The sequence below is a fragment of the Pseudomonas cistanchae genome (genome assembly GCF_054483635.1).
In genome coordinates, this window is record NZ_JBTLWN010000005.1 from 345,591 (window position 1) to 399,840 (window position 54,250).

The 54,250-nt window shown below is 60.1% G+C and carries 60 protein-coding genes, 3 tRNA genes and 1 pseudogene (2 of these 64 only partly in view); 28 read left to right on the forward strand and 36 right to left on the reverse strand.

The window, feature by feature from the left end:
• A protein-coding gene (gene dapA, locus ACX0MV_RS16010; protein ID WP_458983502.1) for a 4-hydroxy-tetrahydrodipicolinate synthase crosses the window boundary here: on the reverse strand, nt 1-573 show its 5' portion. It extends 306 nt beyond the left edge of the window; the window shows 573 of its 879 coding nt (coding positions 1-573); the start codon lies at nt 571-573; its stop codon lies beyond the left edge, outside the window.
• A 226-nt stretch (nt 574-799) separates the two neighbouring features.
• Here dapA and ACX0MV_RS16015 point away from each other — a divergent pair, with 226 nt between their 5' ends.
• Nucleotides 800-1,357 carry a glycine cleavage system transcriptional repressor gene (locus ACX0MV_RS16015; RefSeq protein WP_458983503.1) on the forward strand — a complete coding sequence of 186 codons (558 nt, stop codon included), beginning with the start codon at nt 800-802 and terminating at the stop codon, nt 1,355-1,357.
• An 11-nt stretch (nt 1,358-1,368) separates the two neighbouring features.
• Nucleotides 1,369-1,842: a peroxiredoxin gene (locus ACX0MV_RS16020; RefSeq protein WP_458983504.1), complete on the forward strand. Its 474-nt coding sequence runs from the start codon at nt 1,369-1,371 to the stop codon at nt 1,840-1,842.
• A gap of 50 nt (nt 1,843-1,892) precedes the next feature.
• Here ACX0MV_RS16020 and ACX0MV_RS16025 read toward each other — a convergent pair whose 3' ends face one another.
• The gene (locus ACX0MV_RS16025) at nt 1,893-2,144 is read right to left on the reverse strand and encodes a sulfurtransferase TusA family protein (protein WP_458983505.1); all 252 of its coding nucleotides are present in this window, start codon (nt 2,142-2,144) and stop codon (nt 1,893-1,895) included.
• Between the two features lie 109 nt (nt 2,145-2,253).
• Here ACX0MV_RS16025 and ACX0MV_RS16030 point away from each other — a divergent pair, with 109 nt between their 5' ends.
• Entirely contained in the window at nt 2,254-3,687 is a 1,434-nt protein-coding gene (locus ACX0MV_RS16030) for a M48 family metalloprotease (protein WP_458983506.1), read from the forward strand.
• Nucleotides 3,688-3,740: 53 nt separating this feature from the next.
• Here the strand turns inward: ACX0MV_RS16030 and nadA are convergent, their stop codons facing one another.
• The 16 genes from nadA to aspS form a co-directional block, all read right to left on the reverse strand.
• Nucleotides 3,741-4,799, reverse strand: coding sequence for a quinolinate synthase NadA (gene nadA, locus ACX0MV_RS16035; protein ID WP_458983507.1), 1,059 nt, complete (start codon nt 4,797-4,799; stop codon nt 3,741-3,743).
• A 172-nt stretch (nt 4,800-4,971) separates the two neighbouring features.
• A tRNA-Lys gene (locus ACX0MV_RS16040) sits at nt 4,972-5,047 on the reverse strand.
• A gap of 59 nt (nt 5,048-5,106) precedes the next feature.
• Nucleotides 5,107-5,778 carry a 7-cyano-7-deazaguanine synthase QueC gene (gene queC / locus ACX0MV_RS16045; protein WP_458983508.1) on the reverse strand — a complete coding sequence of 224 codons (672 nt, stop codon included), beginning with the start codon at nt 5,776-5,778 and terminating at the stop codon, nt 5,107-5,109.
• A 1-nt stretch (nt 5,779) separates the two neighbouring features.
• A complete protein-coding gene (gene queE / locus ACX0MV_RS16050) occupies nt 5,780-6,427 on the reverse strand; it encodes a 7-carboxy-7-deazaguanine synthase QueE (protein ID WP_458983573.1) in 648 nt (215 codons plus the stop codon).
• A gap of 192 nt (nt 6,428-6,619) precedes the next feature.
• Nucleotides 6,620-7,438 carry a tol-pal system protein YbgF gene (gene ybgF, locus ACX0MV_RS16055; RefSeq protein WP_458983509.1) on the reverse strand — a complete coding sequence of 273 codons (819 nt, stop codon included), beginning with the start codon at nt 7,436-7,438 and terminating at the stop codon, nt 6,620-6,622.
• Between the two features lies 1 nt (nt 7,439).
• Nucleotides 7,440-7,937 carry a peptidoglycan-associated lipoprotein Pal gene (gene pal / locus ACX0MV_RS16060; protein WP_458983510.1) on the reverse strand — a complete coding sequence of 166 codons (498 nt, stop codon included), beginning with the start codon at nt 7,935-7,937 and terminating at the stop codon, nt 7,440-7,442.
• A 66-nt stretch (nt 7,938-8,003) separates the two neighbouring features.
• The gene (gene tolB, locus ACX0MV_RS16065) at nt 8,004-9,305 is read right to left on the reverse strand and encodes a Tol-Pal system beta propeller repeat protein TolB (RefSeq protein WP_458983511.1); all 1,302 of its coding nucleotides are present in this window, start codon (nt 9,303-9,305) and stop codon (nt 8,004-8,006) included.
• A complete protein-coding gene (tolA, locus tag ACX0MV_RS16070) occupies nt 9,302-10,252 on the reverse strand; it encodes a cell envelope integrity protein TolA (RefSeq protein ID WP_458983574.1) in 951 nt (316 codons plus the stop codon). The genes tolB and tolA overlap by 4 nt, the downstream gene beginning before the upstream one ends.
• A complete protein-coding gene (tolR, locus tag ACX0MV_RS16075; RefSeq protein ID WP_458983512.1) occupies nt 10,249-10,701 on the reverse strand; it encodes a protein TolR in 453 nt (150 codons plus the stop codon). The genes tolA and tolR overlap by 4 nt, the downstream gene beginning before the upstream one ends.
• Before the next feature lie 34 nt (nt 10,702-10,735).
• A complete protein-coding gene (gene tolQ / locus ACX0MV_RS16080; protein WP_458983513.1) occupies nt 10,736-11,431 on the reverse strand; it encodes a protein TolQ in 696 nt (231 codons plus the stop codon).
• Nucleotides 11,432-11,446: 15 nt separating this feature from the next.
• Nucleotides 11,447-11,887, reverse strand: coding sequence for a tol-pal system-associated acyl-CoA thioesterase (gene ybgC / locus ACX0MV_RS16085; protein ID WP_458983514.1), 441 nt, complete (start codon nt 11,885-11,887; stop codon nt 11,447-11,449).
• A 52-nt stretch (nt 11,888-11,939) separates the two neighbouring features.
• Nucleotides 11,940-12,992 (reverse strand): Holliday junction branch migration DNA helicase RuvB, encoded by a 1,053-nt coding sequence (ruvB, locus tag ACX0MV_RS16090; protein ID WP_458983515.1) that lies wholly within the window; start codon nt 12,990-12,992, stop codon nt 11,940-11,942.
• Entirely contained in the window at nt 12,992-13,597 is a 606-nt protein-coding gene (ruvA, locus tag ACX0MV_RS16095; protein WP_458983516.1) for a Holliday junction branch migration protein RuvA, read from the reverse strand. The genes ruvB and ruvA overlap by 1 nt, the downstream gene beginning before the upstream one ends.
• A 20-nt stretch (nt 13,598-13,617) precedes the next feature.
• Complete coding sequence (gene ruvC, locus ACX0MV_RS16100; RefSeq protein WP_458983517.1) at nt 13,618-14,142, reverse strand: crossover junction endodeoxyribonuclease RuvC; 525 nt, start codon at nt 14,140-14,142, stop codon at nt 13,618-13,620.
• Nucleotides 14,143-14,319: 177 nt separating this feature from the next.
• Nucleotides 14,320-15,069 (reverse strand): YebC/PmpR family DNA-binding transcriptional regulator, encoded by a 750-nt coding sequence (locus ACX0MV_RS16105; protein WP_458983518.1) that lies wholly within the window; start codon nt 15,067-15,069, stop codon nt 14,320-14,322.
• Between the two features lie 104 nt (nt 15,070-15,173).
• Nucleotides 15,174-16,949 (reverse strand): aspartate--tRNA ligase, encoded by a 1,776-nt coding sequence (gene aspS / locus ACX0MV_RS16110; protein WP_458983519.1) that lies wholly within the window; start codon nt 16,947-16,949, stop codon nt 15,174-15,176.
• 452 nt (nt 16,950-17,401) lie between these two features.
• On the opposite strand from aspS, the gene ACX0MV_RS16115 reads away from it, so the two are divergent.
• From ACX0MV_RS16115 to ACX0MV_RS16130, 4 genes and pseudogenes are all read left to right on the forward strand, one after another.
• The gene (locus tag ACX0MV_RS16115) at nt 17,402-17,872 is read left to right on the forward strand and encodes a Dps family protein (RefSeq protein WP_458983520.1); all 471 of its coding nucleotides are present in this window, start codon (nt 17,402-17,404) and stop codon (nt 17,870-17,872) included.
• 100 nt (nt 17,873-17,972) lie between these two features.
• On the forward strand, nt 17,973-19,040 hold the full coding sequence (locus ACX0MV_RS16120) for a GGDEF domain-containing protein (RefSeq protein WP_458983521.1): 1,068 nt from the start codon (nt 17,973-17,975) through the stop codon (nt 19,038-19,040).
• Between the two features lie 161 nt (nt 19,041-19,201).
• A pseudogene (locus ACX0MV_RS16125) lies at nt 19,202-19,522 on the forward strand (cold shock domain-containing protein membrane protein); the annotation flags it as partial.
• Nucleotides 19,523-19,594: 72 nt separating this feature from the next.
• Nucleotides 19,595-19,819 (forward strand): cold-shock protein, encoded by a 225-nt coding sequence (locus ACX0MV_RS16130; RefSeq protein WP_296217861.1) that lies wholly within the window; start codon nt 19,595-19,597, stop codon nt 19,817-19,819.
• 58 nt (nt 19,820-19,877) lie between these two features.
• Here the strand turns inward: ACX0MV_RS16130 and ACX0MV_RS16135 are convergent, their stop codons facing one another.
• Nucleotides 19,878-20,084: a SlyX family protein gene (locus tag ACX0MV_RS16135; RefSeq protein ID WP_458983522.1), complete on the reverse strand. Its 207-nt coding sequence runs from the start codon at nt 20,082-20,084 to the stop codon at nt 19,878-19,880.
• Nucleotides 20,081-20,512 carry an HIT domain-containing protein gene (locus ACX0MV_RS16140; protein WP_458983523.1) on the reverse strand — a complete coding sequence of 144 codons (432 nt, stop codon included), beginning with the start codon at nt 20,510-20,512 and terminating at the stop codon, nt 20,081-20,083. Before ACX0MV_RS16140 ends, ACX0MV_RS16135 begins: the two co-directional genes overlap by 4 nt.
• A gap of 636 nt (nt 20,513-21,148) precedes the next feature.
• Here ACX0MV_RS16140 and ACX0MV_RS16145 point away from each other — a divergent pair.
• Nucleotides 21,149-22,429 carry an OprD family porin gene (locus tag ACX0MV_RS16145; RefSeq protein ID WP_458983524.1) on the forward strand — a complete coding sequence of 427 codons (1,281 nt, stop codon included), beginning with the start codon at nt 21,149-21,151 and terminating at the stop codon, nt 22,427-22,429.
• A 74-nt stretch (nt 22,430-22,503) separates the two neighbouring features.
• On the opposite strand, the gene ACX0MV_RS16150 is transcribed toward ACX0MV_RS16145, so the two are convergent.
• The gene (locus ACX0MV_RS16150) at nt 22,504-22,911 is read right to left on the reverse strand and encodes a PaaI family thioesterase (protein WP_458983575.1); all 408 of its coding nucleotides are present in this window, start codon (nt 22,909-22,911) and stop codon (nt 22,504-22,506) included.
• A 126-nt stretch (nt 22,912-23,037) separates the two neighbouring features.
• Between ACX0MV_RS16150 and ACX0MV_RS16155 the strand changes: the two genes are divergently transcribed.
• Genes ACX0MV_RS16155 through ACX0MV_RS16165 form a run of 3 tightly spaced genes read left to right on the forward strand, consistent with a single transcriptional unit; the run spans nt 23,038 to nt 26,309 of the window.
• Nucleotides 23,038-24,753, forward strand: coding sequence for a proline--tRNA ligase (locus ACX0MV_RS16155; RefSeq protein WP_458983525.1), 1,716 nt, complete (start codon nt 23,038-23,040; stop codon nt 24,751-24,753).
• Between the two features lie 23 nt (nt 24,754-24,776).
• The gene (locus tag ACX0MV_RS16160; protein ID WP_458983526.1) at nt 24,777-25,730 is read left to right on the forward strand and encodes a hypothetical protein; all 954 of its coding nucleotides are present in this window, start codon (nt 24,777-24,779) and stop codon (nt 25,728-25,730) included.
• Nucleotides 25,731-25,736: 6 nt separating this feature from the next.
• Nucleotides 25,737-26,309, forward strand: coding sequence for a transglycosylase SLT domain-containing protein (locus tag ACX0MV_RS16165; protein ID WP_458983527.1), 573 nt, complete (start codon nt 25,737-25,739; stop codon nt 26,307-26,309).
• A 20-nt stretch (nt 26,310-26,329) separates the two neighbouring features.
• Here ACX0MV_RS16165 and ACX0MV_RS16170 read toward each other — a convergent pair whose 3' ends face one another.
• Together ACX0MV_RS16170 and ACX0MV_RS16175 are read right to left on the reverse strand one after the other, a co-directional pair.
• Nucleotides 26,330-26,605, reverse strand: coding sequence for an acylphosphatase (locus ACX0MV_RS16170; RefSeq protein ID WP_458983528.1), 276 nt, complete (start codon nt 26,603-26,605; stop codon nt 26,330-26,332).
• Between the two features lie 4 nt (nt 26,606-26,609).
• Nucleotides 26,610-27,083, reverse strand: a complete 474-nt coding sequence (locus tag ACX0MV_RS16175; RefSeq protein ID WP_458983529.1) for a TlpA disulfide reductase family protein — start codon at nt 27,081-27,083, stop codon at nt 26,610-26,612.
• A 30-nt stretch (nt 27,084-27,113) separates the two neighbouring features.
• Between ACX0MV_RS16175 and ACX0MV_RS16180 the strand changes: the two genes are divergently transcribed.
• Nucleotides 27,114-28,523: a PilZ domain-containing protein gene (locus ACX0MV_RS16180; protein ID WP_458983530.1), complete on the forward strand. Its 1,410-nt coding sequence runs from the start codon at nt 27,114-27,116 to the stop codon at nt 28,521-28,523.
• Nucleotides 28,524-28,646: 123 nt separating this feature from the next.
• Nucleotides 28,647-29,039, forward strand: coding sequence for a hypothetical protein (locus tag ACX0MV_RS16185; protein WP_458983531.1), 393 nt, complete (start codon nt 28,647-28,649; stop codon nt 29,037-29,039).
• A 49-nt stretch (nt 29,040-29,088) separates the two neighbouring features.
• On the opposite strand, the gene ACX0MV_RS16190 is transcribed toward ACX0MV_RS16185, so the two are convergent.
• Complete coding sequence (locus ACX0MV_RS16190; RefSeq protein ID WP_458983576.1) at nt 29,089-29,280, reverse strand: hypothetical protein; 192 nt, start codon at nt 29,278-29,280, stop codon at nt 29,089-29,091.
• A gap of 165 nt (nt 29,281-29,445) precedes the next feature.
• Entirely contained in the window at nt 29,446-30,666 is a 1,221-nt protein-coding gene (locus ACX0MV_RS16195; protein ID WP_458983532.1) for a virulence factor BrkB family protein, read from the reverse strand.
• Between the two features lie 116 nt (nt 30,667-30,782).
• Here ACX0MV_RS16195 and arsC point away from each other — a divergent pair, with 116 nt between their 5' ends.
• From arsC to ACX0MV_RS16215, 4 genes are read left to right on the forward strand one after another with little or no spacing between them, the layout of a single operon-like run.
• A complete protein-coding gene (arsC, locus tag ACX0MV_RS16200; protein WP_458983533.1) occupies nt 30,783-31,136 on the forward strand; it encodes an arsenate reductase (glutaredoxin) in 354 nt (117 codons plus the stop codon).
• The gene (wrbA, locus tag ACX0MV_RS16205; RefSeq protein ID WP_458983577.1) at nt 31,136-31,738 is read left to right on the forward strand and encodes an NAD(P)H:quinone oxidoreductase; all 603 of its coding nucleotides are present in this window, start codon (nt 31,136-31,138) and stop codon (nt 31,736-31,738) included. Before arsC ends, wrbA begins: the two co-directional genes overlap by 1 nt.
• Complete coding sequence (locus tag ACX0MV_RS16210) at nt 31,731-32,141, forward strand: DUF2069 domain-containing protein (protein WP_458983534.1); 411 nt, start codon at nt 31,731-31,733, stop codon at nt 32,139-32,141. Before wrbA ends, ACX0MV_RS16210 begins: the two co-directional genes overlap by 8 nt.
• A complete protein-coding gene (locus ACX0MV_RS16215) occupies nt 32,141-32,827 on the forward strand; it encodes an alpha/beta fold hydrolase (protein WP_458983535.1) in 687 nt (228 codons plus the stop codon). Before ACX0MV_RS16210 ends, ACX0MV_RS16215 begins: the two co-directional genes overlap by 1 nt.
• Nucleotides 32,828-32,837: 10 nt before the next feature.
• Here ACX0MV_RS16215 and hda read toward each other — a convergent pair whose 3' ends face one another.
• The 3 genes from hda to ACX0MV_RS16230 form a co-directional block, all read right to left on the reverse strand.
• Nucleotides 32,838-33,542 carry a DnaA regulatory inactivator Hda gene (hda, locus tag ACX0MV_RS16220; protein ID WP_458983536.1) on the reverse strand — a complete coding sequence of 235 codons (705 nt, stop codon included), beginning with the start codon at nt 33,540-33,542 and terminating at the stop codon, nt 32,838-32,840.
• Nucleotides 33,539-34,630: an AI-2E family transporter gene (locus ACX0MV_RS16225; RefSeq protein ID WP_458983537.1), complete on the reverse strand. Its 1,092-nt coding sequence runs from the start codon at nt 34,628-34,630 to the stop codon at nt 33,539-33,541. The genes hda and ACX0MV_RS16225 overlap by 4 nt, the downstream gene beginning before the upstream one ends.
• A 130-nt stretch (nt 34,631-34,760) precedes the next feature.
• A complete protein-coding gene (locus ACX0MV_RS16230) occupies nt 34,761-35,810 on the reverse strand; it encodes a DUF2066 domain-containing protein (RefSeq protein WP_458983538.1) in 1,050 nt (349 codons plus the stop codon).
• A gap of 266 nt (nt 35,811-36,076) precedes the next feature.
• On the opposite strand from ACX0MV_RS16230, the gene purM reads away from it, so the two are divergent.
• From purM to ACX0MV_RS16250, 4 genes are all read left to right on the forward strand, one after another.
• Nucleotides 36,077-37,135 (forward strand): phosphoribosylformylglycinamidine cyclo-ligase, encoded by a 1,059-nt coding sequence (purM, locus tag ACX0MV_RS16235; RefSeq protein WP_458983539.1) that lies wholly within the window; start codon nt 36,077-36,079, stop codon nt 37,133-37,135.
• Nucleotides 37,135-37,800: a phosphoribosylglycinamide formyltransferase gene (gene purN, locus ACX0MV_RS16240; RefSeq protein WP_458983540.1), complete on the forward strand. Its 666-nt coding sequence runs from the start codon at nt 37,135-37,137 to the stop codon at nt 37,798-37,800. The genes purM and purN overlap by 1 nt, the downstream gene beginning before the upstream one ends.
• 139 nt (nt 37,801-37,939) lie before the next feature.
• Complete coding sequence (locus tag ACX0MV_RS16245) at nt 37,940-38,656, forward strand: DUF3108 domain-containing protein (RefSeq protein ID WP_458983541.1); 717 nt, start codon at nt 37,940-37,942, stop codon at nt 38,654-38,656.
• 96 nt (nt 38,657-38,752) lie between these two features.
• Nucleotides 38,753-39,028, forward strand: coding sequence for a Rho-binding antiterminator (locus tag ACX0MV_RS16250; protein WP_458983542.1), 276 nt, complete (start codon nt 38,753-38,755; stop codon nt 39,026-39,028).
• Nucleotides 39,029-39,109: 81 nt separating this feature from the next.
• Here the strand turns inward: ACX0MV_RS16250 and ACX0MV_RS16255 are convergent, their stop codons facing one another.
• The 5 genes from ACX0MV_RS16255 to cysM form a co-directional block, all read right to left on the reverse strand.
• Complete coding sequence (locus ACX0MV_RS16255; protein WP_458983543.1) at nt 39,110-39,649, reverse strand: DUF2058 domain-containing protein; 540 nt, start codon at nt 39,647-39,649, stop codon at nt 39,110-39,112.
• A gap of 46 nt (nt 39,650-39,695) precedes the next feature.
• A complete protein-coding gene (gene mazG, locus ACX0MV_RS16260) occupies nt 39,696-40,529 on the reverse strand; it encodes a nucleoside triphosphate pyrophosphohydrolase (RefSeq protein WP_458983544.1) in 834 nt (277 codons plus the stop codon).
• A 198-nt stretch (nt 40,530-40,727) separates the two neighbouring features.
• Nucleotides 40,728-42,971, reverse strand: a complete 2,244-nt coding sequence (gene relA, locus ACX0MV_RS16265; RefSeq protein WP_458983545.1) for a GTP diphosphokinase — start codon at nt 42,969-42,971, stop codon at nt 40,728-40,730.
• Between the two features lie 205 nt (nt 42,972-43,176).
• Nucleotides 43,177-44,526: a 23S rRNA (uracil(1939)-C(5))-methyltransferase RlmD gene (gene rlmD, locus ACX0MV_RS16270; RefSeq protein WP_458983546.1), complete on the reverse strand. Its 1,350-nt coding sequence runs from the start codon at nt 44,524-44,526 to the stop codon at nt 43,177-43,179.
• Nucleotides 44,526-45,422, reverse strand: a complete 897-nt coding sequence (gene cysM / locus ACX0MV_RS16275; protein ID WP_458983547.1) for a cysteine synthase CysM — start codon at nt 45,420-45,422, stop codon at nt 44,526-44,528. The genes rlmD and cysM overlap by 1 nt, the downstream gene beginning before the upstream one ends.
• 235 nt (nt 45,423-45,657) lie before the next feature.
• Between cysM and ACX0MV_RS16280 the strand changes: the two genes are divergently transcribed.
• The 3 genes from ACX0MV_RS16280 to ACX0MV_RS16290 all read left to right on the forward strand — a co-directional run bounded on the left by ACX0MV_RS16280 (nt 45,658) and on the right by ACX0MV_RS16290 (nt 49,352).
• Nucleotides 45,658-48,408: a response regulator gene (locus ACX0MV_RS16280; RefSeq protein ID WP_458983548.1), complete on the forward strand. Its 2,751-nt coding sequence runs from the start codon at nt 45,658-45,660 to the stop codon at nt 48,406-48,408.
• 106 nt (nt 48,409-48,514) lie between these two features.
• On the forward strand, nt 48,515-48,943 hold the full coding sequence (locus tag ACX0MV_RS16285; RefSeq protein WP_458983549.1) for a hypothetical protein: 429 nt from the start codon (nt 48,515-48,517) through the stop codon (nt 48,941-48,943).
• 4 nt (nt 48,944-48,947) lie between these two features.
• On the forward strand, nt 48,948-49,352 hold the full coding sequence (locus tag ACX0MV_RS16290) for an META domain-containing protein (RefSeq protein WP_458983550.1): 405 nt from the start codon (nt 48,948-48,950) through the stop codon (nt 49,350-49,352).
• A 54-nt stretch (nt 49,353-49,406) separates the two neighbouring features.
• Here ACX0MV_RS16290 and dinB read toward each other — a convergent pair whose 3' ends face one another.
• Nucleotides 49,407-50,474, reverse strand: coding sequence for a DNA polymerase IV (dinB, locus tag ACX0MV_RS16295; protein WP_458983551.1), 1,068 nt, complete (start codon nt 50,472-50,474; stop codon nt 49,407-49,409).
• Between the two features lie 14 nt (nt 50,475-50,488).
• Nucleotides 50,489-50,698 (reverse strand): zinc ribbon domain-containing protein, encoded by a 210-nt coding sequence (locus ACX0MV_RS16300; protein WP_458983552.1) that lies wholly within the window; start codon nt 50,696-50,698, stop codon nt 50,489-50,491.
• A 243-nt stretch (nt 50,699-50,941) separates the two neighbouring features.
• On the opposite strand from ACX0MV_RS16300, the gene ACX0MV_RS16305 reads away from it, so the two are divergent.
• From ACX0MV_RS16305 to rimO, 3 genes are all read left to right on the forward strand, one after another.
• Nucleotides 50,942-51,018, forward strand: a tRNA-Met gene (locus ACX0MV_RS16305).
• Between the two features lie 118 nt (nt 51,019-51,136).
• A tRNA-Met gene (locus ACX0MV_RS16310) sits at nt 51,137-51,213 on the forward strand.
• A gap of 209 nt (nt 51,214-51,422) precedes the next feature.
• Entirely contained in the window at nt 51,423-52,745 is a 1,323-nt protein-coding gene (gene rimO, locus ACX0MV_RS16315; RefSeq protein ID WP_458983553.1) for a 30S ribosomal protein S12 methylthiotransferase RimO, read from the forward strand.
• Between the two features lie 40 nt (nt 52,746-52,785).
• Here the strand turns inward: rimO and ACX0MV_RS16320 are convergent, their stop codons facing one another.
• Nucleotides 52,786-53,751, reverse strand: a complete 966-nt coding sequence (locus ACX0MV_RS16320) for an integron integrase (RefSeq protein ID WP_458983554.1) — start codon at nt 53,749-53,751, stop codon at nt 52,786-52,788.
• Nucleotides 53,752-53,904: 153 nt separating this feature from the next.
• On the opposite strand from ACX0MV_RS16320, the gene ACX0MV_RS16325 reads away from it, so the two are divergent.
• Nucleotides 53,905-54,250 carry the 5' portion of a hypothetical protein gene (locus ACX0MV_RS16325; protein WP_458983555.1) on the forward strand. Its footprint extends 83 nt past the window's final position, so the window shows 346 of its 429 coding nt (coding positions 1-346); it begins with the start codon at nt 53,905-53,907; its stop codon lies beyond the right edge, outside the window.

Sequence of the window (54,250 nt, forward strand, 5' to 3'; positions counted from 1 at the left end):
CGCAGTGGCATCGTCACCCGAGTACACGAGGAAATCCTTGCTGACTCGCTCGAGCACCTCCTGACCACGCTGCAAATCGCCAGTGGCTTCCTTGATGCCGATGATGTTGTCGATCTTGGATAGACGTTCGACGGTCTCGGGCAACATGTCGCATACGGTGCGACCAGGCACGTTATAGAGAATCTGCGGAATCGCTACCGCTTCGGCGATGTGGCGAAAATGCTGGTACAAGCCTTCCTGAGTCGGCTTGTTGTAATAGGGTGTGACCAGCAGGCAGGCATCGGCGCCTGCAGTCTTGGCATTTTCGGTCAGCTCGACCGCCTCCCGGGTGGAGTTGGCACCGGTACCGGCGATGACCGGAATACGTCCCGCTACCTGCGCGACCACACGTCGGATGACTTCGATATGCTCCGACACATCCAGCGTCGCCGACTCACCCGTGGTGCCGACCGCGACAATCGCATTGGTGCCTTCTTGCAGGTGGAAATCGACCAGTTTGCTCAGGCTATCCCAATCGAGACCACCTTTCGCATCCATGGGCGTAACCAGTGCCACCATACTGCCCGCAATCATGCAACCGCTCCTGCCGGAAAAAGAGAGCCGTAATGGTACTGGCGCCACCTGCCTTGCACAAGCGAAGTGCAAGGCCGCGAACAATCCATATCGGTGGCCGGGCAGCGGAATATTCGACAGTTCACCCCATCCATTGGCATTCCCCTGAGCAGCGCTTTTCGCTACCCTTCCGGCTTTGCTTGGCAGCGTGTCTCATGGCCAGGCGTCAATCGTTTAGGAAGGCTGCATGTCCACCCCCCCAGTTCGCGAACAATTTCTCCTTATTAGTGCACTCGGCCCCAATGCCATGGAGCTGACCAACGTCCTCTGTCGCACCAGCCACGAAAACCGTTGCGCCGTGGTCAGCACCCGCTTGAGCCGACACGGCGAATTCAGCGCACTGGTTTTGCAGATTTCCGGCAGCTGGGACGCGCTAGCGCGGCTGGAGGGTTCCCTGCCGGCGCTGGCGAAGAAGCACAGCTTCTCGGTCAATGTGATCCGTAGCGCCGCATCGGAAAGCCGGCCCCAGGCCCTGCCCTATGTTGCCTATGTCAGCTCGGCCTACCGTCCGGACATTCTCAACGAGCTGTGCCAGTTCTTTATTGATCATCAGGTCGAGCTGGAAAATCTCACCTGCGACACCTACCTGGCCCCGCAAACCGGCGGCACCATGCTCAACGCGACGCTGACCGTGACGCTGCCTGCAGGCACCCAAATCAGCTGGCTGCGCGATCAATTCCTCGACTTCGCCGACGCTTTGAACCTGGACGCCCTGATTGAACCCTGGCGCCCACAGAACCCTTAAAGGAACCCTGTATGGCGGTTGCCCTCGACACCCCGGTTAGCGACTTTCAAGCCCAGGCCACCAGCGGCCAGCAGATCCAGCTTTCTGCATTGCAGGGCCAACAAGTCGTCATCTATTTCTATCCGAAAGACAGCACGCCCGGCTGCACGACCGAAGGTCAAGGCTTTCGCGACCAGTACGCGGCGTTTCAGGCCGCCAATACCCTGGTGTTCGGCGTCTCCCGAGACAGCCTGAAGTCCCACGAAAACTTCAAATGCAAACAGGCGTTCCCGTTCGAGCTGATCTCAGACAAGGACGAAACCCTGTGTGAGCTGTTCGATGTGATCAAGTTAAAAAAGCTTTATGGCAAGGAATACCTGGGCGTAGACCGCAGCACTTTTCTGATCGACAAGGCCGGCGTTCTGCGTCAGGAATGGCGTGGGGTCAAGGTTCCTGGCCACGTGGAAGCAGTGTTGGCCGCGGCGCAGGCATTGCATTCGGCCTAATGGATTGGCCACGCCCGACTCTGCTCGGCCGGCAACTAAACCTGGCAGGCTCAGGCCTTGCGAAGCCAGTATTGATACACGCCATTGACAGCCGCTTCGCGCAACAGCTGATTGCCAGACAGTTGTGCAAAAGCGCGAAAATCCCGCTGCGAACCGGCATCGGTGGCCGTCACTTTAAGCACCGCACCGCTGGCCAAGCGGTTCAGTTCCAGCTTGGCTTTCAGCAACGGTAACGGGCAATTCAGCCCACTGGTGTCGAGCTCGGCGTCGCAGGCCTCGCTCCATTTCTGTACATCGCTCATGCCATCCTCCTATGAAACACGGCGCAGCATAACCAAGGCGGTGCAGGCCTGGCCAGGCACGCGCATACCCGGCTACAGTACCGGCCTTTGATTGCCAAGAGCTGCATGCATGAATCTTCTGCGCCCTACCCTGCTGACGCTCGTCTGCCTGGCCGCCGCGCCTGCCATGGCAGACGACCTGCCGTCGCTTGGCGACGCGAGTTCGGCCATCGTTTCCCCTCAACAGGAACATCAACTGGGTCGTGCATGGCTGAGCCTGGTCCGCGGTCAGGTCAGCCAGCTGTCGGACCCGCAGCTCAAGGATTTCGTCGAGAGCAGCGTCTACCGCATCAGCGAAACCAGCCAGCTGCAGGATCGTCGTCTGGAGTTCGTGCTACTCGACAGCCCGCAGATCAACGCCTTTGCTGCACCCGGCGGCATTATCGGAGTGAATGGCGGATTGTTCCTGTATGCGCAAACCGAGGCTGAGTACGCCTCGGTCATGGCACACGAACTCGCGCATTTGTCGCAACGCCATTTCGCCCGCGGAATGGAAGCTCAGCAACGCATGCAGATTCCCGTGATGGCGGGCCTGCTCGCCGGGATAGTCGCAGCAGCAGCCGGCGCCGGTGATGTCGGCATTGCCGCCATCGCCTCGACACAGGCCGCCGCAATGCAGGAACAGCGGCGTTTCTCTCGGCAAAACGAGCAGGAAGCCGACCGCATCGGTTTGGTCAACCTGGAAAAAGCCGGCTACGACCCCCGCGCCATGCCAAGCATGTTCGAGCGCCTGATGCGCCAGTATCGCTATGACCGCAGGCCCCCGGAATTCCTGCTGACTCACCCGGTTTCCGAATCGCGGATTGCCGACACCCGCAACCGCGCCGAGCAATACGCCGAAGGCGGTAACTCGGACAGCTTGCGTTATCAGTTGATGCGCGCCCGGGTGCAGTTGATTTACGAGGACACTCCCGGCCTCGCCGCCAAACGCTTTCGCGCCATGCTTGACGAAAACCCCAAGCTGGATGCCGCGCGCTATGGCCTGGCCATCGCCCAGGTCAAACGCGGCCAGCACGGAAAAGCCCGGGAAACTCTGCAACCGCTGCTACAGAAAGCACCGAACGACATCACCTATAACCTGGCGCAGGTCGAGTCGGACATCGCGTCCTCGCGGCTGGCCGAAGCCCAGAGTCGTATCGAGCGGCTGCTGGTGCTTTACCCGCGCAACTACCCGGTGAACCAGGCGCATATCGACCTGCTGATGAAGCAGGGTCGTATCCAGGAAGCCGAACGAGCCCTCGACGCGCTTCTCAAGACCCGCGGCAAAGACCCGGATGTCTGGTATCTAGTGGCGGAAGTTCGCGGCCTCAGCGGCAACACCATTGGCCTGCACCAGGCGCGGGCCGAGTTCTTCGCTCTGGTCGGTGATTACGATCAGGCAATCGAGCAGCTCGATTTCGCCAAGCGGCGCACCACCAACAACTTCCAGTTAGCCTCTCGCATCGATGCGCGCCAGCGGGAACTGCTGGACGATCAACGCGCCATCGAAGACATGCTGCGTTAACACGCGAGCATAAAAAAGCCCGGCATCGCCGGGCTTTTTTATGCTCGCAACTGTCAGGCATTACCCGCCAGTTTGAGCCGCGCGGCCTGGGTAAAATCGAGCATGCGCTTGAGCGGCTTGATTGCCCGCGGAATCAGCGCCGGGTCGACGAATATTTCGTTGCTGCCCTCACGCAAGCAGCTCAACGTCCGCTCCAGCGTGTTCATCGCCATCCACGGGCAATGGGCGCAGCTGCGGCAGGCGGCGCCGTTACCGGCGGTCGGCGCCGCGACAAATACCTTGTCCGGACACAGCTGCTGCATTTTGTAGAAGATGCCGCGGTCGGTGGCGACGATAAAGGTCTTGTTCGGCATTGATTGTGCGGCCGCGATCAACTGGCTGGTGGAACCCACCGCATCGGCCAAATCAATGACCGCAGTTGGCGACTCTGGGTGTACCAGGACGGCAGCGTCCGGGTACAACGCCTTCATGTCTTCCAGTTGCCTGGCCTTGAATTCCTCGTGCACGATGCAGGCGCCGTCCCACAACAGCATGTCGGCACCCGTCTTATTCTGGATATACCGACCCAGGTGCTGATCCGGCGCCCAAATGATGCTCTCACCGTTGTCCATCAGGTGTTCGACAATCTCCACCGCACAGCTGGATGTCACCACCCAGTCGGCACGGGCTTTTACCGCTGCCGAGGTATTGGCGTACACCACCACGGTGCGCTGCGGATGCTGATCGCAGAATGCGGCGAACTCCTCGACCGGGCAGCCCAGGTCCAGCGAGCAGGTCGCCTCCAGGGTTGGCATCAGCACACGCTTTTCCGGATTGAGAATTTTCGCGGTTTCGCCCATGAACTTGACCCCGGCCACCAGCACCGTTTGCGCAGCATGGGCATTGCCGAACCGCGCCATCTCTAGCGAGTCGGAAACGCAACCACCGGTTTCCTCGGCCAATGCCTGCAGCACCGGGTCGCAGTAGTAATGGGCGACCAGCACGGCATTCTGCGTCTTCAGCTCAGCAGCGATTTCCGCGCGATAGAAAACTTCCTGTTCGGGAGTCAGCGGCTTGGGTTGCTTGGCATCCAGATGGGCCTGGACCAGAAGGCGTTCGGAAATCTGCGTCATGTCATCGGGCCTGAGGAGGTCTAGCGGCGAGAGGCGAAGTATACCCGCCAGTCGAGCGGGAACGCACAGGCTGAAACGAGGCGCACGCCATCGCTAAAACCCGCGCAAAAAAAATCCCGAAAGGCCACGAATGGCACCCTCAGGATTTTTATACCTTCCGTAGAAGGAAATATGGTGGGTCGTGTGGGATTCGAACCTACGACCAATTGGTTAAAAGCCAACTGCTCTACCAACTGAGCTAACGACCCAACGCGAGGCGCATGATACTGATTTAATTCGGTAATTCAACACTTCGCAAAGGCTTTTTTTAGAAATAACGCGTGGGATCGTCCAGCCCCGCGGCGGCGAAACCGGCGGCACGCAGGCGGCAACTGTCGCACTTGCCGCACGCCCGACCTTGCTCATCGGCCTGGTAACAGGACACCGTCAATCCATAGTCGACGCCCAGTCGCCCCCCTGTCTGAACGATCTCTGCCTTGGTCATGAACTGCAACGGCGCCTGGATGCGGAAGCCCTCTCCTTCTACACCCGCCTTGGTCGCCAGATTTGCCATTCGCTCGAAGGCCTCGATGAACTCGGGACGGCAATCCGGATAACCGGAGTAGTCCACCGCATTGACACCGATAAAGATATCGCGCGCACCGAGCACTTCGGCCCAACCGAGCGCCAGGGAGAGGAAGACCGTATTGCGCGCAGGCACGTAGGTCACCGGAATGCCTTCGGTTTCGCCCTCGGGCACGGCGATACTGGTATCGGTAAGCGCCGAACCACCGATACCGTTGAGATTAAGCCCGATTACCTTGTGCTCAATCACGCCCAGCTGCCGAGCCACGCGCTGCGCCGCCTCCAGCTCAGCGCGGTGACGCTGGCCATAATCGAAACTCATGCTGTAGCAGCTGTAGCCATCGGCCTTGGCCATCGCCACGACGGTTGCCGAATCCAGCCCGCCTGATAAGAGAATCAGCGCCTTCTTGGTCATATCAATGTCCCGGCTCGTCGTTCCAGAGAATCTTGTGCAGTTGCATCTGCAAGCGCACAGGCAGGTTGTCGGCGATGATCCATTCGGCCAGCGAGCGCGCGTCCAGTTCGTGATGACTGGGCGACATCAGCACTTCGCCGGCGCGCTTATCCAACTGGTACTGGATGAGTTTGGTAACCGCCCAATCGTAATCTTCGCGGGAGCAGATCACGAACTTGACCTGGTCGTTGGGCGTGAGCAGCTCGATATTCTCGTAGCGATTGCGCACGACCTCCGCCGATCCCGGCGTTTTCAGATCAAGCACTTTGCTGACCCGCGAATCGACGGCAGATACATCCAGCGCCCCGCTGGTTTCCAACGATACTTCGTAGCCCGCGTCGCACAGGCGCTGGAGCAGCGGGATGCAATTGGGCTGAGCGAGGGGTTCGCCACCGGTCACGCAGACGTAGCGCGGCTTGTAACCGGCAACCTGCTCGATGATGGCGTCCAAAGACCGTATCTCACCGCCGCTGAAGGCATAGGCGGTGTCGCAGTATTGGCAACGCAAAGGACAGCCGGTGAGGCGGACGAACACGGTCGGCAAGCCGGCGGTGCGCGTCTCGCCCTGCAGCGAGTAGAAAATCTCGGTAATGCGCAGGGTTTCTTGCATATCAGCCACGGGCGTGACGGCTAAACAGGCCATCCGCCTCCGTTGCGGGAAAAGGGGCGCGAATTGTATACGAAAAAAAACCGGGAGACATTTTTAACGTCGCGAATAACGGCTCGCGGGAGGGAACCAAGATCGCAGCCCATAAAAAACCCGCGCAAGGCGCGGGTTTCTTGATCAGGATGCAGCAGCCTTTTACGGCAGGCGCTGCAAATCGCGCTGAGCCAATTGCGCAGCCGAACTACCGGGATACTGGGCAACGACCTGATTGAGGATGCCTTTAGCCTTGTCGGTATTACCCAAGCGCTGCTCCACATCAGCAAGCTTGAACAGTGAATCAGGTACCTTGGTGTGGCTCGGGTAGGCCTGACTGACTTTTGCAAATGCCTGGCCAGCACCCTGGAGATTGCCCTGCGCCAGATTCACCTCGCCAAGCCAATACTGCGCGTTGCCGGCGTATTGGCTGTTTGGGTATTTGCGCAGAAAGGCACTGAAAGCCTGATTGGCTTTATCGAAGTCCTTGGACTTGATCAGATCAAAGGCCGCTTCGTAAAACAGTTTTTCCTTAGCGGGGTCGGCCGGCTCAGCTCCGCTGGACGCTTGCGTCTGCCCGGCAGGAGGTGTTGGCGTACCGCTGGCATCTATCGCGCCAGCAGCTGGAGAATTTGAGTTAGCAGCACCTACAGCGCCACTACTAATACGCTGATCAAGATCCTGATAACGCTCCAGGCTCTCTTGTTTCAATTGCTGAATTTCGTTTTGCTGCTCTTCGAGCATGCCGCGCAACTGCGCGATTTCCTGCTGCATCTGCTGCAGCTGGCTGAACAGCATGCCTTGCGCGGAGGCAGGGGCTTGCGCCTCTCCCCCCGCGTAGGCGCCGGACGTGCCGTAACCGCCTGCCGGATAGCCACTGCTGCCAGAACTGGCATTGCCATCCATTACGGGAACCTCAGCCAACGCCGCGAGCGGCAGGCAGAGAGCCAAAACGGTTAAAGCACGACGGCACGTTCGCATATTACTTACGCAGTTCTACGCGACGGTTCTGAGCCCAGGACTGCTCGTCGTTGCCGGTAGCAATCGCACGCTCTTCGCCGTAAGAAACCAGTTCCAGCTGAGCTGGGGAAACACCCTGCAGTACCAGGTAGCGCTGAACGGCTTTAGCACGGCGCTCGCCGAGAGCCATGTTGTATTCACGAGTACCGCGCTCGTCAGCGTGGCCTTCCAGAACGACGCGAGCGCCATTGCCTTTCAGGTCTTTGGCGTGAACGTCCAGAGCGCGCATGGCTTCTGGCTTCAGGTCAGAGCTGTCGTATTCGAAGTAGAAGGTGGTGATAGCGCGCAGAGCAGCTTCTTCGCTCAGGCTGCCATCAACGGCACCGGTGTCAGCGCCGTAGCCAGCGTTCGGATCAACAGCGCCTTCGCCAGCAGCATCACCGCCTTTCGAGGAGCAACCTACAGCTACGGCCAGAGCCAGGCTCAGTGCAGCAAACTTACCAAATTTCAGCATTTCCATCGTGTAACTCCTAATGAACCCCAGTGTGTTAAAGCAGTACTTCTATTTAAACGGTGTAGCGCCGCGTCAGTTCAGGTAAGGGGACCAAGAAGGCTCTCGAACTTCGCCTTGAGCGGTAGGAAGAGGGAGCCTAACGCGACCATTGGTGGACGCTAACATCAAGACTCCCCGCCCCTGCTGGCGGGTGGCGTAGATTATCATGGTGCCGTTGGGCGCAACAGTGGGCGACTCATCCAGACTGGTGTCCGAAAGAATGCGCGGAGCACCGCCTCGAGCCAGGTCCATCGCCGCCACCTTGAATACGGTGAAGCCGTCCTGGCGATGGATCATCACCAGGGTTTTTTCATCTGCGGACAGTTTCGGATTGGCGTTGTAGTTGCCAACAAAAGTCACGCGCTCAACCGAACCGCTGTTGATGTTGGTCTTGTAGATCTGTGGTTTACCCGACCGATCCGATGTGAAGTAGATGGTTTGACCGTCCTTGCCCCAGAAGGGTTCGGTATCAATTGAGCCCTGGTTGGTCACCCGGCGCAGCTGGCGAGTCCCCATGTCCATCACATAGATTTCAGGGTTTCCGTCACGGGAGAGAACGAATGCCAGGCGGTTACCGTCTGGCGACCAGGACGGTGCACCGTTCAGCCCCTCGAAATTGGTGATCTGCTCGCGACGGCCCGTATCAATGTGTTGAACGAAGATGCGCGGGCGCTTCTGTTCGAACGAGACATAGGCAATGCGGCGGCCATCTGGCGCGAACGACGGCGACAGGATTGGTTCGCGCGACTGCAACAGGGTGACGGCCCGGGCGCCGTCATAGTCGGAGCGCTGCAGGGTGTAGCGCGTGTTGTTCACCGAAAAGCGCTCGGCGGTGACGTACAGCATCCGCGTGGAAAACGCGCCTTTGACGCCGGTCAGCTTTTCGAACGACTGGTCGGCGATGTGGTGGGCCATGTCGCGCAGTTGATCAGTGCCTCCGCCCACACTTCCGGTCAACACCTGCTGTTCGGTCGCCACATTGAAAAGCGCGAACTGCACCTGCAGACGCCCGCCATTCGGAACGATATTGCCGACCAGCACGTACTGAGCGCCTAGAGCCTTCCAGTCGCGATAGATCACTTCGCTGGCCTGAGTCGGCAGACTGATCATGTTCTGCCGCGGGATCGGCTCGAAAACCCCAGAATTGCGCAGATCGTTGCCGATGATCTCAGCCATGTCTTCTGGCAGCACGGTGCCGCTTTGCCAGCCGAATGGAACAACCGCAATTGGGGTTGCACGGTCGGTACCACTGCTGATCACCAATGGATCAGCCGCCTGCACCGCGCCGACCAACATGGTCAGACTGAGCAGGACAATACGCATCAGGGTATTCACAGACCTAAATCCTCCGGTTTAAAGACGGCACGACGCTGCCGGTAAAGACGATCAAAAGTGGCGCGGTCAAGCTGCTGCATTTCGGCAATACGGCCAACGTTACGCACCGCTTGCACCGCTGAATTATCAAAGGGTGAGTCGCCGCTGGAACGTGTCACACTGGCATTGGTGATGGTGCCATCCGGCAGCATTTCAATCAGTACCTCTACGCTCATGCCGTTACGCGCGGATGGCGGACGTCGCCACTGCTGACTGACCAGCATGACGATCAGATCATCCAGGCTGCCAGCCACCTCGTCACCAACGGTATCGGCGATGGCTTGCTGGCGACCGACGTCTTCAGACAGCAGTTCAGCCAGGGCAGCAGCCTTCTTGTCTTCTACCGCCTTGCGCTGGGCTGCCTCTGCCGCCTTCTTCTTGGCGTCATCGGCTTTTTTCTTTTTCGCAGCCTCGGCGGCGGCTTTTTTCTTGGCCTCCTCCGCCGCTTTTTTCTTGGCGTCTTCAGCGGCTTTTTTCTTCGCCGCTTCATCAGCCGCTTTCTTCTTGGCTACATCGGCCAGCTTCTTCTGTTCTGCCGCCTTTTTCTCGGCATCAGCCTTCTTGGCAGCTTCCGCTTTCTGAGCCTCTTGAGCTTTCTTTTGTTCCGCTGCCTTGGCCGCCACTTTCTCCTGCTCAGCCTTTTTCTGCTCAAGCTGTTCGGTTTCGTAAATGGGTGCAGCGGTTTTCTTGGTTTCCCCGGCAATCTTTTGATTGGTTTGGGTAGTGGCCTGGCTCTGCGACTTCAGTTGATAAAGGGTCGCCTGTACCACCGGCTTGGCAGGCGGAAGGTCCGGAGCAAAGGCAAAGCTGACGAACAGCATGGCGAACATCAGCACGTGCAGCGTCACAGCCCAAACCAGCGGCCAGAACAGGCTTTCCGAAGGGGAGCGCTCGCGTTGCTGCATCAGGGCGCCTCGGTGATAAGCCCGACGTTACCGACGTCAGCTTGCTGCAACCCGCCCATGGCCGCCATGACCGTGCCGTAATCGACCGACTTGTCGCCGCGAACGAACACTTGCACCTGCTTACCCTGGCTGCGGCTCTGGTTGATGATCGCCGTAACCGCACGGGTCATTTCTTCCAGCGTCATGGCTTGGTCCTGCACGGTATCGACATCGACCTCGGTGCCCATATTCCAGTAATAGGATTTGTCGGCCTTGATCGAAATGGTGAGTACCTGAGCGTCGTTGTCCTGCGGCAGGACTTCACTGCTGACTTGCGGAAGATCAACCTTGACGCCCTGATTGAGCATGGGCGCGGTCACCATGAAAATTACCAGCAGTACCAACATCACATCGATGTAGGGCACCACGTTCATCTCGGCGACGGGCTTGCGTCTGTTGCGAATTCTGGCCATGGCTTGAGAAACCTGTAGTGAGAGCGCCTAAGGCTTAGTCGTCGCTGGTGTGCACTTTACGGTGCAGGATCGCCTGGAACTCATCGGCGAAGGTGTAGTAACGCCCGATCAGCATCTCGCCACGCGCGGCGAAGCGGTTATAGGCGATCACCGCAGGAATCGCCGCGAACAGCCCGATTGCCGTGGCAATCAGCGCCTCGGCAATACCAGGGGCCACGGTGGCCAGGGTGGCTTGCTGAACCTGAGCCAGACCGCGGAAGGAGTTCATGATCCCCCACACGGTGCCGAACAGGCCGATGTAAGGGCTGGTGGAGCCGACGGTTGCAAGAAACGGCAGGCTCTGTTCGAGCTTTTCTTCTTCACGTGAAATAGCCACGCGCATCGCACGCGCCACGGCATCCATCACCGCATCTGGGTCGACGCCCTGCTGCTGACGCAGGCGCGAAAACTCTTTGAAGCCTGCGCGGAAAATCTGCTCGAGACCAGAATCGGGATCGGGATTGCTGCCCGCCTGGCGATACAATTTGGACAGGTCGATGCCAGACCAGAAACGTTCTTCGAAGTTATCCAGCGCACGCTTTGCGGCACGCAGCAAGGTACCGCGCTGAAAGATCATGACCCACGAAGTGACCGATGCGGCCACCAGCGTCAGCATCACCAGTTGCACCACCAAACTGGCGTTGCTGATCAGACTCCACATCGACATATGGTCAACGGCGTTGGCTTCCACGCTTACTCTCCTGCTCTAGATGTACTCGCGCCCCCCTGCTCGGCTAAAGGCCGCACGCAGGGGTTGGGGAATGGCGCGAGGTTTCAAATTGTCGGCGCCCACACAGGCCACCAAAAACTGCCCTTCGCAGAGCAGCACATCATCCGCAACCCGCCGGACCTGCTGACGAAAACGCAGGCTGACGCGGTTCAACTCGATCACATCGGCACTCACCCGCAACTCGTCGTCCAGTCGCGCCGGCGCGTGGTAACGCGCTTCAGCAGAATGCACGACGAACAACAGGCCCTCACCTGCCAGCAATGACTGAGAAAAACCCAGATCACGTAGCCGCTCGGTGCGAGCCCGTTCCATAAATTTTAGGTAATTGACGTAGTAGACGATGCCGCCCGCATCGGTGTCTTCGTAATAAACCCGACAATGGTGGGCGAAAGACTGAACTCCGTTTTGCGCGCGCATACTCTAGTGCCAGCCCCCGTTCTTGCCAATCGTCTTTATCAAGTATTTTTCCTTACTCATCATCGCTGGCAAATAAGTCAGCGGTCGGCAATTCACCCATGCGCTTGGGCACGTTAAGGCCGAAGTGCAAATAAGCGTGACGGGTTACCACCCTACCCCGCGGGGTGCGCATGATGTAGCCCTGCTGAATCAGATAAGGCTCGAGTACATCCTCGATGGTATGACGCTCTTCGCTGATGGCCGCGGCCAGGCTGTCCACACCCACCGGCCCCCCGTCGAACTTTTCGATCATGGTCAAGAGCAAGCGGCGATCCTGATGATCGAAACCGTGCTCGTCGACATCCAGCAGATTCAACGCGAGATCGGCAATCTGGCGGGTGATCTCGCCCTGTCCGCGCACCTCGGCAAAATCACGCACACGGCGCAGCAGACGGTTGGCAATACGCGGCGTGCCGCGCGCGCGCCGGGCAATCTCGAATGCGCCTGCGGGCTCGATCGGCAAATGCAGAATCCCGGCGGAGCGCATGACGATGGTCGCGAGATCATCGACATTGTAAAACTCCAGACGCTGAACAATGCCAAAGCGATCCCGCAGCGGGTTGGTCAGCATGCCTGCGCGAGTCGTGGCGCCCACCAGGGTAAAGGGTGGCAAATCCAGCTTGATCGAACGTGCCGCAGGCCCCTCGCCGATCATGATGTCGAGCTGGAAGTCCTCCATGGCTGGATACAGGACTTCCTCGACAATTGGCGAAAGACGGTGGATCTCGTCGATAAACAGCACATCGCCCGGCTCGAGATTGGTCAGCAACGCTGCCAGATCACCAGGGCGCTCGAGCACCGGGCCCGAGGTGCTTTTGATCGAGACGTTCATTTCCTGGGCGATGATATTGGCCAGCGTGGTCTTGCCCAGGCCAGGCGGGCCGAAAATCAGGGTGTGGTCCAGCGCCTCGCCCCGTGCCCGCGCGGCCTGGATGAAGAGCTCCATCTGCTCGCGAACACTGGGCTGGCCGATATAGTCAGCCAGCTTCAACGGGCGAATGGCCCGATCCACCTGTTCGTCGCGATCGCGCGGCGCAGCGGTAATCAGTCGATCAGCTTCTAGCACTACAGCATTCCCTTGAGGGCTCGACGAATCATATCTTCACTGCTCAGGCCATCTTCCTTAATGGCTGAGACGGCGCGACTGGCTTCCTGGGGTTTATAACCAAGAGAAATAAGTGCGCTGACCGCATCATTCTCCGCGTTTGTGACTGCGCCGTTACTGCGAGGTTCAACCACTAGCGTGCTCATTCCGGGTACGGTTTCCCAGGCTTTGAAACGATCCTTCAGCTCGACCAGCAAGCGCTCGGCGGTTTTCTTGCCGACGCCCGGAATTTTCACCAGCACCGAGGTATCTTGAGCCTGCACGCAGCGCACCAGCTCATCGACCTCGAGACCGGACATCAGCGCCAGCGCCAGCTTGGGCCCGACGCCATTGAGGCGGATCAACTCGCGAAACAGCTCGCGCTCGCGCTTCTCGAAAAAGCCATACAGCAGGTGGGCATCTTCCCGCACGACCAGATGGGTGTGCAGCGTCAACGGCTCGCCCACCGCTGGCAAACGGTACAAGGTTGTCATGGGCACTTCCAGCTCGTAACCCAGGCCATTCACATCCAGAATCACATGGGGCGGATGTTTTTCCGCCAGGGTACCGCGCAACCGTCCAATCACCGCTGCTTCCTTTAATGACGTTACAAGCGAAGACGCCCAGCGCGCCGTTTAGCGCCGACCAGGCCATGGGGAATCAGGCTTTGCCGGTGATGGGCATGGCACAACGCGATGGCCAGAGCGTCAGATGCATCGATCTGCGGCTTTTGTATCAGCTTGAGCAGGTGCATGACCATCATCTGCACCTGCTCCTTGTCCGCACCACCCGTACCGGCAATGGCCTGTTTGACCTGGGTCGCGGTGTATTCGGCGATATCCAGACCCGCTTCGATCCCGGCCACGATCGCCACGCCACGCGCCTGACCAAGCTTGAGCGCGGAATCAGGATTACGCGCCATAAACACCTGTTCGATGCCCATGGTCACCGGCCCGTAGGTTTCGATGACTTCGCGTACGCCGCGAAACACGATCTGCAGGCGCTCTGGCATCGAGCCGCTGCCCGTGCGAATACAGCCTGAGGCGACGTACTCGCAACTGCGCCCGGTGTCGCGCACCACACCGTAGCCGGTGATGCGCGAACCCGGGTCGATTCCAAGAATCAAGGTCATCTACTGCCGCCTACTCGGATCATCGCTCTCAGCAAGATCGACCGCACTGTCTATTTATCCAGTTGGCGAGTATAGGGGCAGCCCACGCTGGCGTCACCTTGAATGCGCATACGTGCTCACCATGAAAAATCCGGACGTGCCCGAGACGACTTCCGGCTCCGCCAGCAGCAACTGCAGTCAGCCCAAGTGCTCCATGATTTCGTCTGGGATCTCGGCGTTGTGATAGACGTTCTGTACGTCATCGAGGTCTTCAAGCATGTCGATCAGCCTGATCACTTTCTGCGCAGTTTCCAGGTCAGTAATAGGCGCGGAAATCGACGGAATCATTGATATCTCGGCCTCGTCACCCTTGAACCCGGCAGCGCTGAGCGCCTCGTTCACCGCATGAAAGTCGGCGAATGCGGTGTAGACCTCCACCGAGCCGTCATCGTTGCTGGCGATATCATCGGCACCCGCTTCTAGCGCGGCTTCCATTAGCGGCTCTTCCCCAACCCCTGGGGCATAGCTGATATGGCCCTTGCGCTCGAACATATAAGCCACCGAACCATCGGTTCCGAGGTTGCCGCCACACTTGGTAAAGGCATGACGCACCTCAGCAGCGGTGCGATTGCGGTTGTCGGTCATGGCCTCGACGAAGATCGCCACGCCGCTTGGCGCGTACCCTTCATAGGTCAGCTCGATCATGTTATCGGCTTCGTCGTTACCGGCACCCCGTGCGATGGCGCGGTCGATGACGTCACGCGACATATTGGCCGTCAGCGCCTTGTCAACTGCCAGACGCAGACGCGGGTTGTCTGCCGGGAGCGGCCCGCCATGCTTGGCAGCAACGGTCAGTTCACGAATCAGCTTGGTGAAGATCTTGCCGCGCTTGGCGTCCTGACGCCCTTTGCGGTGCTTAATGTTGGCCCACTTGGAATGACCAGCCATAACTCACTCCGGTTGTTTCACATTCGGTATCGAGGCGTGAGAGCTTGAGTCTCTCCGTCCTGCCATAAAGAAGAAGCCTGGAAAACCAGGCTTCTTTTGACGCTTTATTCGGCTTTCGGCTGCTCGCGCAGGCGAATATGCAGTTCGCGCAGCGACTTGTTATCCACTTCACCCGGAGCCTGAGTCATGACGCAGGCCGCGCTCTGGGTTTTCGGGAAGGCGATCACTTCCCGGATCGACTGCGCACCGGTCATCAGCATGACCAGACGATCCAGGCCGAAAGCCAGACCGCCATGGGGTGGTGCGCCGAATTTCAGCGCATCGAGGAGGAAGCCGAACTTCTCCTGCTGCTCGTCTTCACTGATGCCAAGTACGCGGAATACGGTCTGCTGCATGGATTTGTCGTGGATACGAATCGAACCGCCACCCAGCTCGGTGCCGTTGAGCACCATGTCATAGGCGCGCGACAGCGCTGCCGCCGGGTTGGCCTCCAGTTCAGCCGGGCTGCACTTCGGCGCGGTGAACGGGTGATGCATGGCGGTCAGGCTGCCGTCGTCGTTCTCTTCAAACATCGGGAAATCAACGACCCACAGCGGTGCCCACTCGCAAGTCAGCAGGTTGAGGTCATGGCCCAGCTTGATGCGCAGCGCGCCCAGGGCTTCGCTGACGATCTTGGCCTTGTCGGCACCAAAGAATACGATGTCGCCATCCACTGCACCGACGCGATCAAGGATCACGTTGATGTTGTCCAGCGGGATGTTCTTGACGATCGGCGACTGCAAACCTTCGACACCCTTGGCGCGCTCGTTGACCTTGATATAGGCCAGGCCCTTGGCGCCGTAGATGCCGACGAACTTAGTGTAGTCGTCGATCTTGCTGCGCGGCATGCTCGCCCCGCCCGGGACGCGCAAGGCGGTCACACGGCACTTCGGATCGTTGGCCGGACCGCTGAACACCTTGAAGTCGACGGCTTGCAGCTGGTCGGCCACATCCACAAGTTCCAGCGGGTTGCGCAGGTCTGGCTTGTCGGAACCAAAGCGACGCATGGCTTCGGCCAGGGTCATGTGCGGCAGCTCGCCGAACTCGACGCCCAGCACTTCCTTGAACAGCTGGCGAATCATCTTCTCGGTGATGGCCATGATGTCGGCTTCATCGAGAAAGCTGGTTTCGATGTCGATCTGGGTGAATTCCGGCTGGCGGTCGGCACGCAGGTCTTCGTCGCGGAAGCACTTGGCGATCTGGTAGTAGCGGTCGAAGCCCGCCACCATCAGCAATTGCTTGAACAGCTGCGGTGATTGCGGCAGGGCGAAGAAGCTGCCGGCGTGGGTGCGGCTCGGCACCAGATAGTCACGCGCGCCTTCAGGAGTAGCGCGGGTAAGGATCGGCGTCTCCACATCGAGGAAGCCGTTGTCGTCCAGGTAACGACGGATGCTGCTGGTGATGCTTGAGCGCAACTTCAGCTTGGCCGCCATTTCAGGCCGGCGCAGGTCGATAAAGCGATAGCGCAGACGGGTTTCTTCGCCCACGTCGGTGTATTCGTTAAGCGGGAACGGCGGAGTTTCCGCCTCGTTCAGCACTTCCAGCTCATAGCCGAGCACTTCGATGGCGCCGGAGGCCATGTTGGCGTTGCCGGCACCGGCTGGGCGCAGACGCACCTTGCCGGTGATCTTGACCACGTACTCGCTGCGCACCTTGTCGGCAGCGGCAAAAGTATCGGCGCGATCAGGATCGAAAACGACCTGGGCCAAACCCTCACGGTCACGGATATCGAGGAAAATCACCCCGCCATGGTCGCGACGGCGGTGAACCCACCCGCAAAGAGTAATTTCCTGACCGTCCAGGCTCTCGTTCAATTGCCCGCAATAATGGCTGCGCATCATGGTGGTAGTCGCTTCTCTTGAGTCTTGAATTCGTTGGGCCGCATTAACGGCGCGCTTGTTCCGGATAATGCCTGGCGGCAGATACACGCGGTATTTGCATGTGCAATGTCGAGTGGGCACTTGGGCCGGGGTAACTTGACGAACCGTCTCGTTACCAGACTGCCTCGACAGCGGTCAGCGGCAAGCGCGGGATTATATATGGTTAAGCGGCCGCTTGCAGCCAAGGCCCTGAGCCGCGCCACGCACGCATGCAAAAGCAGGCGAACTCCCCAATATCGGCTTGCCCGGCAACGAGCAACGAATCCTCGCGAAACAATCGATCTGAACCGCCAGTTCAATAGGTTCTGACAATTTCTTTTATTGAAATAAACCAACATCGGCTTGTACATCGCTTGTGCTAGCCTCCGAACATCGTTGGGCCAGCTGATGCCCTAACTAAGAGGAGATATGGCATGGAAATCAACATTGGAATAGACGAACAGGATCGGGCTGCGATCGCCGAGGGTCTCTCCCGCCTGCTGGCTGATACCTACACCTTGTATCTGAAAACCCATAATTTTCATTGGAACGTCACCGGGCCAATGTTCAACACCCTGCACCTGATGTTTGAAGGGCAGTACAACGAGCTTTCGCTGGCGGTCGATCAAATCGCCGAACGCATTCGTGCCCTCGGTTTCCCGGCTCCTGGCACCTACGCTGCCTATGCGCGCTTGTCGTCGATTAAAGAAGAAGAGGGAGTACCGGCCGCTTCCGACATGATCAAGCAACTCGTTCAAGGCCAGGAAGCGGTGGTACGTACCGCCCGCGGCATCTTCCCGCTACTTGATAAAGTCAGCGATGAACCGACCGCTGATCTGCTTACCCAGCGCATGCAGGTCCACGAAAAAACCGCGTGGATGCTGCGCAGCTTGCTGGCGGCGTAATCAAATAGTGAAAGGCCCAGCATGTCTGGGCCTTTTAGTATGCGCCTGACATAGGCCTGTTCTATGCTCTGCACACCAGCGACTGGCCACCGTGACGCGCATGATCAAGCCAAACAAAACCCCTTCCATCATGGAGCTCTACCCCGAGGAAACTCGCGAGGCGGCTGCCCTACTGCGGCAAGCCGTGCCCCTGATGATGCGCCACGACATCCCGCCAAATCCCGTGCACTACGCGCTCTGGTACACCTACAGCAAAGGACACGAGCCTGAGCTCAATCAACGCCTAGACAACGCACTCAAGGATTTCGACAGTTTCCCACCGGAGGTCGCCACCAAACTCTTTCATGACTATGTCATCCGCGGCGAGATCGAAGAGGCGCGCGCCGGCCAACGGCAGGTGATCGAACTGGTGGATGACATCGAGGACGACGTCACCTCCAACGTTCTCGGCAGCCGAAACTACCAGACCAGCCTTGAGGTCGGCCTCGCGGCACTGCAAGAGCCCGTTACCGACGATCTACCCCAGGTCCTGATCGAGCTCCAGGAAAGCACTCAGCAGATGCACGAGCTGCAAGGTAAATTCTTGTACCGTTTGCACGCGGCTCAGGAGCAAATCAAGCACCTACGCGGCCAACTGGAGCGCGCCCATATCGCCGCAACACTGGACAGCCTGACGCAAGTATTCAACCGTCACGCGTTCAATCGGTTACTGGAGAAGGCACTTAGCAACGGGCATGAAGGCGTCGCGCTGATAATGCTGGATATCGATCACTTCAAGGATTTCAACGACCAATACGGTCACCCACTGGGCGACCGCGTACTCCAGCACGTGGGCAAACTGATGCGCGAGCTTCTCCCTGCCAATGCCATGGCTGCGCGATATGGCGGCGAAGAGTTTTGCGTCATCCTGTGCGACAGCCCGGACGTGGCGCAAACCTACGCAATCGCCAACCAGTTGCGCTTGAAGATTCAATCCCTGCGAATCAAAGTTCGCAGCACCGATAAGGTGCTCGATAGCATCACGGCTTCGTTTGGCCACGCCCAAGCGCAAGCGGGTGATGATCTGGAGCGTTTGCTTACCCGAGCGGATGATGCGCTCTATGAAGCCAAACGTAACGGCCGTAATCAGGTTCACCCCGCCGCACCGGTGGATGCGCTTAGCGCCTGATTTGAGTCGCCTTCCTCTTTGCTGTTAAATACGCCCGTGCCGCCGACCGAGGCTTCTGGTAGGCGCATAGGCTGCTCGCGCGTCCATCCAATACCTTTATCTATGGCAACTTCGCGCAGCCATCTTCCTCGTTGATCCTTAATTTAGTGAGTTCATTGAACATGTTGAAAATTGTCCACTTGGCAGCGGGCTTTGTCGCTCTTCTGTTGTCCTTTGTTCCTAGCGTTAATGACGGCGCACAGCCATTTTTGCAACAACCCGATGCACTGTGCCTCGCCTTGTTTGGCTTGCTTAATCTGATATTGGCACCGCAACTTCCAATCTGGCATGCGGGCCTGCGCCATCACATGCAGAATCTGGTTTCGGCCCTGCTCATACTGGCTACCTTGCTACAAGCTCTAATCCTACTGGCACCACTGCCTGTGATCGCCAATCAACCCGCAAGCCTATTCAGCCTGCTCACCGTTCTGGTTGCGGTACTTCTGCATCTGGCTACCAATCTGCGCATGCGCAGCCGCCGCACGACGGCAACCACTACCAGCAGCTCGCATGACATGACCGATCGCGAGACCGGTACCGTGAAGTGGTTCAACACATCCAAAGGCTTCGGCTTTATTTCCCGCGACTCCGGCGACGATATATTCGTGCACTTTCGCGCTATACGCGGCGAAGGGCATCGCGTCTTGGTCGAGGGCCAACGCGTCGAGTTTTCCGTCATGCAGCGCGACAAGGGCCTGCAAGCTGAAGATGTAATTGCAGCGCTGCCTGCTCGTCGTTAATCTGACTTGAACCTGAAAAACCCGCCTTCAGCATCTTGCAGGCGGGTTTTTTACGCCTTCAATAATGAGGCGGCGGGGCCTCTTCCTCAGTCATGTCAAACTGGCCGTGCAAGTCTTGCTGGCGCTTCGCCAGAGCTGCAAGCTGCAATTGCATGCGCTCCAACAGGCGCTGCTGTGCAACCAGTACATCGTTAAGCGCCTGGATGGTGTCATCCTGAAACGCCAGACGACTCTCCAATTCGTTGACTCGCTCTTCAATGTTCAACGTGCCACCTCGGTAAAGCTGAAGTTATCCGCCAGCGCCCGCTGCATTTTTTCCTTAATGCTCGCCATCTGCGCATCCGTATAGGGCTCGGCAGGATGCTTGCCCCAAACCGGAGCGGGCCATGCCGCGTCGCCTTCATGACGCACAATCACATGCATGTGCAGCTGACTGACGACGTTACCCAGCGTCGCGATATTCATTTTGTCGGCGGCAAAGATACCTTTAAGCTTTTCCGCCAGTGACGCGGTTTCCCGCCATAAAACCTGCTGGTCGACCACGCTCAGCTGAAAGACCTCACTTATGGCTTCGCGACGCGGAACCAGAATGAACCACGGATAATGTGCATCGTTCATCAGCAGCAGCCGACACAATGCAAAGTCGCCGAGGGGCAAGGTGTCTTGCTGTAAACGTGCATCCAAAGCAAACATATGTAGCTCTCCATTTATTCGGCGCGTTTTAGCCCAAGACCAAAGCTACAGGATACGCAGTCGCTGCTCGTTAACAAACGCCCACCTACATCACTGCCGCCTCACGCACCAACAACAACAGCCTTTACCGAATGCGTGCACCAATTTGTTTCTTCCCGTAATGCACAAAACCGTCTGAGGTTACAAATGAGCTTCCCCAGCCATCTGCACCTTCACAACTACAACGCTAACTGCTCGACCTCACGCTCCCCTGCAAGGCTCCAACCGTGCTAATCAACAGACCAGATGAGCTGCAGCGCAGTTGGGGTTGCCCTTTTGACAAGACGCAGCAAAAATAAGCTGAAAGGATTCAACCTTGAGCACGATTTTTGCTTAATCTTTAAGAGGTGCCAAGCACTAGCGTGCAGCAGACCTGACACATACGCCCGTCGGGGTACAGCACGGTGGAATCTACAAAAATGCGACATTCTTTTTCGTCTTTTGCGACACAAACGATAAGAATTTCAATCGAATAGATTCCAACTATCGCCATAACCGGCTGCGTGCTATAAGTTACCGCCGACACAAAAAGAAAGAGCTGTCCATACAACAATCAGATGGGCGGCGCAACTCTTCTAAAACCAAGGAGCAATCACGATGCAAGTGATGAAGTGGAGCGTTATCGCCCTCGCAGTAACCGCGGGCACTACCCAAATGGCAGCCGCCTCGAGCCAATCCGAGTCCAAAGGCTTTATCGAAGATACTAGCTTCAACATCTTCAATCGCGCCCTCTACATGAACCGTGACTTCCGTAATGGCGGCACCAACGGCGCAAGCACTTCCGCTAACCCAGCTGGCTACCGTGAAGAAACCGGCCTGGGCATCCGCCTCCTGCTGGAATCTGGCTTCACCCAAGGCACCGTAGGTGTTGGCGTGGACGCACACTCGCTGTCCAGCATCAAAATCGACGGCGGTCGTGGTAAGTATGGTAATGGCTTGTTTGATCAAACCAGCGACGGCCGTGGCGATGACACCCAGACCGAAGTCGGTGGCGCAATCAAGTTCCGTGTTTCCGATACCGTACTCAAACACGGCAACATGTTTGTCGGCAGCCCAGTATTTTCGACCGACGACAGCCGCATCCTGCCGGAAGTCGCTACCGGTACCTACTTGGTCAGCAACGAAATCGAAGGCCTGGAACTCAGCGCCGGTCGCTTCACTGCCCTGAGCAGCCAAGCCTCTTCTGATCGCGACACCGTTGAATTGACCGAAGGCGACATCGTCGGCGCCAGCTACGCCTTCACTGATAATTTCAATGCAGCCATTCACCATGGCAACTTTGAGGATTATCACAAGAAGACCTACCTGAACTTGAACTACACCCTGCCGCTGGCTGAAGAGCAGTCGCTGAACTTCGACTTCAATGCCTACCGCACTACCGATGAAGGTGATGCGCTGGCTGGCGAGATCGATAACAAGATCTGGAGCTTGGCAGCTGCCTATAGCCTTGGCGCCCATAAGTTTACCCTGGCCCACCAGCGTTCTTCCGGTGACACTCGCTACTCTTACGGCGTTGTCGATGGCGGTGGCACTGTATGGCTGAACAACTCGGTTCAGTTTTCTGATTTCGATGGTCAAGATGAAAAATCCTGGCAGGCTCGTTACGACCTCGACATGACTACCTTCGGCGTACCAGGCTTGAGCTTCATGAGCCGCTACATCACTGGTGAAGATATCGCTACCAGCTCGGGCGAAGAAGGCAAAGAGCACGAGTGGGACTTCGAAGCCAAGTACGTTATTCAAGATGGCGCTGCAAAGGATCTCTCCTTCCGTGTTCGTCACGCTATCTGGCGCGCCAACGACGCATACAATGCTGATTACAGCTCTGACTTGAATGACACCCGCCTGATCGTCGAGTACCCGCTGAGCGTTCTGTAATTTAGCGGTTTTTTGTTAGCGATGTGAAAAGCCCGGCTTATGCCGGGCTTTTTTATTTGGATTGCTTATTGAACCTAAAGCGGCAGCGCATATGTTCCCGTGACATGCGCAACTAACTCATCTTCATTCCCTGCCGAATAAAGCGAAACCTCGCAAACAGCCTGCCTCCTGCTTAACCGAAGAATCCGCGCCTCAGCCAGCAGGTCCACCGGTTTAGGTTTGACCAAGAAGTTGATATTGAGATTTGAGGTTACCGCCATCTCCACCCGCCCTAGCCTACCTAGAACCACTGCATACATCGCAGCATCAGCCAGCGACATGATGGTCGGTCCAGACAATGTACCCCCAGGCCGCACCAGCTTAGCGTGAAAAGGTACTCGTGCTAGCACGCCATTAGCATCCAGCCTATCGATACACAGGTTGATATCTTCGGCCATTGGCAACCCCGCACGTATCAGCGCCTGCACTTGCTCAGCCGTCAGTCCCGACATAACTTTTGCTTCCCCCACGTGTTCTTCCACTCAGACCCAGCAACCTGTACGTCACTGTATCGGCACCGTACAATGCCGGCCTACCGAAAGCCCTCGCAACCGACAAAACGGCCAAACATGCGTACCAGTCAGTTTCTGCTCTCCACTCTTAAAGAAACCCCGTCCGACGCCGTCGTGATCAGCCACCAGTTGATGCTGCGTGCCGGGATGATTCGCAAACTTGCTTCCGGCCTCTATACCTGGCTACCGATGGGTCTGCGCGTGCTGCGCAAGGTTGAAAGGGTCGTACGCGAAGAAATGAATGCCGCGGGCGCTCTTGAAGTGCTGATGCCCGGCATTCAGCCTGCCGAGTTGTGGCAGGAATCGGGTCGCTGGGAGCAGTACGGCCCGGAATTGCTGCGCATGAAAGACCGCCATGGTCGCGACTTCTGCGCGGGTCCGACCCACGAGGAAGTGATTACTGATCTGGCACGCAATGAGCTGAACAGCTACAAGCAGCTGCCGATCAATCTGTACCAAATTCAGACCAAATTCCGTGACGAAATTCGCCCGCGCTTTGGCCTGATGCGCGGCCGCGAATTCATCATGAAGGATGCCTACTCCTTCCACGTCGACCAGGCATCGCTGCAAGAAACCTACGACCGCATGCACCAGGCCTACTGCAACATCTTTACTCGCCTGGGCCTGAACTTCCGCCCGGTGCAGGCTGATACAGGCTCCATCGGCGGCACCGGCTCCCATGAATTCCACGTACTGGCTGACTCAGGCGAGGACGATATCGCCTTTAGCGACAGCTCGGACTATGCGGCCAACATTGAAAAGGCCGAAGCCATACCGCGAGAAACCGTGCGTGCGGCTGGCAGTGAATCGCTGCGTCTGGTCGAAACGCCAAACTGCAAGACCATCGACGACTTGGTTACCCAGTTTGACCTGCCGATCGAGAAAACCGTTAAAACACTTGTGGTACACGGCGCAGAAGCCGGAACACTGATCGCGCTGATTATTCGCGGGGATCACGAGCTAAATGAAATCAAGGCGGCCAATCTGCAACAGGTTGCCAGCCCGCTGGTGTTCGCCTCGGAAGCGGAGCTGCGTGCGGCCATCGGTGCGGGCGCCGGCTCCCTGGGCCCACTGAACCTGCCGCTGCCATGCATCGTTGATCGCTCCGTGGCACTGATGAGCGACTTTGCAATTGGCGCCAACATCGACGACAAGCATTACCTGGGCGTCAACTGGGAGCGCGACCTGCCGCTTCCCGAAGTAGCCGACCTGCGCAACGTGGTGGCGGGCGATCCGAGCCCCGATGGCAACGGCACTCTGGAGATCAAGCGCGGCATCGAAGTCGGGCATATTTTCCAGCTGGGCACCAAGTACAGCCAGGCATTGAACTGCCAGGTTCTGGGCGAATCCGGCAAGCCGGTCACGCTAACCATGGGTTGCTATGGCATCGGCGTATCGCGGGTAGTGGCCGCAGCCATTGAGCAGAACAACGACGAGCGCGGCATTCTCTGGAACGATGCGCTGGCGCCCTTCCAGATCGCCCTCGTGCCGCTGCGCTATGAAACCGAGGCAGTACGCGAAACTACCGATAGCCTGTATGCGCAACTTACCGCCGCGGGTTACGAGGTGTTGCTCGATGACCGTGACAAGAAAACCAGCCCCGGCATCAAGTTCGCCGATATGGAGCTGATCGGCATTCCGCACCGCATTGTGGTGAGTGATCGCGGGCTGGCTGAAGGCAATGTGGAGTACAAGAGCCGTCAGGATACCGATGCTCAAGTGGTTGCCGCGACCGAGATCATGTCGTTCATCCAAGCGCGCGTGTGCCGTTGATCCAGTCTTAATCAAGAGTCGTCATGTTCAAGCGAACCATCTTGCGTCCGGTCGGCGCCGCACTCGGCGCCGCACTTTTACTTAGCGGTTGCGCCAATCAGCTGCCCCAGCGCAGCGAACACGAGGAGCGCGTCGAGCGCAAGTTGCTCGACCACAGCCTGCAGATTGATGTCGGTGAGCCGCGGGTCCTGGAGCTGCCACAACGGCGCGTGCGCGTGCATGAACAGAAGACCTTTGAAGTCACGGCCTTCGCGGTCACCCGCCGCTACGACCGCTACACCCCTTACCAGCCTTGGCGCGAGCTGTATGAGGTACCTTTGGGCGCAGTTGCAGTAGTGGCGGGTATCGGTGCCAACGTGCTCAATGTGGCGCTGCTCGGCAGCTTGCCCGACAGCGTGACAAAGGACTGGATCAGCTACGGTTTCGCCGGCCTCAATCCGCTTCTCAACGTCGAATCCAACGGCCGCTCGCAACAGAATCTCGCCGCACTCGACGAACAGCGCCAGGACGCACGGATGGAATACTCCAGCCTGCCCTGGGCCGAACGCACCGTCACCGTCAAGGCAGGTGAAAATAGCCATGAATTGCTGACGGATCGAAACGGTGTGTTGCGCCTCAACCTGCTTGATGGCCCTTTCGCCGAGCAGGACATCAGCCGCGTCGGCACCTTGCTGCTAAGCATCGAAGACCCGCAAAGCAGCGCCAAGGCGGAAGCCAGCCTGCTGGTCAGCCATACGTTGCGCGGCAAGCTGCTGGAGGCCCACGGCCTCATCTACGACGACCTGGAAGACGATGACGTCGAGCAGTGGGTACACCGGGTGAAACGTCTGTCGGAACTGGGCCTGGAAGAGGAAGCGAGCGAGCTTGAACAAAGCCTGATCGAGCTGACCCGCAATGATCCCGAGCTGCAGGACAGTTTTCTCAAGGCACTGACCCGTGACGCCGGACGCTTAGTCGCCGACCCCGGCAACGACTAGACGGCAATGGGCTCGCGCGTCGTCCTGCTGCTGGCAATCCTGCTATTCGGTACTTCCAGCCATGCCACTGTGCGCCAGGCCCCCGAACCTGAGCTGCGCAGCCTGCTGCAACGCACCGTCGCCGAGTCCGCAAGCTTCGCGGACAGGTTCGACGCAGAAGTCTGGCTGCTCGACATGTCGACCCGCCTGACGCGTTACATTCCCGAGCCTGAAGAACGCCTCACATTTCTCCGGCTGGTGCACCAGGAAGCCAGCAAAGCCGGACTTCGTCCCGACCTGGTGGTAGCACTGATCCACAGCGAAAGCCATTTCGATCGCTTTGCCATCTCATCGGTTGGGGCGCAAGGCATGATGCAGGTCATGCCATTCTGGAAAGCCGAATTAGGGCGCCCTCAGGACAACCTCACCGACAACGCGACCAACCTGCGCTATGGCTGCACCATCCTCAGCTTTTACCTGAAGAAGGAGAACGGCAACCTGAGTCGAGCGCTGGCGCGCTATAACGGCAGCCTGGGCAAATCCGCGTACCCGGCAAAGGTGATCGGCTTCTGGCACGACTACTGGTACGTCAAACCCTAAGCTGTCGTCGACCGTGAGGCTCAGCGGCGCATGATGAATCCGGCGATCCCCTGCAGCGGCTGCTCGGTCAGTTCCACAGCACTGACCTGGGCGCTTGCCGGCCCCGTCTCCAGCCACGTAGCCAGCTCACCAACCGCATCGCTATCGCCTTCGAACAGGACCTCGACGCGTCCGTCAGCCAGGTTGCGCACCCAGCCATCGAGATCGAGGCGCTCAGCCTCGGTAACCGTGTGCTGGCGGAACCCCACGCCCTGAACCTGACCGCTGACGTACCCATGCATGCAGCGCCGCGCCATAGCTCTACTCCTTCGCTTTCAATTCGGTTAGACGTGCGGTAAGTCCAGCGGCCGTCTGTTCCCCAAGCAGGCGTTCGCGCATCTGCCCTTGCGGGTCGACGAGATAGGTCACCGGTAGCACCTCGCTGCGCGGCAAGTTGAATCGCGGCGCCGGGTCTTCGGCAAGCACGGTGAACTCGATGCCGAGTTCCTGCGACGCCTTGGCCAGCTCATCGCCCTGCAGGCCGTCAAAGTTGACACCGAGCACCGTGACCGATTGATCGGCCAGTTGCCCAGCCAGGGTATTCAACTCGGGGATCTCGCTACGGCATGGCGCGCACCATTGCGCCCAGTAATTAATCACCAACCACTGGCCTTCCAGACGCTCAGCCGCTACCTTTTGCCCATGCTGATCGATACCGACCTCTTCAGAGCAGCCTGCCAAGATTAAACCGGCGAGAATTCCCGCAAATTTGAACGCCCGGAGTCGCAATACCATGCTTTCGATCCTCGCCCACGCAGGGTTGGTATGACGCTAGATGCCATGCGCCTTGAAGTGCCGGAGGTTCTCGAAGGAGAGACTATCTCCCTCGCCGATCTGAACGAGCAGCTGATTCAAGCCCGTTTGCAGCCCCAGGAAAATGGCTTGCAGGAAGTGCTCAGCTTGCTGTTTCGGCTCAACCGCAGCGTCACGACCTTACTCGAAAGACAGCGCGCGCTGCAAAGCTTCAGCGAAGAGTATCGCCACTACGCCGCGGTCTATCGTAGCGACACGCCGCCATCGAGTTTGTTCGTGCGCCTGTGCAGCGAACTGGCGGTCGGTTTCAAGCGTTTGCTGTTACAGATTCTTCAAGGTCGGCAACCCTCGCTTCCGCACCTCGCCTGGTGCCTGTACATGGCGCAGCACTTTCTCGCCCAGACCCTGCTCCGCCATTACCAGCTGTACCAGGAACCGCCCCCGAGTCTGTGGCGCGACAGCCACCTGCTGTACTGGATTGGCGAGCACCAGCAGTGTCTGGACGAACACGTGGCAGCGGCGTTTCAGCCGAGTCCGGCGACCACCTTGCGTGGCATTTACCAGCAGATGCTGCTGCTGTCGCTGAGCAACCCTTTTCACCTGGCGGACGGCCAGTGCGTGGTGCTGTTTGGCGCACTGGCACGGCTTGCCGAAACGCCACGGCTGCTGCCCTGGGATGAGGAGGATGACATTGAGGGCCCGGTCGTCGACCTGACAGAAGCTCAGCCATGCCTGAATCTGGCGCAGATGCCCAGCAGCGACTCCCGTTACCTACGCCGCTTTGAGCTTGGCGCGTTATTGATCGCACTTCACGAACCTGCCCCGCTGCAAACCAACGCCGAACGCCAATTGCTTGAGCAGGTGCAGCAACACTGGCTTGGCCGCCAGCAGCGTCGCTATGAACGCGCGGAGCAGGCAGTCGAATGCAACCTGAACATCGGATTGACGGACATTCATGCGCAACTGCTGGAAAAACGGCCAAGCCTGACCCGCGCGCAGATACTCGATACCAGTTCGGGCGGCACTCGCCTGCTATGCAACGCCGATCATGCCGCCCTGCTGGCAGTCGGCCAATTGGTGTTGCTGCTGACCAGCAGCACGACGCCGACCCTGGCCTTGGTGCGCTGGCGCCACCTCAGCGTCGACGGCCTGCACCTGGGTCTGCGCTATCTGAAAGGCCTGCCGCGCCCGGTCTGGCTGCGCCGGGCGCCAAGTGCGCAGGCCCATCCTGGGATACTGCAAAGCACCCCGACACCGGGCAATGGTTGGCATCATGGCCTCTGGCTGCCTAATGATCAGTTCGTTGCAGGGGAGAACTTCTGGCTGCAACTCGCCAGCACCAACAGCCAGGCTGCCATGCCCTTACCTCCAGCCAATCTCACCACCGCGCTGGTCAGCCGCCATCCCATGCGTCTGGGATAAAACAGCGAAACTGCGAGCGGAGTCACGCCGAGCGTCGGCCGAGTGCACAGTTTCGTCGGCAAAGTCGCGCTTATACTTCACCAAGCGTTTGCTTTGCCTCGTTATCAGCCCGGATGTGTGACCATGACCCAAGCCCATGACAAGTTGATCGGTCCCGTGCCATCGCGCATCGTCGATGTCGCGCGCTTCCTGGTCACCCCCTATGAAGGCCGCGTCGCCGAATACAACATCGCCGCCTGGTTACAGCTGCCTGGCCTCGCCACATTGCCGGTGTCATTGCTGGTGACTTACCGCGATGGCGGCCAACGCCGCGAGGTGCCGGTGGACCACGGCAAAGTCAGCGCGCACAACAAGATCCTGCTGTCTGGCATCGCTCGCTTGCCGGTGAAGCAGAAGATCGAAGACATGCAGGTCTGCCTGCGTTCAGCGGTGCCAACGCAAAGCCTGGTGGTAGAGGAATTGTTCGTCCAGGCCGTGGAAATGGCGCAGGACGACAGTCGCCAAGCGCTGGCCTGAGTCGATAAAGGCAGCACAGCAACCCCGCCTAATCGCGGGGTTTTGCTTTTCAGGAGGCGCGCACCTTTATTTCGGCAATAACCTGCGAGGCCGCCTCGCACACTTGCGTCTGCTGTACGTCTGCTACCAGGGATTCAGGCCACTGGCTGAAATGCAGGCCGGTAATACGGTTCAACCGCTCCAGGGCTTCCTGGGGGTCGCGCTGATGCAGCTTCAATATCGCGGCATTATTGGTTTTCATAGTGTCCATTGAGCCTCGCTAATCCCTGCTCTTCCGGCAGCCTGATTCAATCTGTTGATAGCAGATTGCCAAAACCGTGCCAGCATCCGTTTGCCATTTTGCCCGCCTAACCGTGCCGCCCAAATGCCGAGCAATCGATAACCACGCCGAATATGACGTTTTTTGTCACTCTTTAGGTGTGCTTAGCCACTGAGCCAGGCTTTCCCCGAACAGCGCATCCTGCTGATCATGCAGCGTCTGCAGCGCAATCTTCAGTGCGGGGTACCACGGCTCGTCCAGGTGCTCGGGAAGCTGACTCAGTTGCGGCAGCGGCCATGGGCTTTTGCTGAGCAGTTGCTGCAGGCTGTAATGGCCCAGGTCGCGGCTCAGCACCCACATCCCGGCGCCCGTTGGGGCAACCAGATGCTGCTGCTCGAGAAATTCCAGCATCTCCTCCCATTCGTACTCCGGTAACAGCCAGCCCTGCCGCTGCACATCGCGGTAGCGGATTTTCAGCCCGGATTGTTGGCGCACATGGAACACCCGCAGGATGCCCAGCATCACCAGCAACCTCGGCAGGGCTCGCTTGCGCCATTGATGGGGCGTGCCAAGGTTGCATACCAACTCCGCGCCGAGCAGCACGATCAGCCAGGAAAGGTAAATCCACAGAAGAAACAACGGGACGGTGGCAAACGCCCCGTAAATCAACTGGTAGCCCGGGAACATCTGCACATAAAGCCCGAACAGCTCCTTCGCCACCTCGAACAGCACCGCCGTAAAGAATCCGCCGAGCAGCGCGTGGGTCAGGCGAACCTGAGCGTTGGGCACCGTGGCATACAACAGCGTGAACGCGGCAACGCTCGACAGCACCGGCATAAAGCTCAGTACCACCTTCAGCCCCATGAGTGCATCGGGCCCCGAGATCAGCGACAGAGAGGCGATGTAAGTGCTGATCGCAAAACCGCTGCCTAGCAGAATCGGCCCCAGACTCAGAATTGCCCAATACAGCAGAAAGCTCGATACGCCGCGGCGGGGCTGGCGAACGCGCCAGATGGTATTGAACGCCTTCTCGATGGTGACCAACATCAGAAACGCGGTAACCGCCAGCACCACCACACCGATCCAGGTCAGTTGGCGAGCTTGGGTTGTGAAATCACTCAGGTACTGCTGCACCATTTCCCCGGCCGAGGGGACGAAGTTGCGAAACACGAAGCTCTGGATCTGCTCGCCCGTGCCCTGAAAAGCCGGCACCGCCGAAAGCATGGCAAAGGTCACGGTCATCATCGGCACCACCGCGAACAGCGTGGTGTAGGTCAAAGCTGCCGCGTTATTGATACAGCGATCCGCAATAAAGCGCCGTATAAGGAAGCGCCAGAAATCCATCCCATCGTTGACGCGCTGTAGCATGCACTCTCCTTACGACCAACCAGCAGCTCGATTTCGCGTAACGGCCCCATAGGTTTCAGCCTCAGGCCACGACGCGGGTAGAATAGCCGCCACCCGAGGCAAGATGCGACCTGCATATGACCGATCTGACCCTGTATCACAACCCGCGCTGCTCGAAATCCCGCAGCGCCTTGCAGTTGCTTGAAGAACGCGGCCTTGCACCGACCGTGGTGCGCTATCTGGAAACGCCGCTCGACGCTGTGCAACTCAAAGACCTGCTCGCGAAACTGGGAATTGCCGCACGCCAGCTCCTGCGCACCGGCGAAGACGAATACCAGACCCTCAATCTGGCCGACCCCAGCCTGAGCGACGCTCAACTCATCGCCGCCATGGCTGCGCATCCGAAGCTGATCGAACGCCCGATTCTGGTGGCAGGCGCGCGAGCGATGGTGGGCCGGCCACCGGAGAAAATCCTGGAGATTCTGCCGTGATGCCCTCCTATATTCTGGTGCTGTATTACAGCCGCCATGGCGCGACCGCTGAAATGGCCAAGCAGATTGCCCGAGGCGTCGAAATGGCCGGCATGGAAGCGCGCCTGCGCACAGTGTCGGCCGTTTCGAGCGAATGCGAAGCCGTTGCGGCCGACATTCCGGCCGAGGGCGCGCTTTACGCCAGCCTGGATGACTTGAAGAACTGCGCAGGTCTGGCTCTTGGCAGCCCGACCCGCTTCGGCAATATGGCGGCAGCACTCAAGTATTTTCTCGATGGCACCAGCAGCCTGTGGCTGACCGGCGAGCTGATCGGCAAACCCGCCGGGGTGTTCACTTCCACCGCCAGCTTGCATGGCGGCCAGGAAACCACCCTGCTGTCCATGTTGCTGCCCCTGCTGCACCACGGCATGTTGATCACCGGTTTGCCGTACAGCGAGTCCGCCTTGCTGGAGACCCGCGGCGGCGGCACCCCGTATGGCGCAAGCCATCATGCCGGGGCGGACGGTAAGCGCGCGCTCGACGAACACGAAATCAGCCTGTGCCGCGCACTCGGCCAGCGCCTGGCGAAAACCGCCCTCAAACTGGAGCCGACCCGTGGCTAAAACCCCGAAGCCCCTGCCCGCTCTGGACTGGCTGAAACCGCGCATGGCCATCAGCCGCGCCGTCACCTTGCTGAGCTTTTTCGCCTTGGCGGCGCTGCTGCTGGTCTGGAACCTGATATTTGCCAACATTCCTGGCGAGCTGCTCTGGGTCATCCTGATATTCCAGCTGGTGCCGCTGCTGCTGCTCGCCCCAGGGTTGATTCTCGGCAACGCCCGCGCCCATGCCTGGGCCTGCTTCGTCGTCAATCTGTACTTCATCCAGGGCGTGCTGGCCGCTTTCGATCCGTCCAAGGCGCTGTTCGGCTGGCTGGAAACCCTGCTCAGTTTCAGCCTGTTCTGCGCTGCCCTGATGTACACCCGCTGGCGTTTTCAATACGACCGCAAGTTGGCAGGCGAAAGCTGATGCCGCGTTTGCTGCTACTGCCAGGCTTGAATGGCAGTAGCAGCTTGTTCGCACCATTGCTTGAGCACCTGGACCCTAAGCTGGGCGCACAGGCGCTGTGTCTGCCGGCGGACTGCGACCAAGACTACGAGACACTGGCAGACCGCTTGACTGGCGATCTTGGTGAAACGCCATTCGTGCTTCTTGGCGAGTCGTTCTCAGGACCGCTGGCCTATCGCTTGGCGCTTCGCAAGCCACCGGGTCTTAGCGGCGTGATTTTCGCGGCGTCCTTTCTGCGCCGGCCACATCCCCTACTGTCGATACAGCGTTATCTACCGCTGCCGCGCAACATTCTGACGCGCGACTGGGCGATACACATGTTTTGTCTGGGTGATCACGCCAATCCGGCGCTAATAGAACTGCTGCGCAACGAGATACAGGCCACCTCAACGCCACTGCTGCGGGCCCGCCTGCAAAGCCTCAGCGAACTGCGGGAACCTGAGCCGCGACTCGATATGCCTGCGCTGCAGCTGCTCCCGCGTTACGACCGTTTAGTTGATCGCAACGCGCAGGACAGTGTGATCCGCTGTTGCAGCCACCTAAGGCAGATAACGATTGATGGCCCGCACTTCCTGTTGCAAAGCAGACCACAGGCGTGCGCAAGAGCAATCGAGCAGTTTATGGCAGAGCTTCACGCAGGGTTGTAGGTTAAGTGCCCTACCAACCCAGGGTTTCTTTGAGAAAGGGGATGGTCAGCTTGCGCTGGGCCTGCAGCGATGCCTGATCGAGTTGTTCGAGCAAGGCGAACAGCGCGCTCATGCTGCGCTCGCCGCGGGTGAGGATAAAGCGGCCGACGTCGTCTCCCAGGTGCAAGCCACGACGAGACGCGCGCAGCTGCAAGGCGCGCAACTTGTCTTCATCGGACAGTGACTGCAGCTGGAACACCAGTGCCAGGGTCAGGCGCGATTGCAGGTCCGCCAGTTGGATCGGCAGCTCCCGCGGCGAGGCATCGGCGGCCAGCAACAAGCGCCTGCCACTGTCGCGCAGGCGATTGAACAGGTGGAACAGCGCCTCTTCCCAGTCAGCCCTGCCCGCCACGGCGTCCAGATCGTCAAGGCATACCAGCTCGCACTGTTCCAGGTTGTCCAGCAACGCCGGCCCGTACTCGACCAGCTCGGCCAGCGGCAGATAAACCGCCGGCTCGCCGCGTTGTTCGAAGCGCAGGCAGGCAGCCTGCAAAAGATGACTACGACCAACCCCTTCGGCGCCCCACAGATAGATCAGGCTGTCCGTCCAGCCGGCTTCCGCTTCGCACAGGCGCTCGACATAACCGAGCGCCGCCGCGTTGGCGCCGGGGTAGTAGTTGGCGAAGGTGGCGTCGTCACGCAGACGCACGCCCAATGGCAGTTGAACGGGCGTCATGCTGGGCGGCTGGGTTCGTCCGGGGTTTCGACAGACTCCCCGTAGAGCGCGGACAGTTTGTAGAAGTCGTAGAGATGACGCACCAGCACCATGATCACCGCGGCAATCGGCAGGGCCAGCAGCACGCCGGTGAAGCCGAACAGCTGCCCGCCCGCCATGATCGCGAAAATAACCGCGACCGGGTGCAGGCCGATCCGATCACCCACCAACCAGGGCGTCAGCAGCATGCCTTCGAGCATCTGGCCGACCATGAATACCGCGGCAATCGCCAGCAGTGGGTAGAAGTCACCGCCAAACTGGAACAGCCCGGCGGTCAACGCAGCGCCCAAGCCGACGACAACACCGAGGTAAGGCACGATGCTGGCCAGCCCGGCCAGCAGACCGATCAGCAGACCAAGCTCCAGCCCGATCAGCATCAGGCCGCAGGCGTACATGATCCCCAGCGCCAGCATGACCAGCAGTTGGCCGCGCAAGAACGCGCCCAATACTTCGTGGCACTCGCTGGTCAACTTGACCACCAGGCCCTCGCGGCTGCGCGGCAACAACCCGCGCAACTTGGCTACAAGCAGGTCCCAGTCGCGCATCAGGTAAAAACTGACTACCGGAATCAACAGCAGATTGGCCAGCCACGCCAGCAAGGCCAGGCTCGACGCAGTGGCCTGGGACAACAGCATGCCGACGATGTCAGTGGTCTCGCCCAGGTGTTCGGAAAACGCCACCTTGAGCTGATCAAAACGCCAGAAGTCTTCCGCCAGTCCTAACTGCAGCTGGACCCAGGGCAGCGCATCGCTCTGCATCCAGTCGAGCATCTGCGGCGCCAGCTGATACAGACGCACCAACTGCTTGCCGAGCATGGGGACCAGTACCAGCAACATGGCCGCCAGCACCAGACTGAACAGCGCGAACACCACCACCACACCCCAGGTGCGCGAGAGTTTCCAGCGCTCAAGGCGGTCGACCAGCGGGTCGCCCAGGTATGCCAGCAGCACGCCTATCAGAAACGGCGAAAGGATCGGATGCAGCAGGTACAGCAACCAGCCGAGCAGCAACAGCCCAGCCATCCATAGCCAGCGATGTGAATCGATCATGCTCAGCCCTCAGTTGCCACGCAGGCCAGCTGCGTAGGTGCAGAGGCCGGCAAGACAATCGGTATAAACCCAAAAAAGAAACCGCTGCCAGTGCAGCGGTTTGCTTGCGACTCATGGAACGCGGCGCAGTTTACCAGCGAAAGCGCAGGACATCGCCACGTGGCTGCGGCGGCGCCACCGTGGTCGGCACTCCGCCGGCCGGCTCGACTGGCGCCTGGGCGTCCAGTGGCGGTGCTTCGGCTGCTGCCTCCTGCAGCTGCAGGAGGGCCAGTTGCGCACGCAACTGCTCGGCGTTGGCGCTGACCTGATACACCAGCCGATCACCCTGAACCTGCTGCAAGTGCGCACCGAATGGTTCGAGCACGTTCTGCAGCTGGGCATAACGGGCCAGATCGGCGCCCTCCACTTCCAGCGTCAGGCTCGAGGTTGCACCCGGTGCGACGGCGAAGCGCGGCGCAAGGCGCTCGCTTACCGCCAGCATGATGGCATCGGCCAGCGCCGTCTGATCCGCGCCTTGCGCCTTGCCCTGCTCGCGCTCGTCGCCTAACCACAGACGCCACTCGGCTTGCCACTGGCCATTCTCTTCGCGCGCCTGCACCGCCAGCAGCGCGTCCGCGGCGTAGCGCTCGGACGCAGCTCGCAAGGCAGTGGGATCGTTGCCACCCAAGTTTTCCGGTACGGCCACTAGCTGCTCGCTCAAATCAGCGATTGGCAGGCGCAACGGCAAACCGCGGTGCTGCGCAGCCGCGCTCAGGGACGCGGCGCTGCTCTGGCCATCGCCGATCAAGTTGGAGCCGCTGCTGGCGTCACTCAGCCACCAGACCAGAATCGACGGCCGATTAGCCCCCCACAGGGAAAAGCCCGCCTCGCGCAAGATGCGGTCGGTACTGATAGGGTCGAAATCGACCAGCAAATTGTCGCTTTCATAGCCGTATCGACCCACGATCTGTTGCGGATTCTTCAGCAGTTCTGCCAGGGCCGGGCTCTGCAGCGCTTCGGCATCGCCGGTCAAACGTACGACCAGGGTATTCAGCGCCTTGAGCATTGCCGCATCGCGCTCTTCCGGTTGCTGGCTGCTGACGGGTTCGCGCACCTGGTACAGGTCGCTCATCGGTGCGGCACTAAGCGGCAGGCTGAACAAGGGCATGCACAGAACGAGCAAACGGGCGATGAGGCGCATAGTAAAAGAGTCTCGAAAGTGGATATCGGCACAGCGCAGAGCAGCAACAGCGGATAACCAGGCGCCTTTGCCGGGTTTGGCACAGGCCTGGACAGCGCTATACCTTAAACAGCCACCGACGCCGCGGCAACCACTCGGGGCGGGTGGCCGCTGCCCGGCAAGCCTGATAAAATCGCGCGCCTTCGCCGACCGGCAGCAATACCGCCGAAGCCCGACGGGCTTCCTCAGCTGGCGCACACCGACTTTTCCCTTAAAGGCCTGGATCTATGAGCAAGCAACCCTCCATCAGCTACAAGGACGCAGGCGTCGACATCGATGCAGGCGAAGCCCTGGTCGAGCGCATCAAAAGCGTCGCCAAGCGCACCGCACGTCCGGAAGTCATGGGTGGCCTGGGCGGCTTCGGCGCGCTGTGCGAGATCCCGGCCGGCTACAAGCAACCGGTGCTGGTCTCCGGCACCGATGGCGTTGGCACCAAGCTGCGCCTGGCGCTGAACTTGAACAAGCACGGCAGCATCGGCCAGGACCTGGTCGCCATGTGCGTCAACGACCTGGTGGTGTGCGGCGCCGAGCCGCTGTTCTTCCTCGACTACTACGCCACCGGCAAACTCAACGTCGACGTGGCCGCCACCGTAGTCACCGGCATCGGCGCTGGTTGTGAACTGGCAGGCTGCTCCCTGGTCGGTGGTGAAACCGCTGAAATGCCCGGCATGTACGAAGGCGAAGACTACGACCTGGCTGGCTTTTGCGTCGGTGTGGTGGAAAAAGCCGAAATCATCGACGGCTCCAAGGTCGCCACGGGTGACGCGCTGATCGCCCTGCCGTCTTCCGGCCCGCACTCCAACGGCTACTCGCTGATCCGCAAGATCATCGAAGTGTCCGGTGCCGATATCGAAACCACCCAGATCGACGACAAGCCGATGGCCGACCTGCTGATGGCGCCAACCCGCATCTACGTCAAACCGCTGCTCAAGCTGATCAAGGACACTGGCGCGGTCAAGGCCATGGCCCATATCACTGGCGGCGGCCTGCTTGACAATATTCCGCGGGTACTGCCTAAGGGCGCTCAAGCGGTGGTCGACGTCGCCAGCTGGACCCGTCCGGCGGTATTCGACTGGCTGCAGCAGGCCGGTAACGTCGACGAGCACGAGATGCACCGCGTGCTCAACTGCGGCGTCGGCATGGTCATCTGCGTCGCTCAGGATCAGGTCGAAATCGCCCTGCAAACCCTGCGCGATGCCGGCGAACAGCCCTGGGTCATCGGCCAGATCGGCGCAGCCGCCGAAGGCGCTGCCCAAGTCGTACTGAACAACCTGAAAACTCACTGATGCCGAGCGTCTGCAATGTAGTGGTGCTGATCTCCGGCTCCGGCAGCAACCTGCAGGCATTGATCGACAGCATCCAGGCCGACGCCGAAACCTCAACGGGTCACCCGGCGCGCATCGGTGCGGTGCTCGCCAACCGCGCCGATGCGTACGGCTTAAGCCGTGCGCAACAGGCCGGCATTCCGACCCAGGTGCTCGATCACAAGCAGTTCGATGGCCGCGATGCCTTCGATGCGGCGCTGATCAAGGCCATCGATGGCTACGCGCCAGACCTGGTGGTGCTGGCCGGCTTCATGCGCATCCTCACCCCGGCATTCGTGCGCCACTATGCAGGGCGTCTGCTGAATATCCACCCTTCGTTGCTGCCCAAGTACAAGGGCTTGCACACCCATCAGCGGGCGCTCGAAGCGGGCGACAGCGAGCATGGCTGCAGCGTGCATTTCGTCACCGAGGAACTCGATGGTGGGCCTCTGGTCGTACAGGCAGTCGTCCCGGTACAGCCGCAGGACACGCCCGACAGCCTGGCGCGTCGCGTGCACGAACAGGAACATCGGATTTATCCCCTGGCGCTGCGCTGGTTTGCCGAGGGGCGTTTGTCGCTGACGGACCAAGGCGCGCTGCTCGATGGCGAACCGCTGCCGGCCACCGGTCACCTCGTACGGGCATAGGTTTGGTTCGCCAAAACAGCCACAGACTACGCGGCTTGTGTCGCCTGCGCTTTCCGGTCAGGCTAAGCCGCACGGCGGCGAACGAACGGGCCAACATCCCCTCCCCGCCGTCCACTGATAACAGCGTCTAGGAGACATCATGCGTCGCGCCTTACTGCTCGCTCTCGCCCTATTCAGCTTCCCTGCCCTTGCAGCCGAAGTGAAACCGTTTTCCGCCAGCTACACCGCGGACTGGAAGCAACTGCCGGTCAGCGGTACGGCGGAACGCAGCCTGAAATCCCTTGGCGACGGTCGCTGGGAACTGAGCTTCGAAGCCTCGATGCTGGTCGCCAGCCTGACCGAGCAAAGCACCTTTCGCATGGACGGCGATGCATTTCTGCCGCTGGCTTACCGCTACGAGCGCAGCGGCCTGGGTAAGGGCAAGGAGATCGAGCACGATTTCGACTGGAACGAGAAGCAGGTGATCGGCAATGACCGCGGAACGCCGGTGCGCATTCCGCTGAATCGCGGCATGCAGGACAAATCGACTTACCAGTTGGCCTTGCAGTATGACGTCGCCGCCGGCGAGCAGAGCATGAGCTACCAGGTGGTGGACGGCGATGAAATCGAAACCTATGACTTCCGCGTGCTCGGCGAAGAAGTGGTACGCACCAAAGCCGGTCTGATCGACGCGATCAAGGTCGAGCGGGTTCGCGATCCGACCCAGAGCAGCCGCAAGACCATTCTGTGGTTCGCCAAGGACTGGAGCCACCTGCTGGTTCGCCTGCACCAGGTCGAGACCGACGGCAAGGAATACCAGATCATGCTCGACCAAGGCACGGTCGACGGCAAGGCGGTTGAAGGTCGCCGCGACTAGGCGCAGCGCAGGTCCAACAAGCCGGGCGATCGCCCGGCTTTTTATTGCCAGGAAGCACGTCTACGCTTGGGCAAAACTCGCCGCCTGGAGCCTCCGATGACCGACGCCTATCAACCGCTGGCCTGCGATCTGTACGACTATCTGGAGATCGCCTGCATGCACCACTACGCCCTGCTTATCGAACTGGACGACGGCAGCTGCCTGAACGCCGAGGCGCTGACCACTGAAACCACGCCGAGCAAGGAAGAGTTTCTGATCGTGCGCGGCGCCAGCGGCGAACAGCGGTTGCGCCTCGACCGACTGATCGCGATTACCGCGCAGAATCCCGGTGCGCTTTTCGGTCGCGTGTTGCTGGGTAATCGCACCTGCTAATCCAGCGCTGGCAGAGGCTGTTTGAATGACGACCATCGCGCACGCCACGCCGGAATCCGGAATTTCGACGCGGCTTGCGGTTTACCACATGAGGTCGTCGGGCACCTGATAGGCCGCGTAGGGATCGTCCGCATCGGCTGCTTCGGTGGGGGTATTGAGCAGGATCACCCGGCGCGGATCGCGCTCCTGGATCTTCAATGCTGCCTCACGCGGAATCACTTCGTAACCGCCGCCGCTGCGTACGATGGCCAGCGAGCCACGGCTGAGCTTGTCGCGCATCAAGGCATTCACCGACAGGCGCTTGACCTTCTTGTCGTCGACGAAGTTGTAGTAGTCCTCGGTGGTCAGCTTGGGCAGACGGGACACCTCGATCAATTGCTTGATCTGCGCGGCGCGGGCCTTCTGTTCGATCTTTTCCTGCTGCTGGCGATTCAGCTCCTGATCACGCGCGGCCTTTTCCGCCATGGCCTGTTGCGCGGCAAGCTTCTGCGACTCGTCCTTCTCCGCCTGGCCTTTCTGCACCAAGCGCTGCTGCTTCTGCTTTTCCTTGCCGACCTGCTTGGCCTGCTTTTCGTTGACCAGCCCGGCTTTGAGCAACTGGTCGCGTAGTGAGAGAGCCATAACCTACCTTACCGACGAGCAATAGATGTTGGGTGGCAGCACGGGGTCAACACTCCCGAGGCTGCTGTTTTTCCAGTTTCTTGGCTTCGCCCCAGAGCGCATCCAGTTCTTCCAGGGGGCAATCTTCCATGGCGCGGCCTGCTTCGCGCAATGCCTGCTCGATAAAACGGAAGCGCCGCTCGAACTTGCCATTGGCGGCGCGCAACGCGGTTTCCGGGTCGACCTTGAGATGACGGGCCAGGTTGGTGGCCACGAACAGCAGGTCGCCGAGCTCTTCGGCTATCGCCTGCGGGTCGCTTTCGCTCATGGCCTCGAGCACTTCATCGAGCTCCTCGCGCACCTTGTCCACCACTGGCAAGGCGTCCGGCCAGTCGAACCCGACCTGGGCGGCACGCTTCTGCAGTTTGACCGCACGGCTCAAGGCCGGCAGCGCAGTGGGCACATCGTCGAGCAGCGACAGTTGCTCGGGCGCGGGCGCATGCTCGGCGCGCTCCTGCGCCTTGATGTCTTCCCAGCGCTTTTTGACCGCTGCTTCATCCAGCGTGGCGACATCGGGCGCGCCGTACAGGTCGCCGTCGGGGAACACGTGTGGGTGGCGCCGCAGCAATTTGCGGGTAATGCCGTCGACCACCTGGGCGAACTCGAAACGCCCCTCCTCCCGTGCCAGCTGACTGTAATACACCACCTGAAACAGCAGGTCGCCGAGCTCGCCGGGCAGGTGATCGAAGTCGCCACGCTCGATGGCGTCAGCCACCTCATAGGCTTCCTCGAGGGTATGCGGCACGATGCTGGCGTACGACTGTTTCAAGTCCCACGGGCAGCCATGCAAGGGGTCGCGCAAGCGCGCCATCAGGTGCAGCAGATCGTCGAGTTGGTACATAGGGTTCCTTGGTCAACGTAGTCCGGATGCAATTCGGGATATCCCGCACAATTTTCCCGGATTTCATCCGGGCTTCGAAGTGCGCTTTTGTAGGGTGGACATGGCGCAGCCTTGTCCACCGCCGGCGTCCAGATGGCGGACAAGCCTTAGGCTTGTCCGCCCTACGCTATTGCAGGCTTGCAGATAAAGCGCAGCAGCTCAGGAAGCCCTGTGGCGGCGCGCCTCGATGATATTCGGCAGCTGGCTGATGCGCCCGAGCAGACGCCCCAGCGCGTCCAGCCCTGGGATCTCGACAGTCAGCGACATCGACGCGGTGTTGTCATCCTTGTTCGAGCGCGTGTTGACCGCCAGCACATTGAGCTTCTCGTTGAGCAACACCTGGGTCACGTCGCGCAGCAGACCGGAACGGTCATAGGCCTTGATGATGATGTCCACCGGGTAGGTCTGCACCGGCACCGGGCCCCAGCTGACCTGAATGATTCGCTCCGGCTCGCGACTGCCGAGTTGCAGCACCGAGGCGCAATCCTGACGGTGAATACTCACCCCGCGGCCCTGGGTGATGTAGCCGACGATCGGATCGCCCGGCAGCGGCTGGCAACAACCGGCCATCTGCGTCAGCAGGTTGCCGACGCCCTGGATCTGGATATCGCCCCGCTTGCCCGGTTTGAAGCCCAGGGCCTTGCGCGGGATCAGCTCAAGCTGCTCGTTGACCCGGTCCGGTTCGACCAGTTGCTGCGCCAGGTTGACCAGGTGCGCCAGGCGTAGATCGCCGGCCCCGAGCGCCGCCGCCATGTCGTCGCTGGTTTTCAGGTTGGCCTTTTCCGCCAACTTGTCGAAGTCCACGTGGGGCAGACCGAGGCGCAGCAGCTCGCGTTCCAGCAGCGCCTTGCCGGCGGCGACGTTCTGATCGCGGTCCTGCAACTTGAACCAGTGGACGATCTTCGCCCGCGCCCGCGAGGTGGTGACGTAGCCGAGGTTGGAGTTCAGCCAGTCGCGGCTCGGTGTACCATGCTTGCTGGTGATGATCTCCACCTGCTCGCCGGTTTGCAGGCTGTAGCTGAGCGGTACGATGCGTCCGTTGATCTTCGCGCCGCGGCAGTTGTGGCCGATTTCGGTGTGCACGCGGTAGGCGAAGTCCAGCGGCGTGGAGCCCTTCGGCAGGTCGATCGCATGGCCGTCCGGAGTGAACACATACACCCGATCCGGTTCGATATCGACGCGCAGCTGTTCGGCGAGGCCGCCGATATCGCCCAGCTCCTCGTGCCATTCGAGCACCTGGCGCAGCCAGGAAATCTTCTCCTCGTAATGGTTGGAGCTGGCTTTGACGTCAGTGCCCTTGTAGCGCCAGTGCGCGCACACACCCAGCTCGGCTTCCTCGTGCATGGCGTGGGTGCGGATCTGCACTTCCAGCACCTTGCCTTCCGGACCGAGAACGGCGGTGTGCAGTGAGCGGTAGCCGTTTTCCTTGGGGTTGGCGATGTAGTCGTCGAACTCCTTGGGAATGTGCCGCCAGAGCGTATGAACGATGCCGAGAGCGGTGTAGCAGTCGCGCATCTCCGGCACCAGCACGCGCACCGCGCGCACGTCGTAGATCTGGCTGAACTGCAGGCCCTTGCGCTGCATTTTCCGCCAGATTGAATAGATGTGTTTGGCCCGACCGCTGATGTCGGCCTTGACCCCGGTGGCTTCAAGCTCTTCGCGCAGGTCGCCCATCACATCATTGATGTACTGCTCGCGGTCGATCCGCCGCTCATGCAGCAGCTTAGCGATCTGCTTGTACTGCTCCGGCTCCAGGTAGCGGAACGACAGGTCTTCCAGCTCCCACTTGATATGACCAATGCCGAGACGGTGGGCCAGCGGGGCATAGATATCGAAGACCTCGCGGGCCACGCGCTGACGCTTCTCGTCATCGGCTTCCTTCACCGCGCGAATCGCGCAGGTGCGCTCGGCCAGCTTGATCAGCGCCACGCGCACATCGTCGACCATGGCGACCAGCATCTTGCGCAGGTTTTCCACCTGCGCCTGAGAGCCCAGCACCAGCGAGTCGCGCGGGTTCAGGCTGGCGCTGATTGCCGCCATGCGCAGCACACCTTCGACCAGCTTCGCCACCACCGGGCCGAAACGCTGATGCACGGCGGCCAGGGTGACCTTGCCTTCACGCACACCGCGGTAGATCACCCCGGCGATAAGGGAATCCTGATCCAGCTTCAGATCGGCCAGAATCTCGGCGATCTCCAGACCGGACCGGAAACTGGATGCCCCTTCGGACCACAGGTTCTGCGCCGCGTTGGCTTGCTGCTCGGCCTCGCGAGCGAACTCGCAGGCATCGCGCAGGGCGTCCAGCTCGAGGGCCGGATCGACGCTCAATACGTGGGCCAGCCAGGCCTCTAGGTTGATGCTGCCGTCATCGTTGATCGGCTGATGCGCTCTAACCTGAACCATCTTGCTTACCTTCCATAGGGTGCACCCTGGCACACCTCAAAGTCGCCAACCTCTGCGGGTCGGTCGGTTTAACTACGTCGGGCGCAATCCCGTGCGCCCCTACAAAAACCTTGGCATAAGCCGCGCGACCTGGCTGCAACACGCCATACCGTCCATCCGCTTATGCGCCCAACTTCATGCAATCATCGCGACCTGCGCCTGGCTTCTAACGTTCGAATAACGCCATGGCCTCAACGTGGGCCGTCTGCGGGAACATGTCGAGGATGCCCGCTCGCGTCAATCGGTAACCCTGCTGACGCAACTCGGCGCTATCACGCGCCAGCGTTGTCGGGTTGCACGATACGTACAGCACGCGCTTGGCGCCAAAACCTGCCATCTGCTTGACGGCCTGCAATGCGCCATCACGGGGCGGGTCGAGCAGCACCGCAGCAAAGCCGCCGTCGGACCACCCCGCGCCAAGCAGCGGGTTCGACAGGTCGGCCTGAAAAAAGTGCACGTTATCCAGGTTGTTGGCATTTGCATTGCGCGCGGCTCGTTCGACCATCGCCGCCACGCCCTCCACCGCCACCACTTCCCTGGCCTGGGTCGCCAGCGGCAGGGCGAAATTACCCAGCCCGCAGAACAGATCCAGCACCCGCTCGCCAGGCTTAACCGCCAGCCAGTCTAGCGCCTGAGCAACCATGGCCTGATTGATGGCAGCGTTGACCTGCACGAAATCTCCGGGCCGGTAGCCCAGTTGTAAATTCCAGGCATCCAGGCGGTAACCCAGGTGATGGGACTCATCAAAAGGCTGCGGCTCGTCTGCGCCCTGCAACCAGAGCTGGGCGTCGTGGCCGCGGCAAAAGCTCACCAGCAGCGCCAGATCGCTATCACCCAGCGCGGCGGTATGGCGCACCAAAACGGCGCTGGCATCGCCTTGAAACAACTCCACATGGCCGATGGCCTGGGGCTTTTGCAGCGCCTGCAGCGCACCCGGCAACGCCCGCAGGATCGGCTGCAAGGGCTGTACCAGCACCGGACACTCACTGATGGCAATGATGTCCTGACTGCCCGCAGCGCGAAAACCAACCTGCAGCTGCCGGGCCTTGGCGTCCCAGCGCACCGCAATTCGCGCGCGCCGACGATAGGCCAGTTCGGGACCGACCAGCGCAGGCGCCCACGTCTCGGGCTGGATATCCGCCAGGCTGCTCAGTTGCTCGGCAAGCATGCGCTGCTTGAGCTCAAGCTGATCGGCATGGGGCATGTGCTGCAGGCTGCAGCCGCCGCACGTGCGGGCATGCACGCAGGGCTCCTCACGCCGCGCCGGGCTGGCCGTGAATATGCGTTCGACCCGCGCCTCGACCACCTTGCCGTGGGCACCCAGCACCCGCGCTTCGATCTGCTCGCCGGGCAAGGCGCCGCTGACGAACCAGGTGCGACCGTCGACGAAGGCAATACCGCGGCCGTCGTTGGCCAGGCGCTCGATGCCGAGTTTCTGTTTCTTGCCCACCGGCACCTGCGGCGCGCGCGTGCCGCCGCTGGGTTGAAAACGTAGACCGCCGTCTTTCTTGGCCATCAGTTGCTGGGCGCGTCGTATACGCCGCTGGACAGGTAACGGTCGCCGCGGTCGCAGATGATCGCCACCATCACCGCATTTTCGACTTCTGCCGACAGGCGCAGCATGGCCGCCACCGAGCCGCCGGAAGAAACGCCGCAGAAGATGCCTTCCTCACGCGCCATGCGGCGCATCACGTCTTCGGCCTCGCGCTGGGCCATGTCGATGATCCGGTCGACCCGCTCGGCCTGGTAGATCTTCGGCAGGTATTCCTCGGGCCAGCGGCGGATGCCCGGTATCGAGGCGCCCTCCATCGGTTGTAGGCCGACGATCTGCACGTCTGGCTTGTTCTCCTTGAGGTAACGCGAGACGCCCATGATGGTGCCGGTGGTGCCCATCGAACTGATGAAATGGGTGATCTGGCCGCCCGTCTGCTGCCAGAGCTCGGGGCCGGTGGTGCGGTAATGGGCTTCGGGGTTGTCGCCGTTGGCGAACTGGTCGAGCACCTTACCCTTGCCGTCCGCCTGCATCTGTAGCGCCAGATCGCGCGCTTCTTCCATGCCGCCAACCAGAATCAGTTGTGCGCCGTAGGCACTCATGGCGGCCTTGCGCTCGGCGGTGGAGTTGTCCGGCATGATCAGGATCATCCGGTAGCCCTTGATCGCCGCTGCCATGGCCAGGGCGATGCCGGTATTGCCGCTGGTGGCCTCGATCAGCACATCGCCTAGCTGGATGTCACCGCGCAGCTCGGCGCGGCTGATCATCGAGAGCGCCGGACGATCCTTCACCGAGCCGGCCGGGTTATTGCCTTCAAGCTTGACCAGCAGCGTATTGGAAGTATTACCGGGCAGGCGCTGCAAGCGCACCAGCGGGGTGTTGCCGACGCAATCGGCGATAGTGGGGTAATGCGGGGTCATGGCGTCGATCGAGTCCAGACAGCAACAAGGGCGCCCATGATAACGGCAAACCCGTAGCCGCCATAATCGCCGTTGTCAGCACTCGTTTCACCGCTTGCGGCCGGCCGCGGCGCGTATGGGACCAGCAGCGCAGGTGGAACGCGCGTGACTGGGCTGCTGCAACCAAACTGCAGGCGCTAGGACTCTCCGCCGCCGAATCGCTACACTGCCCAGACGTCAACGTTGGAGCGAAACCGTGTTCAAGGATCTAGGCATCAAAGGCCGCGTGCTCATGCTCACCCTGCTGCCCACCAGCCTGCTGGCGCTGGTGCTGGGCGGCTACTTCACCTGGGTGCAGCTGTCGGGCATGCAAGCGCAGCTGCTCCAGCGCGGCCAGATGATCGCCGAGCAACTGGCGCCCCTCGCAGCGCCTGCTTTACAGCAGGGCGACGCCACGCTGTTGCAGCGTATCGCCACCCAGGCCCTCGATCAGCCGGACGTACGCGCCATCAGCTTCCTCGCCGCCGAGCGTACGCGCCTGGCCCATGCGGGCCCGAGCATGCTCAACCCGGTGCCGAGCGGCGACGACAATTTCGGCGCGCAGCACACCAGTCAGGATGCCACCCGCTTCCTCCTGCCGGTGCTGGAACAGCACCTGAGCCTGACCGGCCAACCCGTCGACGAGCCGGGCACACGCCTGCTCGGCTGGGTCGAGCTGGAGCTGTCGCACCACAGCACCCTGCTCAGCGGCTACCGCAGCCTGCTCGCCAGCCTGATGCTGATCGCGGCCGGGCTGACGGTCACCGCGCTGCTTGCCGCGCGCATGAGTCGCAGCATCAACGAGCCCCTGCGGCAGATCAAACACAGCGTCGCCCAACTCAAGGACGGCAACCTGCAAACCCGCCTGCCACCGCTCGGCAGCCATGAGCTGGACGAGCTCGCCTCCGGCATCAACCGTATGGCCGAGGCGCTGCAAAATGCCCAGGAAGAACTGCAGCACAACATCGAGCAGGCCACCGAAGACGTGCGACAGAACCTGGAAACCATCGAGATCCAGAACATCGAGCTGGACTTCGCACGCAAGGAAGCCCTGGAAGCCAGCCGGATAAAGTCCGAGTTCCTGGCCAACATGAGCCATGAAATCCGCACCCCGCTCAACGGCATTCTCGGCTTCACCAACCTGCTGCAGAAAAGCGAACTGACGCCGCGCCAGCAGGATTACCTGAGCACCATCGAAAAGTCCGCCGACAGCCTGCTCGGGATCATCAACGAGGTGCTCGACTTCTCCAAGATCGAAGCCGGCAAGCTGGTGCTGGAAAGTATCCCGTTCAACCTGCGCGACCTGCTGCAGGACACCCTGACCATCCTCGCCCCGGCGGCGCACGCCAAGGACCTGGAGCTGCTCAGCCTGGTCTACCGCGACACGCCGTTGTCGCTGATCGGCGACCCGCTGAGGCTCAAGCAGGTGTTGACCAACCTGGTCAGCAACGCAATCAAGTTCACCGGCAAGGGCAGCATCGTCATCCGCGCCATGCTCGAAGATGAAAGTGCCGATCACGCGCAGCTGCGCATCAGCGTGCAGGACACCGGTATCGGCCTCTCCGACGAAGACCTGCGCGCGCTGTTTCAGGCCTTCAGCCAGGCCGATAACTCACTGTCGCGCCAGGCTGGCGGCACTGGTCTGGGCCTGGTGATTTCCAAGCGCTTGATCGAGCAGATGGGCGGTGAGATTGGTGTCGACAGCATTCCCGGCGAAGGCTCGGAATTCTGGGTCACCCTCAGCCTGCCCAAGGCCCGCGACGATGCCGAAGACCTGCCGCGCCCGCCCCTGCTCGGGCGCCGCGCGGCCATCCTGGAAAACCACGAGCTGTCGCGTCAGGCCCTGCAACATCAGTTGGAAGACTGCGGCTTGCTGGTCGAGGTGTTCGCCGACATCGACAGCCTGGTCGAAGCCGTGGCCAGCGCCCGCCACGTCGCAAAACCGATCGAGCTCGCGGTCCTTGGAGTGACCGCCCGGTTGCTCGCGCCCGAGCAGGTCGGCCAGCGCATATGGGACCTGGAGCGGGCCAATTGCAAAACCATCGTGCTCTGCCCGACCACCGAGCAGTCGCTGTACCACGAAACGCTTCCGGACGCTCACAGCCAGCTGCACGCCAAACCCGCCTGCACCCGCAAGCTGCAACGCGCCCTCGGCGAGCTGATCAGCCCGCGCCAGGCGCGCGTGCAGGAAAGCACACCGGCACCGAGCCGTCCGCCGTATGTCCTCTGCGTCGATGACAACCCGGCCAACCTGCTGCTGGTGCAAACCTTGCTGGAAGACATGGGCGCCCGCGTAAACGTTGCCGAGAATGGCTACGTCGCGCTGGAAAAAGCCAAGCAGAACCGTTACGACCTGATCTTCATGGACGTTCAGATGCCCGGCCTGGATGGCCGGCAGACCACCGAAGCGATTCGCCAGTGGGAAACCGAACACGGCCGTACCAGCGTGCCGATAGTCGCGCTGACCGCCCACGCGCTGGCCAACGAAAAACGCGCCCTGCTGCAAAGCGGCCTCGACGACTACCTGACCAAACCCATCAGCGAGCGGCAGCTGGCCCAGGTGATTCTCAAGTGGACCGGTCTTGCCCTGCGCAACCAGGGCCCCGAGCGCAGCGCCGAGGGTGCGGCGAGCAGCACCCTGAGCGTCCTCGACGCAGAAGAGGGGCTGCGCCTGGCGGCCGGCAAGGCCGACCTGGCCGCGGACATGCTGAGCATGCTGCTGGAGGGACTGCCCGCCGACCGCCTGGCCATTCACCAGGCGCGCGAAGCCGGCGAGCGCAACGCGCTGATCGAGCGCGTCCATCGCCTGCATGGCGCCACCCGCTATTGCGGCGTACCGCAGCTGCGTGCGGCCTGCCAGCGCAGCGAAACCCTGTTGAAACAGGACGATCCGGCTGCCCAGACCGCTCTCGATGAGCTGGACGCAGCAATCGAGCGATTGGCCCAGCATGCCCAGGTCAGCGTCTAGGCCACGTGCTCACCCGACTCGCTTCGCTGCAATGGGCGGCAGCCCAGGGTGGCGCGGCCTTCGGCGTGCAGCGGCGTGGTAGCATTTGCGCCCATTTGGAGGACACATGGCCGAACACGATTTTCGCTACACCCTGCTCAATCCAGCGCACACCCTGATCGAATGCCGCGCGCTGGCGCCTGGCCGCTATCAGGTCACGGGCAACGGCGGTTCGATGCGCGACGGCGACAGCCTGTTGGTCACGCTGAAAGGCAGCCGCGACCTGAGCATGCGCCTGCAGGTGGACAAGGTGCGTCACCTGATCAACCCGGCGGGCCAATGGGTTGCGGTCGCACGCGGACCGGCCTTTGCGGAACTGGCGATCTTCAACTGGCAGGTCAAATGCGATACCTGCGCCACCCTGCTCGATTTCGAGTTCGCGGTGGACGCCGCCCTCGGCAAGAAGGCCCAGGCTCCAGCGGCTGAAGCCCGCCTCGGCGAATTGGGCTGGAGCAGCCAGAATGGCCACCACCATTGCCCGAAATGCAGGACATGAGCCTATGAAGATCGTATTTGCACTTGGCTTGATCGCCTTGGGCGTGCTGGGCTGTGCCACTGCACCACCGCAGCTGGAAACCGAGAAAAGCTATCAGGTGGAATGGCTCGGCGAGCGGCCCCTGATTGACCGTAGCCATCTGACCATCACCCTCGGTGCCGACGGTCGCGCCTATGGCAGCGCTGGCTGCAACCACTGGTTTGCCAATTACCGCCTGGCCAGCGACAGCCTGACTTTCGAGCAGCCGGGCAGCACGCGCAAATTATGCGCGCCGGCCGTGATGGAACAGGAAGCGCGCTTCCTCGACAGCCTGGGCAGCATCGAACGCTGGGATTTTTCCCCACAGCAGCAATTGCGCCTATGGCCGCGCCAGGGCAAACCGCTGCGGCTGTGGCCGGAAGAAGGTTAGGAAAACCAGTTTCCATCTTCTGACTGCGTGATGCGCTGAAGCGAGCCAAGACGCTCAGGCAGATGGCGTGAATAGATCCAGCTGTTCGTGGCGGTTGCGCAGGTCGTGCAGCCGTACGCCCACCCCGAGCAGGCGCACCGGTTTGTTGCCACGGGCGAACGCGGCGCTGAGCAGCAGCCGATAGCTGTCCAGATCACGCCGTGCACCCGACTGTTCAAGGGTGGTTTGGCTGAAATCATGAAACTTGATTTTGACGAAGGGCTTGTCCGCCCGGTAGCTGTTGTCCAGGCGCGCCATCCGCGTCGTCAACTGCTCAAGTAACTCCGGCAGCTGCTCAAGGCACGCGGCGAGGTCCGGCAGATCCTGATTGAACGTGTTTTCTACGCTGACGCTTTGTCGGCGGCTATCGGTCTGTACCGCGCGCTCGTCGATACCACGAGCCAGCCCCCAGAGCCGTTCGCCGAAGCTGCCGAATTCCTTCACCAGGGCCAGTTTGCCCCACTGCCGCAAATCGGCGCAGCTGCGAATCCCCAGGCGGCCGAGCTTGTCGGCGGTAACCTTGCCGACGCCGTGCAACTTGCTGACGGGCAGCTCGGCGACAAACGCCTCGACCTGATCGGGCGTGATCACGAACAGGCCGTTGGGTTTCTTCCAGTCGCTGGCGATTTTGGCCAGAAACTTATTCGGCGCCACGCCGGCCGACACCGTGATGTGCAGCTCCTGCGACACCCGGCGGCGGATGTCCTGGGCGATTCGCGTGGCGCTGCCGGCGAAGTGCTGACTGTCTGATACATCCAGATAGGCCTCATCCAGCGACAACGGCTCGATCTGGTCGGTGTAATCACGGAAGATCGCCTGGATCTCGCGAGAAACGGCTTTGTAAGCGTCCATTCTCGGTTTCACGATCACCAGGTCCGGGCAGAGCTTCAGCGCATGCCCGGAGGCCATCGCGGAGCGCACCCCATAAGCGCGCGCCTCGTAATTGCAGGTGGCGATCACGCCGCGCCGGTCTGCTGCGCCTCCTACCGCCAGTGGCTTGTTGGCCAGGCTTGGGTCGTCGCGCATCTCGATTGCCGCGTAGAAGCAATCGCAGTCGACGTGGATGATTTTTCTGGCCGTCATGTTTTTTCGCAGTGTCAGCGCTGTTCGAGCGTCCCGGCTGGCGCTACGGGTTCGGCCGGAGTCTGCTCTTCTTTCATATAAGAGTGGATCACCAGAATAACGATCAACATAAAGGCGGCGATGGGCAGCAACTTAGTTTTCTTCGGCATATCGGTGCCACAGGCCGGGCAGCGTTGCGCATCGGGGGCTACCTGCGCGCCGCAGGCGTTACATTGCAACTCCATTCGTTTCACTCCTCTTCGACAGTCGCGGACTCTAGCCCAAGCTGGGTGTGGCGGGCTATGGCAACGCCCTCCACTGTCTATAAAGCTGCGGCATTAGCAGCGGTGAAAAAAACCATCAGACCCCTATCACTCCTGGCCTAGACACACTCCTGCATAAGACCGGGCGATGCTAAGCATCTGAACGAAAAGCAATTTATTACCGCTGCGGGTTGACATCGATGCTTTTGCCTATACAATGGCCGCCGCGGGATGGAGCAGTCTGGTAGCTCGTCGGGCTCATAACCCGAAGGTCGTAGGTTCAAATCCTGCTCCCGCAACCAGTTTCATAGAAAGGCCACTCAATCGAGTGGCCTTTCTCGTTTCGGGCTTTCAATTTAAGTAATTGATTAAAAAGCAGAAATCGATTGACAGCGATTCATTCCTGTATAGAATGGCCGGCGCGGGATGGAGCAGTCTGGTAGCTCGTCGGGCTCATAACCCGAAGGTCGTAGGTTCAAATCCTGCTCCCGCAACCAGATACTCAGAAAGGCCACTCAAACGAGTGGCCTTTTTGTTTTGGTCTTTTTAAATATCTCCTCTCGCCGACCGAATCGCCTGATCAGGCTTTGGAGCACGCGTGCGCCAGTAATCTCCGTGCTGGTCAAGCATCCGAAGCACCGTTAGAATTGCGCACTTTTTGATCAGCGGCGCACTCAGCGTCTATCTCCAAAACCGAGGTTGCCCCATGTCCACCCCCGCCACGCCGAAAGTTGGCTTTGTCAGCCTTGGTTGCCCAAAAGCACTGGTCGACTCCGAACGCATCCTGACCCAGTTGCGCATGGAAGGTTACGAAGTGGTGTCCACCTATCAAGACGCCGACGTGGTGGTGGTCAATACCTGCGGTTTTATCGACAGCGCCAAGGCCGAGTCTCTGGAAGTGATTGGCGAAGCCATCGCCGAGAACGGCAAGGTCATCGTTACTGGCTGCATGGGTGTGGAAGAAGGTGCAATTCGCGACGTGCACCCCAGCGTGCTCTCGGTAACCGGCCCGCAACAATATGAGCAGGTGCTCAACGCCGTTCACGAGGTCGTACCGCCAAGGCAGGACCATAACCCGCTGATTGACCTGGTGCCGCCGCAGGGCATCAAGCTGACTCCGCGCCACTACGCCTATCTGAAGATTTCCGAAGGCTGCAACCACAGCTGCAGCTTCTGCATCATCCCCTCGATGCGCGGCAAGCTGGTCAGCCGCCCGGTCGGCGAAGTCCTCAGTGAAGCCGAGCGCCTAGTCAAAGCAGGCGTCAAAGAGCTGCTGGTGATCTCACAGGACACCAGCGCCTATGGCGTGGACGTGAAATACAAGACTGATTTCTGGAACGGTCAGCCGGTGAAAACCCGCATGACTGAAATGTGCGAGGCCCTTGCCAGCATGGGCGTATGGGTGCGCCTGCATTATGTCTACCCCTACCCGCACGTCGACGAGCTGATCCCGCTAATGGCCGCCGGCAAGATCCTGCCGTACCTGGACATCCCCTTCCAGCATGCCAGCCCGAAAGTGCTCAAGCTGATGAAGCGCCCGGCCTTCGAAGACAAGACCTTGGCGCGGATCAAGAACTGGCGCGAGATCTGCCCAGAACTGACCATCCGTTCGACCTTTATCGTCGGCTTCCCCGGCGAGACCGAGGAAGATTTTCAGTATCTGCTCGACTGGCTGACCGAAGCCCAGCTCGACCGCGTTGGCTGCTTCCAGTACTCGCCCGTTGAAGGCGCACCGGCCAACCTGCTCGACAACGCCGTGCCGGACGACATCAAGCAGGATCGCTGGGACCGCTTCATGGCCCATCAACAAGCCATCAGCGCAGCGCGCCTGCAGTTGAAAGTCGGCAAGGAAATGGACGTGCTGATCGACGAAGTCGACGACCAGGGCGCCGTGGCCCGCTGCTACGCCGACGCCCCGGAAATCGACGGCAGCGTGTTCATCGACAGCACCGCCGTCAGCCCCGGCGACAAAGTCCGGGTGCGCATCGTTGATGCCGATGAATACGATATGTGGGCCGAACTGGTCTGATTGCCTGCGCGCCCAGAAGCCCCGCCTTTGTGGGGCTTTTTTATGGCCGATCGAGTGGGCTCAGAACACCCAGCCCTCCTCGATTCAGTACATGGGTGTAGATCATGGTGGTCTTCACATCCGCATGACCGAGCAGTTCCTGGACAGTGCGAATATCCTGACCGCTCTCTAACAGGTGGGTAGCAAAGGAATGCCGCAAGGTATGCGGCGTCGCCAGCTTCTCGATCCCTGCGGCCCTGACGGCCAACTTGAAATGGCGCTGGATGCGCTTCTCGTCGAAGTGATGCCGGCGTGTCCTGCCGCTACGCGGATCCAGCGATAAAGAGCTCGCTGGAAACACGTATTGCCATGCCCACTCCCACGGCGCCTTGGGGTACTTCCGCGCCAGCGCGTCAGGCAGGTAGACATCACCTCGGCCGGCGCCAAGCTCGGCATTATGGGCAGCCCTGACCACCTGAAAATGCTGCTTCAAGGGCGCAACCAATCGCTGCGGCAAAACGGTCACGCGGTCTTTCATGCCCTTGCCATCGCGAATGAGGATTTCCTTGCGAGCAAAATCCACATCTTTCACACGCAAGCGTATTACCTCCATAAGCCGCATACCTGCACCATAGAGCAGGCTCGTCATCAGCCATATCTCGCCTTGCAGCTGAGCCAATATCCGCTGCACTTCATCCGGAGATAAAACAACTGGCAAGCGCGATGGCTTCTTGGCTCGAACGACCTCCCCCAACCACGGCAACTCCAGTTTGAGAACCTGCTTGTACAGAAACAACAGCGCCGAGAGCGCCTGGTTTTGCGTGCTGGCTGACACGTTACCCCGCACGGCCAGGTCAGTTAAAAACGCCTCGACCTCAGCGGCGCCCATGTCGGCGGGATGACGATACTGATGAAAGCGAATAAAGCGCCTGACCCACTCGCAATAGACGCGCTCCGTGCGAATCGAGTAGTGTTTCAGGCGAATCTGCTCACGCACTTGATCGAGCAACCGAGGCTTTCCATCCATGGTGTATAACTCCCTTATACGGTCATTGAACCGCTGAAAGCTTCAGCCTAGACAGGGATAGCGAGAGGAACAAGGAATGTTATCCACCAAGCCCGTCCGGGCAGTTATGCACCATTTGGTGTCTATTTATAGTTAGCCACTACTGAGAAAATCATGCTTAGACAATTTGTTATTACCGCCGTTTTCGCATTTTCAATATGCGCACATGCAGATTCATTGATGACCGAGCAAGATGCAAAAAGCCTAGCGGAACAAGTTATGGCGAAAGCATCCAAAGGGGATCTAGATGCTGCATTTTCCGTAATGAAGCCTTACGCTGCAATTTCAGAAACAGAATTTCAAAGCATGGCATTACAATCAAAATCACAACGGGATCAATTTGGTGTGCGCTATGGAAATTCTATCGGGTATGAATTCATACGCGAAACAAAAGCAGGAAGCTCTCTCCTTAAGTTAATTTACATTGAAAAAACTGTTAAGCACGCCCTGCCATGGATGT

Bases quoted from the DNA above. Each gene is read 5' to 3' on its own strand.
- queE (WP_458983573.1), bottom strand. From the start codon at position 6,427: ATGCAAGAAACCCTGCGCATTACCGAGATTTTCTACTCGCTGCAGGGC.
- ACX0MV_RS16165 (WP_458983527.1), top strand. From the start codon at position 25,737: ATGGGCTCGCGCGTCGTCCTGCTGCTGGCAATCCTGCTATTCGGTACT.
- ACX0MV_RS16160 (WP_458983526.1), top strand. From the start codon at position 24,777: ATGTTCAAGCGAACCATCTTGCGTCCGGTCGGCGCCGCACTCGGCGCC.
- wrbA (WP_458983577.1), top strand. From the start codon at position 31,136: ATGCCCTCCTATATTCTGGTGCTGTATTACAGCCGCCATGGCGCGACC.
- ruvC (WP_458983517.1), bottom strand. From the start codon at position 14,142: ATGACCTTGATTCTTGGAATCGACCCGGGTTCGCGCATCACCGGCTAC.
- tolR (WP_458983512.1), bottom strand. From the start codon at position 10,701: ATGGCCAGAATTCGCAACAGACGCAAGCCCGTCGCCGAGATGAACGTG.
- ACX0MV_RS16255 (WP_458983543.1), bottom strand. From the start codon at position 39,649: ATGGCTCTCTCACTACGCGACCAGTTGCTCAAAGCCGGGCTGGTCAAC.
- dinB (WP_458983551.1), bottom strand. From the start codon at position 50,474: ATGACGGCCAGAAAAATCATCCACGTCGACTGCGATTGCTTCTACGCG.
- ACX0MV_RS16190 (WP_458983576.1), bottom strand. From the start codon at position 29,280: ATGAAAACCAATAATGCCGCGATATTGAAGCTGCATCAGCGCGACCCC.
- ybgC (WP_458983514.1), bottom strand. From the start codon at position 11,887: ATGCGCGCGCAAAACGGAGTTCAGTCTTTCGCCCACCATTGTCGGGTT.
- rlmD (WP_458983546.1), bottom strand. From the start codon at position 44,526: ATGGCCAAGAAAGACGGCGGTCTACGTTTTCAACCCAGCGGCGGCACG.
- ACX0MV_RS16030 (WP_458983506.1), top strand. From the start codon at position 2,254: ATGAATCTTCTGCGCCCTACCCTGCTGACGCTCGTCTGCCTGGCCGCC.
- ACX0MV_RS16230 (WP_458983538.1), bottom strand. From the start codon at position 35,810: ATGCGCCTCATCGCCCGTTTGCTCGTTCTGTGCATGCCCTTGTTCAGC.
- queC (WP_458983508.1), bottom strand. From the start codon at position 5,778: ATGACCAAGAAGGCGCTGATTCTCTTATCAGGCGGGCTGGATTCGGCA.
- ACX0MV_RS16185 (WP_458983531.1), top strand. From the start codon at position 28,647: ATGACCCAAGCCCATGACAAGTTGATCGGTCCCGTGCCATCGCGCATC.
- ACX0MV_RS16015 (WP_458983503.1), top strand. From the start codon at position 800: ATGTCCACCCCCCCAGTTCGCGAACAATTTCTCCTTATTAGTGCACTC.
- pal (WP_458983510.1), bottom strand. From the start codon at position 7,937: ATGGAAATGCTGAAATTTGGTAAGTTTGCTGCACTGAGCCTGGCTCTG.
- ACX0MV_RS16025 (WP_458983505.1), bottom strand. From the start codon at position 2,144: ATGAGCGATGTACAGAAATGGAGCGAGGCCTGCGACGCCGAGCTCGAC.
- aspS (WP_458983519.1), bottom strand. From the start codon at position 16,949: ATGATGCGCAGCCATTATTGCGGGCAATTGAACGAGAGCCTGGACGGT.
- ACX0MV_RS16290 (WP_458983550.1), top strand. From the start codon at position 48,948: ATGAAGATCGTATTTGCACTTGGCTTGATCGCCTTGGGCGTGCTGGGC.
- mazG (WP_458983544.1), bottom strand. From the start codon at position 40,529: ATGTACCAACTCGACGATCTGCTGCACCTGATGGCGCGCTTGCGCGAC.
- ACX0MV_RS16320 (WP_458983554.1), bottom strand. From the start codon at position 53,751: ATGGATGGAAAGCCTCGGTTGCTCGATCAAGTGCGTGAGCAGATTCGC.
- ACX0MV_RS16120 (WP_458983521.1), top strand. From the start codon at position 17,973: ATGATCAAGCCAAACAAAACCCCTTCCATCATGGAGCTCTACCCCGAG.
- ACX0MV_RS16020 (WP_458983504.1), top strand. From the start codon at position 1,369: ATGGCGGTTGCCCTCGACACCCCGGTTAGCGACTTTCAAGCCCAGGCC.
- purN (WP_458983540.1), top strand. From the start codon at position 37,135: ATGCCGAGCGTCTGCAATGTAGTGGTGCTGATCTCCGGCTCCGGCAGC.
- ACX0MV_RS16145 (WP_458983524.1), top strand. From the start codon at position 21,149: ATGCAAGTGATGAAGTGGAGCGTTATCGCCCTCGCAGTAACCGCGGGC.
- arsC (WP_458983533.1), top strand. From the start codon at position 30,783: ATGACCGATCTGACCCTGTATCACAACCCGCGCTGCTCGAAATCCCGC.
- ACX0MV_RS16225 (WP_458983537.1), bottom strand. From the start codon at position 34,630: ATGATCGATTCACATCGCTGGCTATGGATGGCTGGGCTGTTGCTGCTC.
- ACX0MV_RS16115 (WP_458983520.1), top strand. From the start codon at position 17,402: ATGGAAATCAACATTGGAATAGACGAACAGGATCGGGCTGCGATCGCC.
- ACX0MV_RS16130 (WP_296217861.1), top strand. From the start codon at position 19,595: ATGACCGATCGCGAGACCGGTACCGTGAAGTGGTTCAACACATCCAAA.
- ACX0MV_RS16180 (WP_458983530.1), top strand. From the start codon at position 27,114: ATGACGCTAGATGCCATGCGCCTTGAAGTGCCGGAGGTTCTCGAAGGA.
- ACX0MV_RS16245 (WP_458983541.1), top strand. From the start codon at position 37,940: ATGCGTCGCGCCTTACTGCTCGCTCTCGCCCTATTCAGCTTCCCTGCC.
- purM (WP_458983539.1), top strand. From the start codon at position 36,077: ATGAGCAAGCAACCCTCCATCAGCTACAAGGACGCAGGCGTCGACATC.
- ACX0MV_RS16105 (WP_458983518.1), bottom strand. From the start codon at position 15,069: ATGGCTGGTCATTCCAAGTGGGCCAACATTAAGCACCGCAAAGGGCGT.
- ACX0MV_RS16250 (WP_458983542.1), top strand. From the start codon at position 38,753: ATGACCGACGCCTATCAACCGCTGGCCTGCGATCTGTACGACTATCTG.
- ybgF (WP_458983509.1), bottom strand. From the start codon at position 7,438: ATGCGAACGTGCCGTCGTGCTTTAACCGTTTTGGCTCTCTGCCTGCCG.
- nadA (WP_458983507.1), bottom strand. From the start codon at position 4,799: ATGACGCAGATTTCCGAACGCCTTCTGGTCCAGGCCCATCTGGATGCC.
- ACX0MV_RS16215 (WP_458983535.1), top strand. From the start codon at position 32,141: ATGCCGCGTTTGCTGCTACTGCCAGGCTTGAATGGCAGTAGCAGCTTG.
- ACX0MV_RS16170 (WP_458983528.1), bottom strand. From the start codon at position 26,605: ATGGCGCGGCGCTGCATGCATGGGTACGTCAGCGGTCAGGTTCAGGGC.
- rimO (WP_458983553.1), top strand. From the start codon at position 51,423: ATGTCCACCCCCGCCACGCCGAAAGTTGGCTTTGTCAGCCTTGGTTGC.
- ACX0MV_RS16175 (WP_458983529.1), bottom strand. From the start codon at position 27,083: ATGGTATTGCGACTCCGGGCGTTCAAATTTGCGGGAATTCTCGCCGGT.
- ACX0MV_RS16140 (WP_458983523.1), bottom strand. From the start codon at position 20,512: ATGTTTGCTTTGGATGCACGTTTACAGCAAGACACCTTGCCCCTCGGC.
- hda (WP_458983536.1), bottom strand. From the start codon at position 33,542: ATGACGCCCGTTCAACTGCCATTGGGCGTGCGTCTGCGTGACGACGCC.
- ACX0MV_RS16285 (WP_458983549.1), top strand. From the start codon at position 48,515: ATGGCCGAACACGATTTTCGCTACACCCTGCTCAATCCAGCGCACACC.
- cysM (WP_458983547.1), bottom strand. From the start codon at position 45,422: ATGACCCCGCATTACCCCACTATCGCCGATTGCGTCGGCAACACCCCG.
- ACX0MV_RS16300 (WP_458983552.1), bottom strand. From the start codon at position 50,698: ATGGAGTTGCAATGTAACGCCTGCGGCGCGCAGGTAGCCCCCGATGCG.
- ACX0MV_RS16155 (WP_458983525.1), top strand. From the start codon at position 23,038: ATGCGTACCAGTCAGTTTCTGCTCTCCACTCTTAAAGAAACCCCGTCC.
- relA (WP_458983545.1), bottom strand. From the start codon at position 42,971: ATGGTTCAGGTTAGAGCGCATCAGCCGATCAACGATGACGGCAGCATC.
- ACX0MV_RS16195 (WP_458983532.1), bottom strand. From the start codon at position 30,666: ATGCTACAGCGCGTCAACGATGGGATGGATTTCTGGCGCTTCCTTATA.